51 protein-coding genes (1 of these 51 running past the window's edge) are annotated in these 57,671 nt (G+C 67.7%); 24 read left to right on the top strand and 27 right to left on the bottom strand.

Going from position 1 to position 57,671, the window contains the following annotated elements; translation table 11 throughout:
- Both F3087_RS39800 and F3087_RS39795 read right to left on the bottom strand, forming a co-directional pair.
- Positions 1–495: the 5' portion of an SDR family NAD(P)-dependent oxidoreductase gene (locus tag F3087_RS39800; RefSeq protein ID WP_150407345.1), read on the bottom strand. The gene continues 390 nt to the left of window position 1, outside the view; the window shows 495 of its 885 coding nt (coding positions 1–495); it begins with the start codon at positions 493–495; its stop codon lies off the left edge, out of view.
- Between the two features lie 95 nt (positions 496–590).
- The gene (locus F3087_RS39795; protein ID WP_150407344.1) at positions 591–1,799 is read right to left on the bottom strand and encodes an MFS transporter; all 1,209 of its coding nucleotides are present in this window, start codon (positions 1,797–1,799) and stop codon (positions 591–593) included.
- 74 nt (positions 1,800–1,873) lie between these two features.
- Here F3087_RS39795 and F3087_RS39790 point away from each other — a divergent pair, with 74 nt between their 5' ends.
- The gene (locus tag F3087_RS39790) at positions 1,874–2,632 is read left to right on the top strand and encodes a DeoR/GlpR family DNA-binding transcription regulator (RefSeq protein WP_150407343.1); all 759 of its coding nucleotides are present in this window, start codon (positions 1,874–1,876) and stop codon (positions 2,630–2,632) included.
- Positions 2,633–2,735: 103 nt separating this feature from the next.
- Positions 2,736–3,794 (top strand): iron-containing redox enzyme family protein, encoded by a 1,059-nt coding sequence (locus F3087_RS39785; RefSeq protein WP_150407342.1) that lies wholly within the window; start codon positions 2,736–2,738, stop codon positions 3,792–3,794.
- Here F3087_RS39785 and F3087_RS39780 read toward each other — a convergent pair.
- Both F3087_RS39780 and F3087_RS39775 read right to left on the bottom strand, forming a co-directional pair.
- Positions 3,750–3,962, bottom strand: coding sequence for a CDGSH iron-sulfur domain-containing protein (locus F3087_RS39780; protein WP_150407341.1), 213 nt, complete (start codon positions 3,960–3,962; stop codon positions 3,750–3,752). The two genes, F3087_RS39785 and F3087_RS39780, sit on opposite strands and share 45 nt — an antisense overlap.
- 56 nt (positions 3,963–4,018) lie before the next feature.
- Entirely contained in the window at positions 4,019–4,531 is a 513-nt protein-coding gene (locus F3087_RS39775; RefSeq protein ID WP_150407340.1) for a hypothetical protein, read from the bottom strand.
- 179 nt (positions 4,532–4,710) lie between these two features.
- Between F3087_RS39775 and F3087_RS39770 the strand changes: the two genes are divergently transcribed.
- From F3087_RS39770 to F3087_RS39755, 5 genes are all read left to right on the top strand, one after another.
- Positions 4,711–6,231 (top strand): catalase, encoded by a 1,521-nt coding sequence (locus F3087_RS39770; RefSeq protein ID WP_150407339.1) that lies wholly within the window; start codon positions 4,711–4,713, stop codon positions 6,229–6,231.
- Positions 6,232–6,315: 84 nt separating this feature from the next.
- Positions 6,316–6,453, top strand: a complete 138-nt coding sequence (locus tag F3087_RS46280; RefSeq protein WP_191094369.1) for a hypothetical protein — start codon at positions 6,316–6,318, stop codon at positions 6,451–6,453.
- An 84-nt stretch (positions 6,454–6,537) separates the two neighbouring features.
- The gene (locus F3087_RS39765) at positions 6,538–7,902 is read left to right on the top strand and encodes a phosphatase PAP2 family protein (protein WP_150407338.1); all 1,365 of its coding nucleotides are present in this window, start codon (positions 6,538–6,540) and stop codon (positions 7,900–7,902) included.
- A 104-nt stretch (positions 7,903–8,006) separates the two neighbouring features.
- Positions 8,007–9,476: a WS/DGAT/MGAT family O-acyltransferase gene (locus F3087_RS39760; RefSeq protein WP_150407337.1), complete on the top strand. Its 1,470-nt coding sequence runs from the start codon at positions 8,007–8,009 to the stop codon at positions 9,474–9,476.
- 150 nt (positions 9,477–9,626) lie between these two features.
- Entirely contained in the window at positions 9,627–13,883 is a 4,257-nt protein-coding gene (locus F3087_RS39755; protein WP_150407336.1) for a MupA/Atu3671 family FMN-dependent luciferase-like monooxygenase, read from the top strand.
- A gap of 101 nt (positions 13,884–13,984) precedes the next feature.
- On the opposite strand, the gene F3087_RS39750 is transcribed toward F3087_RS39755, so the two are convergent.
- The 5 genes from F3087_RS39750 to F3087_RS39730 all read right to left on the bottom strand — a co-directional run bounded on the left by F3087_RS39750 (position 13,985) and on the right by F3087_RS39730 (position 20,184).
- A complete protein-coding gene (locus tag F3087_RS39750) occupies positions 13,985–15,685 on the bottom strand; it encodes a DUF885 domain-containing protein (RefSeq protein WP_150407335.1) in 1,701 nt (566 codons plus the stop codon).
- A 38-nt stretch (positions 15,686–15,723) separates the two neighbouring features.
- Positions 15,724–17,232 (bottom strand): aldehyde dehydrogenase family protein, encoded by a 1,509-nt coding sequence (locus F3087_RS39745; RefSeq protein ID WP_150407334.1) that lies wholly within the window; start codon positions 17,230–17,232, stop codon positions 15,724–15,726.
- A gap of 150 nt (positions 17,233–17,382) precedes the next feature.
- Complete coding sequence (gene ilvD, locus F3087_RS39740) at positions 17,383–19,089, bottom strand: dihydroxy-acid dehydratase (protein WP_150407333.1); 1,707 nt, start codon at positions 19,087–19,089, stop codon at positions 17,383–17,385.
- Between the two features lie 70 nt (positions 19,090–19,159).
- Entirely contained in the window at positions 19,160–19,855 is a 696-nt protein-coding gene (locus F3087_RS39735) for a cation transporter (RefSeq protein ID WP_150407332.1), read from the bottom strand.
- Entirely contained in the window at positions 19,855–20,184 is a 330-nt protein-coding gene (locus tag F3087_RS39730; protein ID WP_150407331.1) for an ArsR/SmtB family transcription factor, read from the bottom strand. The genes F3087_RS39735 and F3087_RS39730 overlap by 1 nt, the downstream gene beginning before the upstream one ends.
- 100 nt (positions 20,185–20,284) lie before the next feature.
- On the opposite strand from F3087_RS39730, the gene F3087_RS39725 reads away from it, so the two are divergent.
- Entirely contained in the window at positions 20,285–20,707 is a 423-nt protein-coding gene (locus tag F3087_RS39725) for a hypothetical protein (protein WP_150407330.1), read from the top strand.
- On the opposite strand, the gene F3087_RS39720 is transcribed toward F3087_RS39725, so the two are convergent.
- From F3087_RS39720 to F3087_RS39690, 7 genes are all read right to left on the bottom strand, one after another.
- The gene (locus tag F3087_RS39720; protein WP_150407329.1) at positions 20,669–22,063 is read right to left on the bottom strand and encodes an AMP-binding protein; all 1,395 of its coding nucleotides are present in this window, start codon (positions 22,061–22,063) and stop codon (positions 20,669–20,671) included. The two genes, F3087_RS39725 and F3087_RS39720, sit on opposite strands and share 39 nt — an antisense overlap.
- A complete protein-coding gene (locus F3087_RS39715; protein ID WP_150407328.1) occupies positions 22,056–22,658 on the bottom strand; it encodes an energy-coupling factor transporter transmembrane component T family protein in 603 nt (200 codons plus the stop codon). Before F3087_RS39715 ends, F3087_RS39720 begins: the two co-directional genes overlap by 8 nt.
- Positions 22,655–23,335: an energy-coupling factor ABC transporter ATP-binding protein gene (locus F3087_RS39710; RefSeq protein ID WP_150407327.1), complete on the bottom strand. Its 681-nt coding sequence runs from the start codon at positions 23,333–23,335 to the stop codon at positions 22,655–22,657. The genes F3087_RS39715 and F3087_RS39710 overlap by 4 nt, the downstream gene beginning before the upstream one ends.
- Positions 23,332–24,459 (bottom strand): thiolase family protein, encoded by a 1,128-nt coding sequence (locus F3087_RS39705; RefSeq protein WP_150407326.1) that lies wholly within the window; start codon positions 24,457–24,459, stop codon positions 23,332–23,334. Before F3087_RS39705 ends, F3087_RS39710 begins: the two co-directional genes overlap by 4 nt.
- A complete protein-coding gene (locus F3087_RS39700; protein WP_150407325.1) occupies positions 24,456–25,571 on the bottom strand; it encodes an AMP-binding enzyme in 1,116 nt (371 codons plus the stop codon). The genes F3087_RS39705 and F3087_RS39700 overlap by 4 nt, the downstream gene beginning before the upstream one ends.
- Positions 25,564–26,148, bottom strand: a complete 585-nt coding sequence (locus F3087_RS39695; RefSeq protein ID WP_191094368.1) for a biotin transporter BioY — start codon at positions 26,146–26,148, stop codon at positions 25,564–25,566. Before F3087_RS39695 ends, F3087_RS39700 begins: the two co-directional genes overlap by 8 nt.
- A 99-nt stretch (positions 26,149–26,247) precedes the next feature.
- On the bottom strand, positions 26,248–26,529 hold the full coding sequence (locus F3087_RS39690) for a DUF2277 domain-containing protein (RefSeq protein ID WP_150407324.1): 282 nt from the start codon (positions 26,527–26,529) through the stop codon (positions 26,248–26,250).
- Between the two features lie 126 nt (positions 26,530–26,655).
- Between F3087_RS39690 and F3087_RS39685 the strand changes: the two genes are divergently transcribed.
- The 11 genes from F3087_RS39685 (at position 26,656) to F3087_RS39635 (ending at position 40,464) form a co-directional block, all read left to right on the top strand.
- Positions 26,656–28,044, top strand: a complete 1,389-nt coding sequence (locus F3087_RS39685; protein ID WP_150407323.1) for an allophanate hydrolase — start codon at positions 26,656–26,658, stop codon at positions 28,042–28,044.
- The gene (locus F3087_RS39680) at positions 28,041–28,739 is read left to right on the top strand and encodes a cysteine hydrolase family protein (RefSeq protein WP_150407322.1); all 699 of its coding nucleotides are present in this window, start codon (positions 28,041–28,043) and stop codon (positions 28,737–28,739) included. Before F3087_RS39685 ends, F3087_RS39680 begins: the two co-directional genes overlap by 4 nt.
- Positions 28,740–28,755: 16 nt before the next feature.
- Entirely contained in the window at positions 28,756–30,351 is a 1,596-nt protein-coding gene (locus tag F3087_RS39675) for a SulP family inorganic anion transporter (protein WP_150407321.1), read from the top strand.
- 401 nt (positions 30,352–30,752) lie between these two features.
- The gene (locus tag F3087_RS39670) at positions 30,753–32,171 is read left to right on the top strand and encodes a family 2B encapsulin nanocompartment shell protein (RefSeq protein ID WP_150407320.1); all 1,419 of its coding nucleotides are present in this window, start codon (positions 30,753–30,755) and stop codon (positions 32,169–32,171) included.
- Between the two features lie 133 nt (positions 32,172–32,304).
- Positions 32,305–33,327 carry a polyprenyl synthetase family protein gene (locus tag F3087_RS39665; protein WP_150407319.1) on the top strand — a complete coding sequence of 341 codons (1,023 nt, stop codon included), beginning with the start codon at positions 32,305–32,307 and terminating at the stop codon, positions 33,325–33,327.
- A gap of 28 nt (positions 33,328–33,355) precedes the next feature.
- The gene (locus F3087_RS39660; RefSeq protein WP_150407318.1) at positions 33,356–35,662 is read left to right on the top strand and encodes a terpene synthase family protein; all 2,307 of its coding nucleotides are present in this window, start codon (positions 33,356–33,358) and stop codon (positions 35,660–35,662) included.
- The gene (gene ispH, locus F3087_RS39655) at positions 35,659–36,612 is read left to right on the top strand and encodes a 4-hydroxy-3-methylbut-2-enyl diphosphate reductase (protein ID WP_150407317.1); all 954 of its coding nucleotides are present in this window, start codon (positions 35,659–35,661) and stop codon (positions 36,610–36,612) included. Before F3087_RS39660 ends, ispH begins: the two co-directional genes overlap by 4 nt.
- Positions 36,609–37,733, top strand: coding sequence for a flavodoxin-dependent (E)-4-hydroxy-3-methylbut-2-enyl-diphosphate synthase (gene ispG, locus F3087_RS39650; RefSeq protein WP_150407316.1), 1,125 nt, complete (start codon positions 36,609–36,611; stop codon positions 37,731–37,733). The genes ispH and ispG overlap by 4 nt, the downstream gene beginning before the upstream one ends.
- On the top strand, positions 37,730–38,806 hold the full coding sequence (locus F3087_RS39645; protein WP_150407315.1) for a polyprenyl synthetase family protein: 1,077 nt from the start codon (positions 37,730–37,732) through the stop codon (positions 38,804–38,806). The genes ispG and F3087_RS39645 overlap by 4 nt, the downstream gene beginning before the upstream one ends.
- Before the next feature lie 13 nt (positions 38,807–38,819).
- Entirely contained in the window at positions 38,820–39,593 is a 774-nt protein-coding gene (locus tag F3087_RS39640) for a bestrophin-like domain (protein WP_223885701.1), read from the top strand.
- A gap of 46 nt (positions 39,594–39,639) precedes the next feature.
- On the top strand, positions 39,640–40,464 hold the full coding sequence (locus tag F3087_RS39635) for a hypothetical protein (protein ID WP_150407314.1): 825 nt from the start codon (positions 39,640–39,642) through the stop codon (positions 40,462–40,464).
- On the opposite strand, the gene F3087_RS39630 is transcribed toward F3087_RS39635, so the two are convergent.
- The gene (locus tag F3087_RS39630) at positions 40,461–41,339 is read right to left on the bottom strand and encodes a LysR family transcriptional regulator (protein WP_150407313.1); all 879 of its coding nucleotides are present in this window, start codon (positions 41,337–41,339) and stop codon (positions 40,461–40,463) included. The two genes, F3087_RS39635 and F3087_RS39630, sit on opposite strands and share 4 nt — an antisense overlap.
- A 130-nt stretch (positions 41,340–41,469) precedes the next feature.
- On the opposite strand from F3087_RS39630, the gene F3087_RS39625 reads away from it, so the two are divergent.
- Genes F3087_RS39625 through F3087_RS39605 form a run of 5 tightly spaced genes read left to right on the top strand, consistent with a single transcriptional unit; the run spans position 41,470 to position 48,451 of the window.
- Positions 41,470–43,188, top strand: coding sequence for an acetolactate synthase catalytic subunit (locus F3087_RS39625; RefSeq protein ID WP_150407312.1), 1,719 nt, complete (start codon positions 41,470–41,472; stop codon positions 43,186–43,188).
- A 38-nt stretch (positions 43,189–43,226) separates the two neighbouring features.
- Positions 43,227–44,489: a 5-aminolevulinate synthase gene (gene hemA / locus F3087_RS39620; protein ID WP_150407311.1), complete on the top strand. Its 1,263-nt coding sequence runs from the start codon at positions 43,227–43,229 to the stop codon at positions 44,487–44,489.
- The gene (locus F3087_RS39615) at positions 44,486–45,721 is read left to right on the top strand and encodes an MFS transporter (RefSeq protein WP_150407310.1); all 1,236 of its coding nucleotides are present in this window, start codon (positions 44,486–44,488) and stop codon (positions 45,719–45,721) included. The genes hemA and F3087_RS39615 overlap by 4 nt, the downstream gene beginning before the upstream one ends.
- Positions 45,718–47,010, top strand: a complete 1,293-nt coding sequence (locus tag F3087_RS39610; RefSeq protein ID WP_150407309.1) for an aminotransferase family protein — start codon at positions 45,718–45,720, stop codon at positions 47,008–47,010. The genes F3087_RS39615 and F3087_RS39610 overlap by 4 nt, the downstream gene beginning before the upstream one ends.
- Positions 47,003–48,451: an NAD-dependent succinate-semialdehyde dehydrogenase gene (locus F3087_RS39605; protein ID WP_150407308.1), complete on the top strand. Its 1,449-nt coding sequence runs from the start codon at positions 47,003–47,005 to the stop codon at positions 48,449–48,451. Before F3087_RS39610 ends, F3087_RS39605 begins: the two co-directional genes overlap by 8 nt.
- On the opposite strand, the gene pcaC is transcribed toward F3087_RS39605, so the two are convergent.
- The 10 genes from pcaC to F3087_RS39555 all read right to left on the bottom strand — a co-directional run bounded on the left by pcaC (position 48,448) and on the right by F3087_RS39555 (position 57,222).
- On the bottom strand, positions 48,448–48,831 hold the full coding sequence (pcaC, locus tag F3087_RS39600) for a 4-carboxymuconolactone decarboxylase (RefSeq protein ID WP_150407307.1): 384 nt from the start codon (positions 48,829–48,831) through the stop codon (positions 48,448–48,450). The genes F3087_RS39605 and pcaC overlap by 4 nt on opposite strands.
- Entirely contained in the window at positions 48,828–49,607 is a 780-nt protein-coding gene (pcaD, locus tag F3087_RS39595) for a 3-oxoadipate enol-lactonase (protein ID WP_150407306.1), read from the bottom strand. Before pcaD ends, pcaC begins: the two co-directional genes overlap by 4 nt.
- The gene (pcaG, locus tag F3087_RS39590) at positions 49,600–50,124 is read right to left on the bottom strand and encodes a protocatechuate 3,4-dioxygenase subunit alpha (RefSeq protein ID WP_150407305.1); all 525 of its coding nucleotides are present in this window, start codon (positions 50,122–50,124) and stop codon (positions 49,600–49,602) included. Before pcaG ends, pcaD begins: the two co-directional genes overlap by 8 nt.
- A complete protein-coding gene (gene pcaH, locus F3087_RS39585; RefSeq protein ID WP_150407304.1) occupies positions 50,117–50,857 on the bottom strand; it encodes a protocatechuate 3,4-dioxygenase subunit beta in 741 nt (246 codons plus the stop codon). Before pcaH ends, pcaG begins: the two co-directional genes overlap by 8 nt.
- The gene (locus F3087_RS39580) at positions 50,854–52,035 is read right to left on the bottom strand and encodes a thiolase family protein (protein ID WP_150407303.1); all 1,182 of its coding nucleotides are present in this window, start codon (positions 52,033–52,035) and stop codon (positions 50,854–50,856) included. Before F3087_RS39580 ends, pcaH begins: the two co-directional genes overlap by 4 nt.
- Positions 52,032–52,778: a CoA-transferase subunit beta gene (locus F3087_RS39575; RefSeq protein ID WP_150407302.1), complete on the bottom strand. Its 747-nt coding sequence runs from the start codon at positions 52,776–52,778 to the stop codon at positions 52,032–52,034. Before F3087_RS39575 ends, F3087_RS39580 begins: the two co-directional genes overlap by 4 nt.
- A complete protein-coding gene (locus tag F3087_RS39570) occupies positions 52,775–53,599 on the bottom strand; it encodes a CoA transferase subunit A (RefSeq protein WP_150407301.1) in 825 nt (274 codons plus the stop codon). The genes F3087_RS39575 and F3087_RS39570 overlap by 4 nt, the downstream gene beginning before the upstream one ends.
- Before the next feature lie 25 nt (positions 53,600–53,624).
- Positions 53,625–54,806: a 4-hydroxybenzoate 3-monooxygenase gene (locus F3087_RS39565; protein WP_150407300.1), complete on the bottom strand. Its 1,182-nt coding sequence runs from the start codon at positions 54,804–54,806 to the stop codon at positions 53,625–53,627.
- Positions 54,803–56,032: an MFS transporter gene (locus F3087_RS39560; RefSeq protein WP_150407299.1), complete on the bottom strand. Its 1,230-nt coding sequence runs from the start codon at positions 56,030–56,032 to the stop codon at positions 54,803–54,805. The genes F3087_RS39565 and F3087_RS39560 overlap by 4 nt, the downstream gene beginning before the upstream one ends.
- 152 nt (positions 56,033–56,184) lie before the next feature.
- Positions 56,185–57,222, bottom strand: a complete 1,038-nt coding sequence (locus F3087_RS39555) for an alpha/beta hydrolase family protein (protein ID WP_191094367.1) — start codon at positions 57,220–57,222, stop codon at positions 56,185–56,187.
- Between the last annotated feature and the right edge of the window lie 449 nt (positions 57,223–57,671).

Here is a 57,671-nt window from a genome sequence, read left to right as displayed (position 1 = left end):
GCGGGGCTCGGCGAAGTGGTCGAGGTCCGGTCGGCCGCCGTTGCGGTGGGCCTCCGAGGCGGTGATGACGATCCGGGACGGTGCGGCCGCGATGAGCTGATCCAGCAGGAGGTTGGTCAGCAGGAACGGGCCGAGATGGTTTGTCGCGGCCATGGATTCGAAGCCGTCCACGGTCGTGCGGGAGAACAGTGCGTGGATGCCCGCGTTGTTGATCAGTACGTCGATGCTGGCGTAGCGGTTGCGGATCTCCTCGCCGGCGCGGCGGACCGAAGCCAGATCGGCGAGGTCGCCCACGACGATGTCGGGAACGCTCGCCGCTCCCGGCTCTTGCCGGAGTTCTTCGGCGGTGGCGGCCGCCTTGGACTCGTTGCGCGCCACCAGCGTCAGGGCCGCGCCGCGGCGAATCAGCGCCCGCGCGATCTCCTTGCCGATGCCGTTGGTGGCCCCGGTGATGACGATTCGTTTACCGGTGAGGTCAGTGTCGTTGTCGCCCATGGCAATCAGCCCTTCACGGTCCAGTGGCGACGGCGTGGACGGTCGTTGTGGCCGAGCGAGAATCAGTCACCACAAGTTACAGATAACAGCGATGGTCATGACCGTAGCGCACCGCGGTCGCCGACAGAGTCCGATTGCGGGGTCTGCGCATCCGAAGCAGGACGAGGGCGCAGCACGCCGGCGGCGCCGGCGGCCACGACGCAGAACGCGACAGGCAGCAGCAGGACGATGTTGAGCGGAGCGAGGTGGGTCAACGGCCCGACGATGGCGGGCCCGGCGAGCACACCGAGGTAGCCGAGCCCGGCGACCCGAGCGACGTTGGCGCCCGCGGCATTTCGATCCGCGTGACCTGCCGCGCTGAACAATTGCGGGACACACCCGGACAATCCGGCCCCGAACACGGTCCAGCCGAACAGCGCCAACGGAATCCACGGCGACAACGCGGCCGTCAGCAGACCCAGCGCCGCCACCGCCGCTCCGTAGCGGAGGATCGCCACCGGCCCGAAGCGAGTGGCGACCCGGTCGGCGAGCAGCCTGCCGACGGTCATCGCGGTCGCAAAAGCCCCGTACGCCAAGGCCGCAGTGGCAGCAGGCGCCTCGAGCACATCCCGCAGATGCAGCGCGCTCCAGTCGTTGGCCACGCCTTCACACAGCATCAGCAGCAGCGCCAGACCGGCCAGCAACCAGATCCGCCGCGGCATCTTCCGCCGGGCCGAGACGTCGAAAACGTCGGCGGCCACAGGACTTTCGGGACGCAGCAACGCAGGCGCGGCAACCGCCGCACAGCAGAGGCCGAGCAACGCGGCCGCACCGAGCGCCGCCGCCGGGCTCCAACCCCAGCTGAGCGTGCGCGCACCGACCAACGCCGCGAGTACACCGCCGAGCGAATAGGTGGCATGGAACGCGGACATCACCGACCGCCGATAACCGTGCTCGACCTGCACCGCATGGGCATTCATCGCCACATCCAGGCACCCGTTGCCGAACCCGAGCACGAGCAGCGAGACACCTAACGCCCAGATGTTCGCGGATAAACCGGGCAGGACCACCGCGCCCGCACACAACGCCGCACTGACCGGCACCACGAGGCGCGCGCCGAACCGATCCGCGAGCGGACCCACCAACCGCATGCCGGCGAACGCACCCGCGCCGAGCAGCAGCAACAACCACCCGAGCGCCGGATGACCGATCCCGACCCGCCGCTCGACCACGGGAATGTGAACGACCCACATCCCGATCAGAAAGCCGTTCAACGCGAAGAAGACGAACGTGGCCAGCCGAGCGGCCCGCAATGATCCCTGCATGCCTACGAACATAACGGACACAATCACTGTTCGAAATATTGACTTACGAACACAAACAATGTTCGATTGCGTATGTGGCGAGCACAGACCGACTGAAACAGATCACCGATGCCGTCCGCGAAGCAGGCGAGATCGGCGTAGCGGAACTGGCCGAGCGCACCGGCGCCTCGGAGATGACCATCCGCCGCGACCTCGAAACCCTGGCCGCGCAGGGCGTCCTCGAGCGTTATCGCGGCGGCGCCCGCACCCTCCTCCTGCGCGGCGACGAACCACCCTTCGCACTGCGCGCCGGCGAGGGACGGGAAACCAAGCGCCGCATCGCAATCGAGGTCGCCGCCCTGATCGCCGACGGCGAGTCGGTGGTCCTCGACAGCGGCACCACCTGCCTCGAGGTGGCCCGCGTTCTCGAACACCGCCGCCTGACCGTGCTCCCCCTCTCGCTGCACGCGGTGAACGCACTCACCGGCGCACCGCAATTGACCCTGCTCGTGCCCGGCGGCACACCGCGCCCCGGCGAACTCGCACTGACCGGGCCATTGACCCTCGCCTCGCTGGCCGCCCTGCGTTTCGACACCGCGATCCTCGGCTGCTGCGGACTCAACGCCACCGACGGACTCACCGCCTACGACCTCGACGACGCCGCGATCAAACGCGCCGCGATCGCCTCGTCCCGCCGGGTCATCGCCGTCACCGAAGCCGCGAAACTCTCCCACACCGCACTCGCTTTCGTCGCCTCCGCCGCCGCCCTGCACGCGATCGTCACCGACGAGTCGGCCACACCCGACGACACGGCTGCGCTCGAAGCCGCAGGCGTCCCTGTTCGACGGGTGTGATCAGGTAAGACGCCGCCGCGCAGTGCCGCTGTGAACAGCGCCGCATCCTGGATTGGCCGGACGGGCACCGGGTATGCGGCGACGGAAGGGAGCGTGATCACCGATGAGCTCACCCACCGCACCGCCCGTCCCGCCCGGATTCTCGATCGACCTCCCGCGACCCCGCGGCGAACTCTCCGCAGCGGTAACCGAAATCCTGCGGACGGCACCGTCCGGCCGGACCCGGTTCCCCGAGGCGACCGCCGCCGATCCATACGGCGACGACCTGCACCTCGCGCTGCACACCTGCTACGAACTGCACTACCACGGCTTCGAATCGGTCCACCCCGGCTGGGAGTGGGACCCGGAGCTGCTTCGGTTCCGCGGAAATCTGGAGCAGTTGTTCCGCCGCAGCCTGCACAACGACGTCAAGGGCGGCGACGACATCGTCCATGCGCTGGCGGAGTTGCTGATCGAGCCGCTCGAACCGAACGACATCGCGCGGTACCTCAACGACGAAGGCGAATGGTGGCACCTGCGCGAGTACTTCGTGCAACGCTCGATCTATCACCACAAGGAGGGCGATCCGCACGCCTGGGCGATCCCGCGCCTGTTCGGTCAGGAGAAGGCGTCCCTGGTCGCGGTCGAGTACGACGAGTTCGGCGGCGGCCGCGGTGAACGAGTACACGCGCGCCTGTACGCCGATCTGCTCGCCGCCGCCGGCTTGCACGACGGCTACCTGCACTACCTCGACGCGGTGCCCGCGCCGATGCTCGCCCTGGTGAACATGATGTCGCTGTTCGGCCTGCACCGTGGCCTGCGCGGCGCGCTGGTCGGCCAGCTCGCCACCGCCGAGATCACCTCGTCACCGGCCGCGCGCCGCATGGTCGCCGCGCTCGACAAGCTCGGCGCCCCACCGGAATGCCGGCTGTTCTACACCGAACATGTCGAGGCGGACGCCGTGCACGAGCAGGTCATGCGCCACGACGTCGTCGGCGGTCTGCTCGCCCGCGAACCCGCGCTCACCGAGTCGGTCGTCTTCGGCATCCAGGCGACGAACCTGCTCGAAGACCGATTCACCGACCACGTGCTCAGCAGCTGGCGGGCCGGCGCGAGCTCGTTGCTGACGACACCGGACTCAATCCGTACGCCGGGACCGCTTCCGATGACTGGTGTCGCATAGCGGAAAGTTCTTGCTGCGCCGGCACATACACAACGCGACGAGGAACCGGTCCGAACACACCACGGACCCGTCCGGGCGCACCAGTTCGACCGGTCCCTCGACGAGCGCGGGACCGTCCGGCTCGAAGGTGATCCGGCGCCGATCGGCGGGTTCCAGGTGTGCGGGCATGTCGTACCTCCTGCGCTCCGGTTACCCGGTACCAGGCCACGAAACCGGCGACTACCTCACACGACCTCGAGATCGTAGGTGACCTCGGTCCAGAAACCGCCGGGCTCGTACTCGCCGCCGAGGGTGAGGATGTAGTCGCCGCGACTGAGGTCGTCCAGGCCGCACCACAGCCCCCAGGCATTCGCCCGATAGCGCCCGGGCGGTCCGAACGGACCGTCCGGATCCGCGTCGATGAGAAACGGGCTGCGGTTGGCGACCTCGCGCAGCGGCAGGGTGACGCCGTTCAGTTCCGCGTGCCCGCTCGCCGTGGGCACCTCCGGCACGCGCCTGCCGAACAGCGAGGCCCGCTGGAGGATATTGAAGGCCGGGAAGAAGATCGGCCGCCCGTGCGGCACGGAACACTTCCTGGTGACCTTGCCGCCGAACGTCCCGGCCAGAAACCAGACGTCCGCGGGCTGCCCCTCCGCCGCGAACTTCCCGGTTTCGTCGCTGACCGGATTCCTGGCGGTGGGAATCGCCATGGCCCACTGCCACCATCGAGCCGCCAGCTCAATGTCCCTACTCCGCATAACTACCCACCTTGATCATCAAGCCTCGAACCAGGTCAGGATAGTCATACGCGGAGCACATCGGCCGGGCGATCGGGCAGGCCATCGGCGGTTTCAGCCACGGAACCAGCGCTTCGCGATACGTTTGACCTTCAGGCACCTGGGAAGTCGACCGGATAACCGAGACGGACGGGAGAGACATGTCTGATCCGAACTACACCACCGATGACGCCGGAATCCCGGTGCCCAGTGACGAACATTCGCTGACGGTAGGCCCCGACGGCCCGATTCTGCTCAACGACGCCTATCTGATCGAGAAGATGGCGGCGTTCAACCGCGAGCGGGTGCCCGAGCGCCAGCCGCACGCCAAGGGTGGCGGCGCGTTCGGCACCTTCGAGGTGACCCACGATGTCAGCGCCTACACCAGGGCCGACGTCTTCCAACCCGGGAAGAAGACGGAGCTGCTGGCCCGCTTCTCCACCGTGGCCGGCGAGCGGGGCAGCCCGGACACCTGGCGCGATCCGCGCGGCTTCGCCCTGAAGTTCTATACCGAGCAGGGCAACTTCGACATGGTCGGCAACAACACCCCCGTGTTCTTCGTGCGGGATCCGATGAAGTTCCAGGACTTCATCCGCTCGCAGAAGCGCCGCGCCGACAACAACCTGCGCGATCACGACATGCAGTGGGACTTCTGGACGCTGTCCCCGGAATCCGCGCACCAGGTGACCTGGCTGATGGGTGATCGCGGCATTCCGCGCACCTGGCGGCACATGAACGGCTATTCCAGCCATACCTACCTCTGGTACAACGCCGCGGGCGAACGGTTCTGGGTCAAATACCACTTCAAGACCGATCAGGGCATCGAGTTCTTCACCCAGGACGAGGGTGACCAGATGGCCTCGATGGACACCGATTACCACACCCGCGACCTGTGGGAGGCGATCGACGGCGGCAACTTCCCGACCTGGACGCTGCACATGCAGATCATGCCGTTCGACGACGCGAAGACCTACCGCTACAACCCCTTCGACCTCACCAAGGTCTGGCCGCACGGCGACTATCCGCTCATCGAGGTCGGCAAGATGACCTTGAATCGCAACCCCGCCGACTACCACACCGAGATCGAGCAGTCCGCGTTCGAACCGAGCAACGCGGTGCCCGGCACCGGGCCGAGCCCGGACAAGATGCTGCTCGGCCGCTGGTTCTCCTACCCGGACGCGCACCGGTACCGGATCGGCGTCAATTACAAAGAGCTGCCGGTCAATTCGGCGCACGCGACCACCGTGCGGTCCTATTCGAAGGACGGCGCGATGCGCCACCACAATCCGGGCGACCCGGTGTACGTGCCCAATTCGAAGGGCGGGCCGCACGCGGATCCGTCCGTGTCCGGGCCGCCGGTGGGCTGGCACACCGACGGCGAAATGGTCCGCACCGCTTACACATTGCGGGCCGAGGACGACGACTGGAGCCAGGCCGGGACGATGGTCCGCGAGGTGCTCGACGACGCGGCACGAGATCGGTTGGTCGACAACATCGTCGGACATCTGCTCAACGGCGTCACGCCGCCGGTCTTGAATCGGGCGTTCGAATACTGGCGCAATGTCGACAAGGGTCTCGGCGACCGCATCGAGGCGGGCGTGCAGGCCAAGCAGAACGAGCTCGATCCCAAGGCGGAGAAGCAGGGGAACCCCGCGCGTTCCACCGCGCAAGACAAAGCCTGACAATTCCGGCAACCGCAGGGCACGCCACGGCATGCCCTGCGGTTGCCGCGTTTGAGCCCGATATCGCCGGGTAGCACGGGAGCCATGACTACGAGGACGACAGCCCGGCTCGAGTCACTGCCGCATGTGTTCGCCACCGCCGCGGTAGTGATCATCAACTCGGTCGGCGCCACCGCGACAGCGACGCTCGGCATCATCTCCGCGCTGGTCCTGATGCTGTGAGGCCGAAGGGTTTGCGGGTGCATCCGAGCGGCGCGAGTTCACCAGGCCGCATGGTCATGTTCACATCGTGTTTACGATGTCCGAATGCTTATTCACGACGCACCGGGAAGTCCGCCCCCACCCGCCGGGCAAACGGGTGCTGAGCGGCTCCAGGTACGTCGCGTCCGACCGGCGGCCATCTGGTCCGGTGTCGCCGCCGCGGTGCTGGTGCTCGTCGTGGGCGAGCTCATCGCCGCGCACATTCACGCGCTCGGCCCGCTGACCAGCCTGGTTCGCGATTACGTCGGCAGGCCCAAGTCCGCGACCACGTCGTGGGCCGGCTTCCTGCTCGCGCTGGTCGGCCTGACCACCCGCGTCCGGATCACCGCGCTCGCCGCGGCCGTCGCCATCGATGTGGTGTTCGTGGTGATCCGGGCGATCGAGGGCAGGCTGTTCACCGTCGGCAACGGCCCGACCATCGTGCTGACCGCGCTCGCGGTGATCGCCGTTTGGCGCTGGTCCGGCGAGCGGCGTCGAACGGCGCTGCGCGCCATCACCTTCGGCGCGCTGCTGATCCTCGCGACGAAGGTCGGCGAGATCTGGCTGGACATCACCGCGTGGGCCTGCCCGAAGGTCCTCGATCCCTACGCGCAGCTGGCCGATCACGCGCTCGGCAATCCGTCCTGGTTCGTCGGGCATGTCCTGGACATCGCCGGGCCGGTGCCGCTCGGCGTGGTGCGCTGGGTGTATTTCGAGCTGCCGGTCGCGGCGATCGTGGTCGCCGTCTGGCAGTTGCGCGGGGTGACCACCGGCCCGTGGCCGCGGCATCACCTGGTGCGCACGTTCCTGGCGCTCGGCCTGATCGGCCCGCTCTGGTACGTGGTCTTCCCCGTCGTCGGGCCGGTGCTCGCCTTCGGGCCGCAGGGGCACGGCCTGGAGATCGCCGATGTGTGGCCGAATATCGTTCCGCCGCTGCCGTTCTCCCTCGACCCGATGCCGTTCGACGGCATCACCCCGCGCAACTGCATGCCCTCGCTGCACACCGCGTGGGCGTTGTCGCTGTTCATCCATTCCCGCCGCGGGCCGCTGTGGCTGCGGGTGGGTGGCGCGTTCTGGCTGGTCTGCACGCTGATCGCGACGCTCGGGCTCGGTGCGCACTACGGGGTCGACCTGATCGCGGGCGCGGCGCTGTGCCTGACCGTGGAATCCGCGCTGCGGGACCCGGATCGGGGCTGGGATCACTACCGGATCCGCGTGGTCGCCTTGGGTGTCGTCACTTTCGCGACCACGCTGCTGTCGGTTCGCTACCTCGCGCAGACGATGGCCGACCATCCGCTGGTGTCCGGCGTCGGCTTGCTCGGATTGCTCGCCGCATTGGCGACGACGTTCTATCTGACCTGGTTCGCCCCGACCCGCCCGCAGCACGTGACCGCCGAACCCGTCCCGCTCGACGACCGGATCGCGCACTAGCCGACCCCGGTTCGCGCAGCATCTCCGACCAAGGAGTTCGTTCCGGAGACTGCGCGGACCGGAGGTGCGATGCTCAGATCCTCAGCAGCAACAGAGGATCAACGATGAAGCAGCTCTCCGGCCTCGATGCCGCGTTCTTGTCGCTCGAGACGCACAACTCCACCGGGCACGTCGGCGGGTTGTGCGTGGTCGATCCGAGTGAATCACCTACCGTCCTCGACCTGGCCGCGCTGACCGCGCTGCTCGGCGAGCGGGTGCCGCTGATACCGCTGCTGCATCAGCGGCTCAGGTATGTCCCGCTCGGGCTCGATCAGCCGTATTGGATCGATGACGAGAACTTCGACATCGAATACCACGTGCGGGAGATCTCGCTGCCCACACCGGGTTCGGACGCGCAGCTGACCGAGCAGGTCAGCCGGCTGCACGCGCGGCCGCTCGATCGGCGCAGGCCGCTGTGGGAGGCGTATCTCATCTCCGGGCTCGCCGAGGGACTGCTCGCGGTGTACACGAAGATGCATCACGCGGCGATCGACGGGGTTTCGGGCGCCGAGCTGATGACGATCCTGCTCGATCTCACGCCGGAGGGCCGAAGGGTCCTTCCCACAACGCCTTTCGCGCCCGAACCGAAGCCGAGCAAACGAGCGATGCTCGCGCGGGCCGCGGTGTCGCTGGCGAGCAGTCCCGTGCAGGCCGCGCGCATCGCCGGGGATCTCGGCCGTTCGCTACCGCTGGTCGGCAGCTACGTAACGCCCTACGTCGGCGCGATTCTCGGCCGCGAGCACGACGACGGCGCGGTGATCGCCAGCGCGGTCGGGCTCGCGCCGAAGACGCCGTTCAACCGGGAGATCACCCCGCACCGCCGGTTCGCCTTCCGCAGTGTGGATCTCGCCGAGGTGAAGACGGTCAAGAACGCGTTCGGCATGTCGGTGAACGACGTCGTGATGGCGATGTCGGCCGGGGCATTGCGGCGATGGCTGATCGATCACGACGCGCTGCCCGCCGTGCCGCTGGTCTCGATGATTCCCGTCTCGGTGCGCGACGAAGGCAGCAAATCGGCACTCGGCAACAAAGTCTCGGCGATGCTGGCCTCCTTGCCCACCCACCTCGACGACCCCATCGCCCGCCTCACCGCCGCGCACCGGGCGACAAAGATCGCCAAGGCGCAGCAGGCGGCGATCCCGCCCGGTCTCATCGAGAACGTCACCGACTTCGCACCCCCGGCGCTGGTCGCGCGCGCGGCCCGCGTCGCCTTCGCGATGGGCCTCCCGCACCGGATCCCACCCTTCAACCTGGTCATCTCCAACGTCCCCGGCCCGAACGTCGATGTCTACCTAGCCGGCGCGAAAATGGTTGCCAACTACCCACTTTCGGTCGTCATGGACGGCCAAGGGCTCAACATCACCGTCAGCAGTTCCGGCGGCCGCCTGCACTTCGGCCTGCTCGGCTGCCGCGAACTGGTCCCCGACATCGACGACATCGCCGGCCATCTCGTCACCGAACTGCAAACCCTGCTCCGCGGAGCCGACCAGCCGAACCTGGCCCCGGTCACCCCGATCCGCCGCGAAGAAGCCTGAGCGCTGCTGCCCGATATTCTGTGGGCTTGTCGGGGTGCGGGCGGGGACGTTCACTGGTCGTGAATGCTGAGTCGAGTCGAGTGATCGTGAGATCTGTGCTCCGCTAGCCGGTGCGCCGCCTATGCCCACGGTTGCGGGGTTGGAGGCGCTGTGGCCGGAGCACGTGGGGCGACGCTGACGGGGATTCTGGGCGACCGGGCGGCGGAAACGCCTGATCGGGCGGCTTATACGTACCTGTCCGACGGTGGTGGGGCGGAGACACTCAGCTATCGCGAGGTGTATGCGGCGGCAGCGGATATCGCGACGAAAGTCGGTGGTGTCGGCGGGCCGGGCGATCGGGTGCTGGTTCCTTCGGTGTTCGGGCCGGATTTCCTGACGTCGTTCTTCGGGTGCATGATCGCGGGCCGCATTCCGGTGCCGGTGGCGAATCATCAACCGGGGGCGGCGTTTTCGGATATGTCGGCGTTCGCGGCGTTGGCGTTGGATTGTGCGGCGTCGGCGATTCTGGCGCCGCGGGCGGCGGTGGCACAGTTGCGGGCCGCAAGTGCGGAGTATCCGCCGCTGGCCCGGCTCGCCTGGCTCAGCAGTGACGAGCCGACGGGGCAGCTGTCGGAGCCGCTGGCGACGGATCCCGACGGAGTCGCGTTCTTGCAGTACACGTCCGGGTCTACGCGGGCGCCGCGCGGGGTGATGGTGAGTCATGCCAACCTGACGCACAATCTCGGCGTCATCGAGGACGCGTTCGGGCATACGCCGGACAGCAAGGGCGTCATCTGGTTGCCCGCGCATCATGACATGGGGCTCATCGGCGGGCTGCTGGAGCCGCTGTACGCGGGCTTTCCGGTGGTGTTGATGTCACCGGAGGCGTTCATCCGGGACCCGCTCACCTGGCTGCGGGCGATCTCCGAGCACGGTGGGACGACGAGTGGCGGGCCGAATGTCTGCTACGACTACAGCGTCCGGCGCGTGTCTGCCGATGCTGCCGCGAGCTTGGATCTGAGCCGGTGGGAGGTCGCGTTCGTCGCTGCGGAGCCGATCAATCCGCGGGCGCTGCAACGCTTTTCCGATCACTTCGCGTCGTCCGGGTTCCGGCCGAGCAGCATGATTCCCGGGTACGGGCTGGCGGAATCGACACTGTTCGTCAGCGTGACCCCGCGTGGTGCGGGTGTGCGGTCGGCGCAGATGTCCGGGCGCGATGTGGTCAGCTGCGGCGTGGTTTCCGGTGGTAGCGCGATCATCGTGGACCTGGAGGGGCATACCCGGCTGGAAGACGGTGCGATCGGCGAGATCTGGCTGACCGGGCCCAGTGTCGCCGGCGGGTATTGGGGCAAGCCGGACGAGACCGAGGAGGCGTTCCACGCCAAATTGCCCGGCGATCCGGTGACCTATCTGCGCACGGGCGATCTCGGATTCCGGCGCGACGACGAGCTTTTCGTGACCGGGCGGGTCAAGGAGCTGATCATCATCCGGGGGCGCAATATCGCGCCGCAGGACATCGAGTGGTCCATCGAGACGCAGCATCCGGCGCTGCGGCGCGGCCGGTGTGCGGCCGTCGGGTGCGATGTCGACGGGACCGAGGCGCTCGCGGTGCTCCTGGAAGTCGACGCGAGCAAGCTCGATGTATCAATCGGCGAGCTGGAAACCTCTATCCGGCAGACGATCTCGCAGTCCTACGGGCTCGACACGCACCGCGTCGTATTCCTCTCCCCCGGTCAGTTGCCGAGGACGACCAGCGGCAAGGTGCAGCGGTTGAAGGCCAGGGATATGTTCCTGGCCGAGAACACCGAATCCGCAACGCCTTCGGTGCTCGATCAGCTCACCCGGTGGCTGGCGAACCAGACGGGTGCCGAGCCCGCGACCTTGGACGCCGAGAAGCCGATGACCACGCTCGGCTTGGATTCAGTGAAGGCCAGTGAGTTCGGTGTCTATGTCGAGCGCGAGTTCGGCTATGCGGTCTCGGCCGAGCGGCTGTTCGAGGGACTGACGATGGCCGGCTTGGCGGCCGATATCGCTGGGCGCCACAAGGTTTCGAGTAAGCAGAGTTCAGGACCCGCCGCGCTACCTGCGGTCGGATCATCTACCGCCCCGGTCGAATTCAGCCTGTTCTTCTTCGCCAGTGACGCCGAACCGGACAACCCGAACCGCTACGGCTTGTTCCTCGACTGCGCCGAGTTCGCCGACAAGCACGACTTCCGCGCGGTCTGGCTGCCCGAGCGGCACTTTCACCGGTTCGGCGGGCTGTTCCCGAACCCGGCGGTGCTCGGCGGAGTACTGGCACGCACAACGGAACGGATACGCATCCGGGCGGGCAGTGTCGTCCTGCCGCTGCACGATCCGGTGCGGGTCGCCGAGGACTGGTCGGTGATCGACAACCTGTCCGGCGGACGGGTCGATATCGCGTTCGCGACGGGCTGGAATCCGGACGACTTCGTCTTGGCCGCAGCGGATTACACCGATCGCGAGCAGGTGATGCTGTCCGGGGCGGACAAGGTCCGGCGGCTGTGGCGGCGCGAGTCGATCAGCCTGCCGAACGGCAAGGGCGAGCAGATCGAGGTGCGCACGTTCCCGCCTGCGGTCCAACCCGAACTGCCGCTGTGGATCACCTGTAGCGGCGGGATCGGCCGGTTCGAGCAGGCCGGTGAACTCGGGGCCAATGTGCTGACCGCGTTGCTGTTCCAGGACATCGACGAGTTGCGCACCAAGATCGAGGCGTACCGCAAAGCCCGTGCGGCACATGGCCACGACCCGCAGACCGGACATGTCACGCTCATGCTGCACACCTTCCTCGACCCGGACGAGCAGACGGTCCGGCGAGTGGTGGAGAAGCCGTTCAAGAGCTATCTGCGCGACTCCGTAGACCTGTGGCGGCGCGGCGCGGAACCGCTGAACAATCTGAGCGACGCCGAGCAGGAACGCGTCCTGGACTACGCCTTCGCCCGCTACTTCCACACCAGTGCGCTGCTCGGCACCCCGGAACGTGCCGTCGAGCTGATCGATCAGCTGGCCGCGGTAGGCGTCGACGAGATCGCCTGCCTCGTCGACTTCGGCGTCGACCAGTCACGGGTACTCGGCGGACTGCGCCATCTCGCCGACCTGCGAAACCGCTGGCCCGGCAACCCGACTCCGCGCTTGCCCGCAACCGAACCGCTCCCGTCTGCCGAACAACAGGATCTCGGCGCATCCATCCGCAACCGGCACGCCCTGGCCCACCGCAACAGCGGCGGCGTCCTCGCCAAGGCTCGCGACTTCGACCTCGCCCGTCGATTGCGCGAAGCCGATCTCCTTCCGTTCTACCCGGATCTCAGCGACTCCGACGGCGCCACTTGCCGTTACGAGGGGCGCGAGCTGATCATGTTGGGCTCCAACAACTATCTCGGCCTCACGGCGGACACACGGGTCCGGGAGGCGACGGCGGCCGCCGCGTTGAAAGACGGCCCCAGCGTTACCGGTTCCCGGTTGATGAACGGCTCCACCCCGGCGCACGGCGACCTCGAACGCAAACTCGCCCGCTTCCTCGGCCGGCCCGACGCTCTGTTGTTCACCACCGGCTATCAAGCGAATCTCGGCTTCCTGTCGGCCTTCATGGGCGAGGGCACCGTGCTGCTGGTCGACGAGGAATGCCACGCCTCCATCTACGACGGCGCCGCGATCGGCGGCTGCCGGCTGATCCAGTTCCGGCACAACGACATCGCCGATCTCGACCGCAGGCTGCGCACCGAATTGGACGGGCTGCCCGCCCTGGTCATGGTCGACGGTGTGTACTCGATGTCCGGCGATATCGCTCGCCTGGCCGAGGTTCGGGAGGTGTGCGACCGCCACGGTGTTCCGCTCGCGGTCGATGACGCGCACGGTCTGGGGATGATCGGCGCGACCGGTCGCGGTGTCGAGGAAGAACTCGGACTGCCCGGAGCCGCGGACATCCTCACCGGAACCTTCTCCAAAAGCCTCGCCTCGGTCGGCGGCTGGCTGGCGGGTCCGCGCGACCTGATGGACTGGGTGCGGTATTACGGTCGCGCCCAACTGTTCTCGGCCTCGATACCGCCACCGGCGGTCGCCGCCGCAGCCACCGCCCTCGATATCCTGGAAAACGACCCCGCCCGCATGGCGAAGCTGCGTGAACTCTCCGCCTATTGGCGGAAGGGTTTGTCCGAGTTGGGCTTCGACACCGGAACCTCGCGCACCACCATCGTCCCGGTGCTCATCGGCGACGAACTCCGCTGCCTCCGATTCGCCAAACACCTGCTGGATGAAGGCGTTTACGGCAACTGCGTCCTCGCCCCCGCGGTACCGGCCGATCGCGCGATGATCCGCACCACGGTCACCGCTGTGCACGAATACCACCACCTCGACAAGGCACTCGCCGTGTTCGCGAAGGTCGGCCGCGAATTGCAGGTCATCGAGGACTGAAGTCCGCGACAATGAGGGCGGACCTATCGGCCGCACAAGGTTGCGGTGTGGAGCCGGCGCCCGCCCCCAGAGACGGCAATTCCCTAGGGGCGGGCGAACTCTCAGAGTGCGGAGAGTTCAGCGACGAGGTCGTCTAGTCCGAGCGAACCCTGTGACAACGCGGCCATGTGCCACGCCTTCAGATCGAAGGCATCGCCGTGTGCTGCCTGCGCGGCGGCACGGCCACGCAACCAAGCGCGCTCACCGAGCTTGTATCCGATCGCCTGACCGGGCCAGCCGAGGTAGCGAATCAGCTCGCTGTCCAGGTGTTCCGGCGGCAGTCCGCAGTACAGCGCGAAGAACTCCCTGGCATTGTCCGGCTCCAGCCGCTCGCCGGGCCGATACGGTGAGTCGGCCGGATAGTCGAGCCCGACGTGCAGGCCGATATCGAGGATCACCCGGAGTACCCGCAGCATCTGCGCGTTGAGGTAGCCGAGGCGGTGGCCGGGATCGGTGAGATAACCGAGTTCGTCCATCAGGCGCTCCGCGTACAGCGCCCAGCCCTCAACGTTGGCGCTCACGTCGCCCAGGCTGACCTGATAGACGGACAGCTGATCCGCCAGGTAAACCCACTGCGCGATTTGCAGATGATGCCCCGGGACACCCTCGTGATACCAGGTGGTGATCAGACTCCACACCGGAATCCGGGCCGGGTCGAGCACCGGCAGCCAGGTGCGGCCCGGGCGGCTGAAGTCCAGTGACGGCTCGCTGTAGTAGGGCGCGGCGGCGCTACCCGGCGGCGCGATCATCGACTCGATCTTCAGCAGCGGCTCGGCGAGATCGAAATGGGTCCCTTGCAGATCGGTGATGGCTCGATCCATCAGATCCTGCAGGTAGCGGCGAGCATTCTCCGGACTGTCCAGCGCCGGGCCCTGCTGCTCCAACCACTCCATAGCCTGTAGCGGTGTCGAACCCGGCAACACCTTTTCCGCCTCGGCGCGCATCTGCGCGTCGACGTCGCGCAACTGCTCCCAGGCCCAGGTGTAGGCCTCGTCGAGGTCGAGATCGGCGCCGCTCCAATAGCGCACCCAACGCTGATACCGCTCTCGCCCTGCCGTATCGGGGGCATCGATTGCCTTCGGGCCGTAGACATCTCGCAGCCAGTCGTGCAATTCCGCCACGGCGGCGTTCGCGCTGACCGCGGCCGAATCCAGTTCGGCGCGCAGCGATTCCGGAGCCGGCGCGACGAAATCGCCGAACCAGCCGCCCGGATTGTCACCGGCGATCCATTCCTCGAACTGCTCGGTCACCGCGCTGACTTGCCGAGGTCCGGCCAGCAGCCCGCGATCGATTCCCTCGGTGAGCGTGGATCGGTACTGGGCCAGCGCCAGCGGCACCCGGTTCAGTCGGCGGCCGATGGCCCGCCACTGCGCCTCGGTGTCGGTCGGTAGCAGCGTGAACAGTTCGCGGAGGTCGTGCACCGGGGAGGCGATATTGCGGATCGCCCGGAAATGCTCCCCGGCGTCGTGCACGGCCAGTTCTGCGGTGAGCCGCTCGCGCAGCAAGGTGGCACAGCGCCGGTCGGTCACGTCCGGATAGCCGCCGGCGGGCTCGGCGGCCTCGAGTTCGGCGAGGGTGACGCGGGCGCGCGCGGCCGTCGCCTCGAGGCCCGCCGGGGACAGGTCGGGGAGTCGGTCGTCGTCGAGGTTGCGCCCGAGCCGGACCGCGATCAGCGGGTCGAGCTCGGCCATGGCGTCGACATACGCGTCCGCGATGCCGCGCGCCGTACGCACAGGAGTCGAATCGGTTGTGGTCTCATCCATCTCATGGACTCTGCTCGAATTCGGCGCTGGTGACAAGCTCAATTGCGCCCGTAGAGAATTCGGGCCGCGGCGGCAAGCAGGCGATTGTCGAGCGGGCGGCGGGTGAAGGTCGTCGTCCGCACCGGGTTCGAAAAACGTTGACGGGTAATGGCTTTGGCGGTGGTCCACTCGCGTAGTCCGTCCGGTCCGTGGATCCGGCCGAAACCGGAGTTGCCCACCCCGCCGTACGGGAGCGCGGGGACACCCGCGTAGGCGACGACCGAGTTCACCGAGGTCATCCCGGAGCGCATGCGCCGGGCCAGATCCAGACCGCGAGCGCCGGCGAAGACCGCGCCGCCGAGCCCGAAGCCGGTGGCGTTCGACTTGGCCAGGGCCTCGTCCATGTCGGCGACCTTGGCGACGACCAGGACCGGGCCGAAGGTTTCCGCGCGGACGACCAGGGCGTCCTCCGGGACGTCCACCAGGATGGTCGGCTGGATGTAGCGGTCGCCGATGCCGTCCAGGCCGCCGGTCAGCGCCTTGCCGCCGCGTTCCAGTGCGTCGGTGATGTGCTGCCGGACGACCTCCACCTGTTCCGGCATGGTGATCGGGCCGATCGGTTGTCCCGCACCGGCTTTCAGTTTCCCGGTGAGCTCGACGACCTGGCCGACGAACGCGTCGTAGACCCGCTCGTGCACGTACGCGCGCTCCACCGAGATGCAGACCTGCCCGGCGTTGTTCATCGCGCCCCACACCGCCGCGTCGGCTGCCGCCGCCAGATCCGCGTCCTCGTCGACCACGAGAACATCCGAGGCGCCGGCGTCCACGAGCACGGGGGTGAGCGTTTCGGCGCAGGCGGCCAAGACTTTTCGCGCGGTGGGCAGCGAGCCGGTGAAACTGATCTTGTCGACGCCGGAGCGGCACAGTGCCTCGCCAGTCGCGTCGGCGCCGGTGACGGTCTGGAACAGCCGATCGTCCCCGGCGACACGACCGAAGCTCTCGGCCAGCCACTCCCCGATCCCCGGGGTGTACTCACTGTGCTTGAGCACCACGGCATTTCCGCCCGCGAGCGCGTACGCGGCGGTGCCGACCGGACCGAAGACCGGGAAGTCCCACGGGCCGAGGATGCCGATCACGCCCAGCGGCCGATACTCCAGCCGGGCCGACTGGTTGACCATGAACGGTCCGGACCCGACTCGCCGCGGGCCGAGCACCTTTCGCGCATGCTTGGCCGCCCAGTCGATGTGCTGGACCGCGACGATCACCTCGATCGTCGCGTCCGCGTGCGGTTTTCCGTTCTCCGCATGCACCAGGTCTTCCAGTTCGGTGCGGCGCTTGACCAGCGACGAGCGCCACGCCAACAGCACCCGTTTACGCTCGTCGAACCCGACCTCCGCCCACGACGCCTGCGCTTCACGGGCCCGCCGGACCGCCGCGCCGACCTCGGCCGCGGAGTGCACCGGATAGGTGCCGACCACCGCCCCGTTCGCCGGATCGTACGACGCGAAGGTCTCCCCCACCTCGGCGGTGAAACCCTCAACCGACACACTCGACTGTCCATCGATCACGCAAAAAGTCTTATCGACCCATCGGGTTTCCGAAAGACGTCATTCGAGGGGGCTAGCTCGGCCGGCCGCACGCCTTTTGACATCCGCACGCGTGTCAGTGCGGCAAGTCGTAGTGCGGGCAATCAGAAGGCGTGCGGCTGGAGTCAGGCGTTACCCGCAGACCGCACCGTAGGACGCAGACCCGACCAGCTTCGAGTACTTGGCCAGCACACCGCGGGTGTAGCGGGGCGGCAGCGGCTCCCAGCCCTCGGCGCGGCGGGCCAGTTCCGCAGGCTCGATCAGCAGGTCGAGGGTGCCTGCACCGACATCGAGACGGATCTGATCACCGTCGCGGACGAACGCGATCGGGCCGCCGTCGACCGCTTCCGGCGCGACATGCCCCACGCACAGTCCGGTGGTGCCGCCGGAGAAGCGTCCGTCGGTGAGCAGCAAGACGTCCTTGCCGAGTCCCGCGCCCTTGATCGCCGCGGTGATCGCGAGCATCTCGCGCATGCCCGGGCCGCCCTTCGGTCCCTCGTAGCGGATGACGACCACGTCGCCCGCCGAGATGGTGCCGTCTTCGAGGGCGTCCATCGCCGCCCGCTCGCGGTCGAAAACCCTTGCCGTGCCGGTGAATACATCCGAGTCGAAACCGGCCGACTTGACCACCGCGCCGCCGGGCGCGAGCGTGCCCTCCAGGATGGTGATGCCGCCGGTCGGGTGGATCGGCGACGTCATCACCCGCACGACCTTGCCGTCGGGGTCCGGCGGCGCGATCGCGGCCAGGTTCTCCGCCACGGTCCGGCCGGTCACGGTGAGGCAATCCCCGTGCAGCAGACCGGCATCGAGCAGCGCCTTCATCATCACCGGCACGCCGCCGACGCGGTCCACGTCGGTCATCACGTGCCGCCCGAAGGGCTTCACGTCGGCGAGGTGCGGCACCCGGCGGCCGACCCGCGCGAAATCGGCCAGCTTCAGGTCGACGTTCGCCTCGTGCGCGATGGCCAGCAGATGCAGCACGGCGTTGGTGGAGCCGCCGAACGCCATGACGACGGCGATGGCGTTCTCGAACGCCTCCTTGGTCAGGATGTCGGAGGTGGTGATCCCGCGGCGGAGCAGCTCCACCACGGCTTCGCCGCTGCGCCGGGCGTAACCGTCGCGGCGGCGATCGGTCGCCGGCGGCGCCGCGCTGCCGGGCAGGGACATGCCCATCGCCTCGGCCGCGCTGGCCATGGTGTTCGCGGTGTACATGCCGCCGCAGGCGCCTTCACCGGGACAGATGGCGCGCTCGATGGCGTCCACGTCCGCGCGGCTCATCAGCCCGCGCGAGCAGGCGCCGACCGCCTCGAACGCGTCGATGATGGTGACCTCGCGCTCGCTGCCGTCGGACATCTTCGCGATGCCCGGCAGGATCGAACCGGCGTAGAGGAACACGCTGGCCAGGTTCAGCCGAGCGGCGGCCATCAGCATGCCGGGCAGCGACTTGTCACAGCCGGCGAGCAGGACCGAGCCGTCGAGCCGTTCGGCCTGCATGACCGTCTCGACGCTGTCGGCGATCACCTCGCGCGAGACCAGCGAGAAGTGCATCCCCTCGTGGCCCATGGAGATGCCGTCGGACACCGAGATGGTGCCGAACTGCATCGGGAAACCCCCTGCGGCGAACACGCCGTCCTTGGAGGCGTGGGCGAGCCGGTCGAGCGAGAGGTTGCAGGGGGTGATCTCGTTCCAGGACGAGGCCACGCCGATCTGCGGCTTCTCCCAGTCGTCGTCGCCCATGCCGACCGCGCGCAGCATGCCGCGGGCGGCGGTTTTCTCCAGGCCGTCGGTGACGTCGCGGCTGCGGGGCTTGATATCGGGGGCGTTCGGATCAGTGGGCACGATTACCCATCATCCTCCGGTCGGATTCGAATACCGCAGCGCCCACGCCCGGGATGTTCGAAGGTCCGCCTCAGCAGCACTCGCAGTCGTGCCCGGCGGCGTCGGGCCGGCCTGCCGCGATCGGCGGGGCACAGCACGTGTCGCCCCGCCACGCATCGCGCCCCTCCTTGATCGCGACGATCGCGATGACCAGCGCCGCGATCGGGTCCGCCCACGACCAGCCGAACAGGCTGTTGAGCAGTAGACCTACCAGCAGCACCGCAGAGAGGTAGGTGCACAGCAGCGTCTGCTTCGAATCCGCGACCGCCGTCAGCGACCCCAGCTCCCGGCCGGCCCGCCGTTGCGCCAGCGACAGCACCGGCATCACCGCCAAACTCACTGCGGCCAAAGCGATCCCGACGGTCGAATGCCGCGCCTCGCCGAGCCCGAGCAGCGAGCGAATCGCGTCGACGGTGACATACAGCGCCAGCGCGAAGAACGAGAACGCGATGATCCGCAACGTAACCCGTTCCCGCGCTTCAGGATTCTTACCGGCGAACTGCCACGCCACCGCCGCCGCGGAGGACACCTCGATCACCGAGTCGAGTCCGAATCCGATCAACGCCGTCGAGGACACCCGTGCGCCCTCGCTCAACGCGATCACCGCCTCGATCACGTTGTAGGTGATCGTCGCCGCCACGAACAGTCGAATCCGCCGCGAAAGAACCTGTCGCCGTGCCGAACTCGGACCACTCGCGGCGATCGGCAACCCCAGGTCCGAGGCCATCAGCAGCACCCCTCGCGATCGGAATCCGGACAGCAGGCCGGATCGACCGCCAGCACCAGGCCGACCAGATCGTCCAGCGCACGGCCGATCCGCGGATCCGCCAACTCGTACCGACTCCGCCGCCCTTCCGGCACCGCCACGACCAGCCCGCAACCCCGCAGGCAGGCAAGGTGATTCGACAGGATCTGCCGGGACACCCCGATCCGATCGGCAAGGTCGGACGGATAACTCGGCGCAGTCCGCAACGCGAGCAGGATCTGCGACCGCGTCGAATCCGACAACGCATACCCGAACCGCGACAACGCGTCGCTGTGCACCAAGGTGGCCATACCTGGACGGTACAGATATTTCTGTATTCACGTCAATCTGTACTGGCACCTCCGGGTACCCTCGGTGCGATCCCTCACGTAGGGAGCGAAGGAGAGCAGGATGCCGCCGATGCTGGCGCAAACCTTGAACAGGCTCGGCGCAGTCGACGACCGGACGAACTTCGACCGGCTGCTCGCACTGGCCGGCGGCCTGCGTGCCGTGCGGCAGCTACTCAGGACTTCGGAGACAGTGTTGGACGTAGGCGAACTCGAGCCGGAGGCGATTCGAGAGTGGCTGCGGGCGTTGCCGATCGCCCAATCCGAGTGGGTCGAGATCGCGTGGCCTGCCGACACCACAGCGGTACGCATGCGGTTCGATCGCTTCGCCAAATGCTTCGACGACCTGTGGTACCCCGCACAAGATGATGTCGTGGTCGTGGCCGAGCGGCCTGGGGCAGTCCAGATCCTCGTGCTCGATCATGAAGAGCACTTCGCCTATGGGGCACTAAGTCCGCCGGTTTACGCGATCCCGTTCGAGCGCTGAGGCGAGGGCGGGGCGGTCGAGCTTTCCGCGCGGTGTGCGCGGGAGACTGTCGAGCAGGAGGACCTGCACCGGGATGCTCGGGCTGGGGAGGGTTGCGCGGAGGTGCCGCCAGATCTCGTCGATGTCGGGGGCGGTCTCGTCTACGACTATCGCGGCGGCGGGGGCCTCGCCCATGCGGGGGTCGGGGACGGCGATGCAGGCGGCTTCGGTGATGCCGGGGAGGGCGGTCAGGGCGGATTCGATGGCGGCGGGTTCGACGTTGAGGCCGGCTCGGATGAGCATTTCGCTGCTTCGGCCGAAGAGGTGGAGTTCGTTGCCGAGGATTTGACCGCTGTCCCCCACCGACATCCACCCGTCGACCGGGCCGTCGGCGAGGCCGCTTTCGGTCAGGTAGCCGTCGAAGAGCATGTCGCTGCGGACGAAGACGAGGCCGTCGCGGATGTCGATGTCGACGCCGTCGAAGAGTTGACCAGCCGAGTTCTCGCCGGGGTTCCCGAGTCCTCGGTCGAAGGAGACGAAGCTCAGTTCGGAGGCACCATAGAAGTGCACGAGGGAGGCGTTCGGCAGGATCTCTTGCAGCGATTGTCTTCCCGTGCGTGGCCAGCGGGCCGCCGACGAAAGTACCTCGCGGACATCGGGGTACGGGCCGGTGCCCGACCGGACGATGTCCCAGGCGATCGTCGGCACCGAATACAGGTGTGTCGCACCGTCTTCGAGTGATTCGAGGACCGGTCGGAGGTCGACAGCCGCGCCTCGGGTCAGCGCGTGCAGTGCGCCGTAGAGGAAGTGGGTGTGGTCGAGGACGCCGGGGGTCGAGACGAGGTCGCGGGGCGCGATGTCGAAGGTGGCGTCGGAGCGGTCCAGGGTGGTGGCCCAGGATTGCTGGTTGCGCACGAAGAGTTTCGGTTCACCGGTAGTGCCGGACGTGATGCCGACGAGCAGTTCGGTCTCGGGCAACACGCGCGATGTCGAGCCGTCGGATTCCAAATCGGCGACGGTCTGAATTGCGCCGTCGTATCCCATCTTCCGCAGTCGGCGGTGTTGCGGAGGCGACGCGACGACCGCACCCGGTTTCGAGAGGTCGAGGACCCGAGCCAGCTGCTCGGGCATGAGGTGCCGGTGCAGTAGAACGATGCTGACGCCTGCGTGCATGGCCGCGGTTACGGCGACCAGTGATTCGATGTCCGAAGTGGGTAGCACCGCAACGCGATTCATGCCGTCGAGGCCGGCGGCGGTGCGGGTGACGCGGGTCCAGAATTCGCGGTAGTCGATGCGTTCGCGGGCGGAGATGATGGCGGGCGAGTCCGGTGATTCGGTGACGCGGCGGGCTATGCGCTCGGCCGGCAGCTCAGTCATCGTCGACTCCTCTCGCGGCGAGGGCGTCGCCCATCGCGTCGGCGGTGCGCAGCGCGCGTACCAGTACCGGCGTCGCGAGCGCGGTCATCGACCATTGCAGGCCGCGCGCCCGCCGTGCCTCTGCGACATCGTGCACGATTCCGGCCAGTAAGGGAACACACCGGATGGCAAGCGCGAGAAGCAAACCGACGCGATCCGGGTCGACGCCGAACCTGCGCAACGGGCCGAGCGCGCGCGTCACGGTGTCGAGCAGGTCGGTCACACGGGTGGTCAGCGTGACCAGCGCGGCCAGCGCCACCGAGATCAACAGCACCCCGCACACGACGACGGCTCGCGCGGGCGAGGTGATCAGCACCTGGAACACTGCGATGATCAGCAGCATCCACACCATCGGACGCAGCTGCGCCACAGCGACTTCGACGGGAATGCGGGCCAGCGCGAACAACCCGGCCACCAGCACACCGACGACCCCGACCTCGATCGGGTTGCGCACGAATACAGTTGCCGCCACGATCGACCCGATCAGCAGCAACAGCTTTGCCCCGGCGGGCATTCGGTGCAGCAGCGAGTCGCCGGGACGGTAGAGCCCGATCATTCGACCAGTTCCCGGTAGGCGGGGACGGCGGCGGCGGGCGTTCCGTCGAAGGCCACGAGTCCGTCGTCGATCACGATGACCCGCTCGAAACTGTCCAGCAGCGCGAGCTGGTGGGTCACCACGATCACCTGCTGATCCATCGCGTCCAGCGCGTCGGCGACGACGCGGGCGTTGCGCAGATCCAGCAGGGTGGTCGGCTCGTCGGCAATGATCACCTCGGGCCTGCGGATGAGGACCGCGCCGATGGCGAGCAGTTGCTTCTGCCCACCGGAGAGCAGATGCGAGGGATGGTCGCCGTGCTCGTGCAGCCGGAACCGGACCAGCATCTCCTCGACCCGCGCCGCGACCTCCTGCTTGCTCAAACCTGTTCTGCGCAACGAGAAAGCGAGATCCTCGGCGACCGTCGGCATGACGATCTGGGTATCCGGGTCGGTGAATACGAATCCGACCTTGCGCCGCACCTGCCCACCCTTGCGCGCCGCGTCGATGCCGTCGACCGTGACGGTGCCCGAGGTCGGCGCGAGCAACCCGTTGATCATGCGCGCGAGTGTCGACTTACCCGAACCGTTCGCGCCGATGATGCCGACCCGCCGCTCGGTGATCCGAAGGTCGATGCCGCGCAGTACTTTTCGCTCACCGAAACTGTGCGTCACCGACGAGAAGACGATCTCACTCATGCCACACGCTCCACCAGCATCGCAACACCCTGCCCGCCGCCGATGGCACACGCGGCGAGCCCGAGCGCGGGCCCACCCTCGCGCAGCATCTGACTCGCCAACCGCACCAGCAAGATAGCTCCCGACGCGCCCCACGGATGCCCCATCGCGATCGCCCCGCCCTGCGGGCAGATCGTCGATTCGTCCAACCCGAGCTCGTCCGACACCGCGAGCACCACCGAGGCGAAAGCTTCGGTGATCTCGACGATCCCCAGCTCCGCGACGTCGACTCCCGTGCGGCGCAACAGCTTCCGGATAGCCGGAACCGGCCCGAGCCCCGGGTAGGCGGGATCGGACCCGGCGACCGCCGACCCGAGTACCCGCAACGCGGGCAACCCACCGGCCAGCGACTCGGTCGTCACGGCCAATACGGCCGCCCCGTCGGAAATGCCACACGAGTTACCCGCCGTCGCCGTCCCCTCAGCGCCGAAACTGGGCCGCAACCGCGCGAGCCGCGCCTCGGTCATCCCCGCCCGGATGCGCTCGTCGCGACGCACCTCCCCGATCGGCACGATCTCCGCCGAAAAGTCAGCAGCAGCAGCAAGACTGTGCGAACGCGCCGCATACGCGTCCTGCCGCTCTCTGCTGATCCCCCGAACTCGCGCCAAATCGTCCGCCGCGACCCCCATGTCGGGATCCGGAAAGCCTTGCGGCGCAAAGGGAGCACGGGTGTACCGCACCGGATCAGCCCCCGCGGCCGGCGGCCAGAATCGCCACGGCGCGGTGCTCGCCGACTCGACCCCGCCCGCCAGAATCAGTTCGTCTCCCCCGCCGCGCACCCGCAGCGCCGCCTGCATCACCGCGTCCAGCCCGGACCCGCACTGCCGATCCACCGTGACCCCGGGAACCTCGACCCCGAAACCCGCCGCCAACGCCGCGTTCCGGGCCGGGTCCCCACCGGGCCCCAGGCAATTGCCGAGCACGACATCGTCCACCGCGGCCTCGACGCCCGCACCGCGCAACGTCGACAACACCTCGCGCAACACCGGCGCGGCCAGATCGGTGGTGGTCAGCTCGGCGAACCCGTGCCCGGCATTGCCGATCGGCGTTCGACGCGGCGCTACCAGCACGGGAACCGGGTTCATGCCAGCAAGTCTTTCAGCTGACCCCGAGCCACCTTCCCACTGGCGGTCCGGGGCAGCGTCGACAGCGGCACCCAGCGTCGCGGCATCGCCTCTTTCATCAGCAGCCCGCGCGCCTGCGCCCGCACCGCGTCGAGCCCGACGCCATCGAGTTGCACTGCGGCCGTGACGATCTCACCGAACACCGCGTGTGGCGACCCGACCACCGCCACGGCGGCGACCCCGTCGAGCGTCCCGAGAATGCGCTCGACGTCCTCGGCGAGGACGGTGGTGCCGCCGACATTGATCGCGGATTCGCCCCGGCCTCGAACGACAAGCTCACGGTCCGGACCGAGTTCGGCCAGGTCACCGACGCCGAACCATTCGGGAGCCCCCAGCACGCGGTACGGGGTCCGCACGTAAAGCAGCCCGTCGCGTACCTCGGCATCCACCTCGTCCAGCAATCGAAGCGGCTCCGGCACCCGCCGAGCCGCGACGAGCGAAACCTCCGCCGACCCGTAGTACTCGACAATCGAGACCCTGCCTGCCGCCGTACGAGCGCCGTCATCCAGGGCGATGCCCGCGACGATGGCTGTGCGCAGCTCCGGCGCCTGGTCGACCACGTCGCGAAGCACCGCGGGCACCGCATGCACGACCGTGGCCCGCGTCGGATCGTCGGTCACGCACGCGCCCCGCCACAACGCATGCAGCGCGCCGAACAGATGCATGGTCGCGTGCAAGGGCCCCGTGATGAGCACCCGGTCCGTGGCTTCGACCCCGGTGATCGTGGTGAACGCCGGAAAGCTGTCGTACCAGGACGCGGCGGTACGGGCCAGCGGCCGTGGACACCCCGTCGACCCCGACGTCGTCACCAGCAGAAACGCCGACTCCGGAAGGTCCGCCCGAGCCGAACGCGCCTCGGGATTCTCGACGATCACCGGCACCCCCCGCCGAGCCGCCGCACAGACGCAGATCAACGCATCCGGAACCGGCAGCGCCGACGCGTCGTACACAACCGCGGTGTCCCGCTCGATCCACTCATCGATCGCACGGTCGAGCCGCGCGTAACTGTAAGTGCGGCCGTCGAATTCGATGGCCGGCTGCTGGCCGGACCCACCGAGCTCCGGACTACGCACGAATCAGACCGGGGTACGCGCGGTGCACACCCTTGGCGACCACCGTCGCGACCACAACCTTGGCCAGATCGCCCGGAATGAACGCGAAGTTGGTGCTGACCGCGTGCGCGAAGTCCAGATCGGTGCGCAGCAGCAGCCCGAGCGTGCCGAAGAGATAAATGACCAGGATCCCGCCGAGCGCGTTGATCAGCAGGCCCAGCACCAGCGGGTACTTGGGCAGGATCCGGGCGGTGAGCAGACCGATGACCAGCGCCGCGGGCGCCCAGCCGCCGAGGTATCCGGCGCTCGGCCCGGCCATCGCGGTCAGGCCCGTGCGACCACCCGAGAGCAGCGGCAACCCGATCAACGTCAGCCCTAGGAACACCAGCACCGCGGCCGTCCCCTTGCGCGCACCGAGCACCGCGCCGGCCAGGATGACGCCGAGCGTCTGCACCGTGATCGGCACACCGCTGAATCCGACCGTGATCGCGCCCGGCAGTCCCATCGCCGCGATCAGCGCGGCGAAGACCGCTACCTGCGCGATGTCCCGCGCGGAAAAGGCAACTCTCGAACGACGAGGGTTCTCGACACCGTCCACGACGACTTCCTCCAACTACCAGCTTGAACGACGTTCAAGATAGCAGGCGCGCGTTCGCCGAACGCACCCGCGCACAGCGACCGATGCCGAGGCCGACGACTAGTCGTGCGAGTGCGCCCTGGCCTGGATCCGCGCCTGCACCTCCGGGCGGCGCAGCGGCGGCACCGACTTCGGCGGCACCTTGCGATCCGGCAGTTGGTCGAGCAGGCGGGTGGTGATCGCGGCGATGTCGGCGACCGCGGCATCGACCGCAGGCTGGGTCGCGGCCGAGATGCTCGACAACCCGCCGACCTTACGTACGTATTGCAGCGCGGCGGCCTGGATCTCCTCCGGCGTCGCCGCGGGCTCCAGCCCCCGCAGGGCAGTGATGTTTCGGCACATACCCCGAGGCTAATCCGCCGCACCGACACACAGCAGTGCAGCAGCCGTACACACCGCCCAGAACACCTAACACAGCGGATACATTGCGAAGCCGTCCGCTTCACACATGCTGCCGACAATCGACAAATGCGAAATCCAGGGCCCACTGTCGCGGAGATTCTCGCCTCGCACGAAAGCGGCAGCGGCTCGCCGAGCAGCACCGTGGCGCGGGTCGCGGATGCCATCGAGGCGCGGGGCGCCGACGGCACCTGGATCACCCCGGTGCCGCGCGCAGAGCTGCTCGCCGCTGCCGCGGAACTCGAGCGCCGGCCGGGCGCCCGCACCCTTCCGCTCTACGGCGTGCCGTTCGGGGTCAAGGACAGCATCGACGTCGCGGGCCGGCCGACCACGCTGGCCTGTCCCGACTTCGCCTATGTAGCCACCGAAACCGCGCCCGCGGTGCGGCGCCTGCTCGACGCGGGCGCGCTCTACGTCGGCAAGACCAATCTCGACCAGTTCGCGACCGGCTTGAACGGGACCAGAACCCCGTACCCGATGCCGCGCAGCGTCTTCGGCGGCGACCTGATCTCTGGCGGTTCCAGCTCGGGGTCCGCGCTGGCCGTCGCCCTCGGTCAGGTGCCGTTCTGTGTCGCCACCGACACCGCGGGCTCGGGCCGAGTTCCGGCCGCGCTCAACGGAATCCTCGGCTGGAAGCCGTCGCGCGGACTGATCAGCACGGTCGGGCTCGTGCCCGCGTGCAAGTCGCTCGACTGCCTGACGCTGATGGCGTCGCGAATCGAAGATCTGGACCGGGTGTTCGCGGTGATCGCCGCCCCGGATCCGGCCGACCCGTGGAGCCGAGCGCGCGGAGCGCGGTACCGCGGCGGACCCATCCGGGTCGGGCTGCCCGCCGAATCGGAGCTGGAGTTCTTCGGCGACGAGGCCTTCCGCACCGCGCACCTCGGCGTGCGCGACCGCCTGTACGGGCTCGGATTCGACTGCGTGCCAACCACACTGACGCCGTTTCTGGACGCGGGCGCCTTGCTGTACCAAGGCCCCTGGGTCGCCGAGCGACTCGTCGAGTTCGGCGATTTCCTCGACGAACATCCCGAGTCGATCCTGCCGGTCATCCGCGAGATCCTCACCAGCGGTTATGAATTCAATGCGGTCGACGTGTTCCGCGCCCAGCAGCAGCTACAGGAGCTGCGTGCGGTGGTCGCCCGGATGTGGGCCGACTGCGACGTCATGGTCGTTCCGACGATCGGCACCACCTGCACGATCGGCGAGGTGCTCGCCAACCCCATCGACACCAACACGATGCTGGGTCACTACACCCATTTCGGCAACCTGCTCGACCTCACCGCCATCGCGGTGCCGGTCGGCACGACCTCGGACGGCCGCCCCGTCTCGGCGATGGTCTTCGGACCCGCACTCGCCGACGACACGGTGCTCGCGGCGGCCGCCCGAATCCTCGACGAGCCGCGCCTGGCTGAGGCGCACCTGGATATCCGGCTCGTACAGAAAGAACGAAGATGACCGCAGTACAACACATTCCGGCCCAACCGACACCATTCGCCTTCGATCCGTACACCACCGCCCTGCTCGTGATCGACATGCAGCGCGACTTCCTGCTCCCCGGCGGATTCGGGGAAAGCCTCGGCAACGACGTGGCGCTGCTGCGGACCGTGATCGATCCGCTGGCCCGGCTGCTCGCCGCGGCCCGCGCGGCGGGGCTTGCGGTGATCCACACCCGCGAGGGCCACCTACCGGATCTGTCGGACTGTCCACCGGCAAAGCTGCAGCGGGGCAACCCGACTCAGCGCATCGGCGATCCCGGCCGGTTCGGGCGCATCCTCATCCGCGGCGAGTACGGCCACGACATCATCGACGAATTGACCCCGCTGGCCGGCGAAGTGGTGATCGACAAGCCGGGCAAGGGCGCGTTCTACGCCACCGATCTCGCGGCGGTCCTCCAGCAGAACTCGATCGAATCACTCCTGGTCACCGGCGTCACCACCGAGGTGTGCGTGCACACGACGGTGCGCGAAGCGAACGACCGTGGTTATGACTGCTTGGTCGTATCCGACTGTGTCGGTTCGTATTTCCCCGACTTCCAGCGGGCCGGGCTGGCGATGATCGCCGCGCAGGGCGGCATCTTCGGCTGGGTCGCCGATTCCGCGCCGATCATCGGCGCACTCGCGTCCGCGGCCACCGCGAACACCCCGGCTTAGCGAACAGGAACCACCGATGTCCGTCGATACGAAAATCACCGACGCAACCGAACCCGTTGCCCCGCTTACCCTCCCGTGGTGGACCCGCGGCGACACCAATGCCTTCTTCGGGCTCGCCTTCAACATCCTGGTGAACGTGCTCACGCTCACCACCCTGTCCATCGCGGTGGTCAAGATCCCGAGCGGCGATGTGCTCGGCACCGTACTACCCGCGTTGGGCGTCGCCCTGGTGCTCGGCAATCTCTACTACATGGTGCTGGCGCGCCGCCTCGCCCGTCGCGAAGGGCGCGCGACGGTGACCGCGCTGCCGTACGGCCCGAGCGTGCCGCACATGTTCATCGTCGTGTTCGTGGTCATGCTGCCGATCTATCTGAAGACCAACGATCCCCTGAAGGCCTGGGCGGCGGGTCTGGCCTGGGCGTTCATGATCGGCGTCATCGTGATGATCGGCGCGTTCGTCGGTCCGTTCATCCGCCGGATCACCCCGCGGGCCGCCATGCTCGGCACCCTGGCCGGCATCTCCATCACCTTCATCGCCATGCGGCCCGCCGCGCAGATGTGGGAGGCCGCCTGGATCGGGTTGCCGGTGCTCGCCATCATCCTGATCGGCTTCTTCACCGATGTGAAGCTGCCGGGCAACATTCCGGTCGGCCTGGTCGCGCTGCTGGTCGGCACCGCGATCGGCTGGATCGGCGGCTATATGTCGGCGCCGGACGTCTCGAAGGCCGCGCACGATATCGCGCTCGGGCTGCCCGACCTGCGGATCGATCTGCTCTTCGACGGATTGAGCAACCTCGCTCCGCTGCTCGCGACGGCAATTCCACTGGGCGTCTACAACTTCACCGAGGCGATGAGCAATGTGGAGAGCGCCGCGGCCGCCGGCGACAACTACAACCTGCGCAGCGTGCTGCTCGCCGACGGCTTCGGCGCGATCATCGGATCGGGTTTCGGCTCGCCCTTCCCGCCCGCGGTCTACATCGGCCATCCTGGCTGGAAGGACGCGGGCGGGCGGACCGGATACTCGCTGGCCAGCGGCGCGGTGATCGGATTGATGTGCCTGCTCGGACTTTTCGGGCTGCTCGCCACCGTGCTGCCGATTCCGGCCATCGTGCCGATCCTGCTCTATATCGGGCTGCTGATCGGTGCGCAGGCGTTCCAAGCGGTGCCGCGCGTGCATGCGGTCGCCGTCGTCGCGGCGCTGCTGCCGAACCTCGCGGAGTGGGCGGTCGGTTTGATCGATAACGCGCTCAGTGCGGCGGGCACGTCCGCGGACAAGGTCGGCGCCGATGCGCTCGGCCAGGCCGGAGTCGTCTACGACGGCCTGAAAACGCTCGGTTCCGGTGCCGTCCTGGCCGGCCTCGTCCTCGGCGCCGTGGTGACGTTCGTGCTCGAAAAGCGTTTCATCGCTGCGGCACTCGGCTCGCTGGTCGGTGCGGCGCTCAGCTGGATCGGGCTGATCCACGCCGCCGAGGTGGACTGGGCGGCCGCGCCACAGGTCGCGCTGGGGTATCTGTTCTTCGGCGTCGTCTGCCTCGGCTACTCGCTGTTGCGCACTCCCGAGGAAGCGACCGAGCCGCCCGCCGAACCGGCGGTGGAGGCGCCCGGCGGGTAATCCGCGCGGCAACACCGCCATTCGAGCAACGGCGTCACCTGCCCAGGTGGCGCCGTTGCGCTGTGCGGCCGGAAGATAGCTACTTGTCGGCGATCTGTCCGGACTTTCCTTATCCGAGGCCATGGCGTTATCCACCGGTGTCCCAATCGAACACGTGTCGTAACCATCCGAATAATAACGACTAATATTCCAATATTCCCTGCGCCCAACAGGTCCCGCGGCTTAACATCAACATCGTCTGAAATGCGCTGTCATATAGCAACATTCGCTCGAGTGCTGTTTCCGCGGGCTTCATGCAGCCTGCCGACCCGCCGTACACAACCACCGAATCTGAACGATCACCTATTCGGATATTCCAACGTCGGCCGTCCGAGGTGACCATTTCGAGGTGAGGATCAAATATGACAATCGAAATGCCGGTTACTACCGAAACCAATGGTAACGGTAACGGCCGTAAGAGCCTGAGTACCGCAGCCGCGCACCAGCTGGCGACCACCACCAAATCCGAGCCCCAGATGCAGGGCATCAGCTCGCGCTGGCTGACCAGGATGTTGCCGTGGACACAGGTCAACGGCGGCGTCTACCGGGTGAACCGCCGACTCACCCATACCCTCGGCAACGGCGAGATCGAGTTCGTCATCGAGGGCTCGCAGGCCCGGGTCATTCCCCAGGAACTGCGTGAACTGCGCGCGCTGCACAACGTCGATGACGACGACATCCTGCGCGCGCTGGCGGACCGTTTCGAGCAGCGCGACCTCGAACCGGGCACGGTCGTAGCCGAATTCGGCAACGAGATGAATCAGATCGTACTGATCGTGCACGGTAAATTGGCCAAGATAGGTTCCGGCGAATACGGCGAGCAAACCATGCTCGGTATGCTGGCCGGCGGTAACTTCTTCGGCGACGAGTGCATCACCGACTCGTCGGCCATTTGGCCGGTCACGGTCAAGGCGGTCACCAAGACCACCACGCTGGTCATGCCGAGGCAGGCACTGGAGGACATACTCGACAATGCACCAGCACTTCGGGAGCAACTTTCACAGGTGACCGCCGCCGCCGCGCAGCCACAGAACAAGCAGGGCGAGGCGGCGATCCAGATCACCTCGGGCCACGAGGGTGAACCCGAACTGGACGGCACGTTCGTCGATTACGACGCCAGCCCCCGCGAATACGAGCTCAGCTTGGCGCAGAGCGTGCTTCGTGTACACACCCGCGTCGCCGACCTGTTCAACGATCCGATGAACCAGACCCAGCAGCAGTTGCGGCTGACCATCGAGGCGCTCTACGAACGCCGCGAATACGACCTGGTCAACAGCCCCGATTTCGGGTTGCTGAACAACTGCGATCTGAAGCAGCGTATCTACACCGAGTCCGGCCCGCCCACCCCGGACGACATGGACGAGCTGCTCAGCATGCGCCGCAGCACGAAACTCTTTCTGGCCCACCCGAAAGCGATCGCCGCGTTCGGTCGCGAATGTAGCAAGCGCGGCCTGTACCCGGACCCGGTCGACGTCGACGGCCACCGCGTGCCGGCTTGGCGGGGCGTGCCGATCTTCCCCTGCGGGAAGATTCCGGTCAGCGGCACCCAGACCACGTCGATCATCGCCATGCGCCTGGGCGAGAAGGATCAGGGCGTCATCGGCCTGCACCAGGCCGGACTGCCCGACGAGTACGAGCCGAGTCTCAACGTCCGGTTCAAGGGCATCGATGACCAGTCGATCATCTCCTACCTGGTGAGCTGCTACTACTCGGCGGCGATCCTCGTCCCGGACGCGCTCGGCATCCTCGACAACGTCCTCGTCGCCCGCCAGACCGCCTGACCAGGACACTCAGCGACCTCGATGTCTTCGACGCCGCGGCGGCACGAAACACCAAGCGGCCGCGGCGTTCCCAGGTCTTCGGCGACCGGATTCCGGCGCGCCGGGGACACCGCTAGGGAAGGTGTATGTGCTGATGGTCGAGAGCACCTCGGCGGCGACGAGCCACCGGGCCACAGAGATCCTGGCCAGCGCCCGCACCATGTGCGATCCGGTGCTGCGCGAGGCAGTTTCCTCTTTACCCGAGCCGCTGTGCCTGATGGGCGGCTACCACCTCGGCTGGTGGGACGCCGAGGGCACCGCGACCCCGCAGCCGGGCGGTAAGGCGCTGCGGCCGGCGTTGACCGTCTGCGCGGCCGTCGCGTGCGGCGCCACCCCACGGGCCGCGCGCGCCGCCGCGGCCGCGGTGGAACTGGTGCACAATTTCACGCTCCTGCACGACGACGTGATGGACGCCGATCAGATCCGGCGCGGCAGGCCCGCCGTGTGGGCGGTGTGGGGCATCCCCGACGCGATGTTGCTCGGTGACGCCCTGCACGCCCTGGCGGGACGAATCCTGGTGACCGGCTTGCCCGGCCGGACGGCGACGGCGGCCGTGGCGAGGCTGGAATCGGCGGTCATCGAGATGTGCCACGGCCAGCACAAGGATTGCCGGTTCCGGTCCGGTGGGCACGTCGACGTCGAGGAATACGCGCGGATGGCCATGGGCAAGACCGGCGCGCTGATGGGTTGCGCGTGCGCGCTCGGGGCCCTGTGCGCGCAGGCGGATCTGGCCACCGTGTCGGCGATGGACACGTTCGGGCGCGAACTGGGCATGGCCTTCCAGTTCGTCGACGACCTGATCGGGATCTGGGGTGATCCGCAGGTCACCGGCAAACCGACGAGTGACCTTGCCCGCCACACCATGTCGCTACCGGTGGTCTCGGCCCTCGGCTCCGGCACCGCGGCGGCCGCCGAGCTGGCGACCATGTACGACCGCGATCCTGCGGCTATGGATATCGCTCGGGCCACCGCGCTGGTCGAGTCGGCCGGCGGGCGGCAGAACACCCAGCAGCTCGCCGACAACCGAGTGCGCGCGGCCATCGCGGCACTGGCCGACCCCGCCGCGGCCGCGGACCTGATGGTGCTGGCCGGCCTGGTTTCGCGCCGGAACCACTGAGCTGCGAGTTCGACCGTGAGGAGATGACATGCAGCCCTTCGAACTTCCCGATTTCTACATGCCGTATCCGGCCAGGCTCAACCCGCACGTGGACAGCGCCCGCGCGCACACCCGGATCTGGGCCGAGGACATGGGTTTCTTCGAACCCCAAGCGGGTCACCATATTTGGGACGAAGACGACCTGGAAAAGCACGATTACGGCCTGCTGTGCGCCTACACCCATCCCGATTGCGACAGCGCGGAATTGTCGCTCATCACCGACTGGTATGTGTGGGTGTTCTATTTCGACGATCACTTCCTCGAATTGTTCAAGCGGACAAGGGATACCGAAGGCGCGCGCAAGTATCTGGAACACCTGCGCGACTTCATGCCGCTGGCCGGCGGGCCGCTGCCGGAGCCGACGAATCCGGTCGAGCTCGGGCTCGCCGACCTGTGGGTGCGGACCGTGCCGGCCATGCCGATGGACTGGCGGCAGCGCTTCGTCGCGACAACCACCGCGCTGCTGGAGGAGTCGCGGTGGGAGCTGACCAATATCACCGAGGGCCGGATCGCGAATCCGATCGAATACATCGAGATGCGGCGCAAGGTCGGCGGCGCACCCTGGTCGGCGAATCTGGTGGAACACGCGGTCGGCGCGGCGATTCCGGCCGCGCTCGCCGCGACCCGTCCGCTGGAGGTGTTGCGCGACACCTTCTCCGACGCCGTGCACCTGCGCAACGACATCTTCTCCTACGAGCGCGAGGTGCGGCAGGAGGGCGAGAACGCCAACGGAATCCTCGTGGTGGAACAGTTTTTCGGCTACGAGACGCAGCGGGCCGCCGAGGTGGTCAACGATCTGCTGACCTCGCGCCTGCAACAGTTCGAGCACACCGCGCTCACCGAACTGCCGATGCTGTTCGCCGAGTACGCGGTGACCCCACAGGACCAGGCCGCGGTCGCCGCCTACGCGAAAGGCTTGCAGGACTGGCAATCCGGCGGCCACGAGTGGCACATGCGGTCGAGCCGGTACATGAACAAGGGCGGCTCGGTTTCGAGCGATCCGTTGCCCCGGTTGTTCAAGCCGGTCGGGCTCGGCAGCTCCGCGGTGTATTTGTTCGCTCCCACGCAGGCCCTCGGGCCGGGCCGGGCGAAGAGCTTCCTGCGTCCTCGGTTCGAGAAAGTCGGACCGACGAAGCTGCCGGACTTCTATCTGCCCTACCAATTGCAGCTGAGCCCACACCTCGACGCGGCGCGCGCGAACCTGATCGCCTGGGGCAAGCAGGTGGGCTTCCACGGCCCGGTACCGGAGCTGGGCGGCCGCGCGCTGTGGCGACCGGTGGATCTCGAAGAGTTCGACTTCGCGTTGTGCTCAGCGGGTTTGGATCCGGACGCCACGCCCGCCGAATTGGATCTGTCGGCGAGCTGGCTCGCCTGGGGCACCTACGTCGACGACTACTACCCGCAGGTATTCGGTCAGCACAAGGACATCGTCGCGGCAAAGTTACAGGGCAAACGCTTCTCGGCGTTCATGCCGCTGGAGGCCGAGGTGGTCCCGCCTGCGACCAACGCGATGGAGCGCGGTCTCGCCGACCTCTGGCACCGGACCACCGCCATTCTCGACGGGGAGCAGAAGCGCGAATTCCGCCGGACCGTAGTGGCTTTCCTGGAGAGCTGCGAATGGGAGGTGGCCAACTACATCACCAATCGCATTCCCGATCCGGTCGACTATGTCGAAATGCGCCGCCGCACCTTCGGTTCGGATCTCACCATGGCGCTGTCCCGGTTCTCGCACGGGCATCTGGTCCCGCCGGATGTCTATCGCACCCAGACGGTCCTGGACCTGGAACACACCGCGAGCGACTACGCCACCATGGTGAACGACCTGTTCTCGTATCAGAAAGAGACACAGTACGAAGGCGACTTCCACAATGCGGTCCGGGTCATGCAGAACTTCTTCGACTGCGATTCCGAAGCGGGCGTCGCCATTGTCAACGACCTGCTGACCGCCCGGATGCAGCAGTTCGAGCGGATCGTCGGCAGCGAATTGCCCGCCCTCTACGCGGAATACGAGCTCGGCCAGGACGTGCGCGATTCGCTGGACCGGCGCGTGGTCGAACTCCAGGACTGGATGGCCGGAATCGTGCACTGGCACCAATCGTGTGGCCGCTACAAGGAGGCGCAACTCGAAGACCGCTATCGGCCGTCGGGTCCGTCCGAAGCGGTTGCCACCGAGCGGGTTCCGGTACCCAGCCCGACACCCTGCTTCACCCGGCCGACCGGCCTCGGTACCGGAGCCGCTCGCATCGACGGGCTGCACCGCGCACCGGTCGACATGGCGCACACGGTGTCGCCATGACCACCGCCCCCGGGAGAACCGTATTGCTGGCCGCGCCCAGGTCTTTCTGCGCCGGCGTCGAGCGGGCGATCGACACCGTCGAACGCTTGCTGGCCGCACCGGATCGGGAAGCGCCGGTCTACGTGCGCAAGCAGATCGTGCACAACACCCACGTGGTCGCCGATCTGGCGGCACGCGGCGCGGTGTTCGTCGAGGAGCTCAACGAGGTGCCGCCGGGTTCGACGGTCGTCTTCTCCGCGCACGGCGTCTCCCCCGCCGTGCACGAGCAGGCGAAGGAACGCGGGCTCACGGTGATCGACGCCACCTGCCCGCTGGTCACCAAAGTGCATGCCGAGGCACGGCGTTACGCCGCCCGCGGCAACACCGTCGTGCTGGTCGGCCATGCCGGGCACGAGGAGGTCGAAGGCACGGCGGGCGAGGCGCCCGAGGTGACCCTGGTGATCGACAGCCCGGCCGAGGTCGCGGCGCTCCAGGTTCCCGACGAGACCCGGGTCGCCTATCTGACCCAGACCACCCTGTCGGTGGACGAGGCCGAGGAGACCATTCAGGCACTGCGCCAACGCTTTCCGCAGTTGCACGGGCCGAGCAGCGCCGACATCTGCTACGCCAGCACCAACCGGCAGGAGTCGGTCGAGGCGGTCGCGCGACAGAGCGACGTCGTGCTCGTGATCGGCTCGGAGAATTCGTCCAACTCGCAGCGCCTGGTGGAAGTCGCTCAGCGCCAAGGTGTTCCGGCCTATCTCATCGACGACGCGTCGGCGATCGTTCCGGCGTGGATCGAATCCGCGAACACCATCGGCCTGTCCGCGGGCGCCTCCGCGCCGGCGGTGCTCGTCGACGCGGTGCTCGAGGCGTTGCGCGCCTGGGGACCGCTCACCGTTCGCGAACACGTCACGGCGGTCGAGGACATCACCTTCGCCCCGCCGCCCGACGTCCGGAGGTTGCAATGACCAGCAGTGATCTCGGCCTGCCGACCGCGCCTCCGCGCCACCGCACCCGCCGGCTCGACATCGGCGGCGTCCCGGTCGGCGGCGGCGCACCGATCTCCGTCCAGACCATGACCACCACCCGCACCGCCGATATCGACGGCACGCTGCAACAGATCGCCGCGGTCACCGCCGCGGGTTGCGACATCGTCCGGGTCGCGGTGCCGACGACCGAGGACGTGGCCGCATTGCCGGCCATCGTCGCGCGTTCCCCGCTGCCGGTGATCGCCGACATCCACTTCCAGCCGCGCTACGTCTTCGCCGCGATCGACGCGGGGTGCGCGGCGGTGCGGGTAAACCCCGGCAATATCAAGCAATTCGACGATCGCGTCGGTGAGATCGCGAAAGCCGCCGCGGCGGCAGGGGTTCCGATCCGGGTGGGGGTCAATGCCGGCTCGCTCGATCCGCGGTTGCTCGCCAAGCACGGCTCCGCCACCGCGGAGGCACTGGTCGAATCGGCGCTCTGGGAGGCCGCGCTGTTCGAGGAGCACGGCTTCACCGACCTCAAGATCGCGGTCAAGCACCACGACCCGCGCACCATGATCGCGGCGAATCGGCTACTCGCCCGACGCTGTGACTATCCGCTGCACCTCGGCGTCACCGAGGCCGGGCCGATGTTCCAGGGCACGATCAAATCGGCGGTCGCGTTCGCCATCCTGCTCGGCGAGGGGATCGGCGACACCATTCGGGTGTCCATCTCGGCGCCGCCGGTCGATCAGGTCAAGGCGGCCTGTCACATTCTGCAATCGCTCGGCCTGCGGCCGCGCAAGCTGGAGATCGTCTCCTGCCCCGGCTGCGGCCGGCTCCAGGTCGATATCCACCGGCTGGCCGGGCAGGTAGAGGCGGCGTTCGAGGGGTTCCCGCATCCGCTGCGGGTCGCGGTGATGGGCTGCGTGGTCAACGGTCCCGGCGAGGCCCGCGAGGCCGATCTCGGGGTCTCCTCCGGCAACGGCAAGGGCCAGATCTTCGTCCGCGGCAAGGTGATTCGCACCGTGCCCGAGCACCTCATCGTCGAAACGCTGCTGGCTGAGGCCATCACCCTGACCAGTGAGCTGGAAGACGCACCGGCGGAAGGGATCTCATGACCACCGCGCACGCCGAGCCGGCCACCCCCGTGGACCTGGCCGCCATCCGGACCAGGGTGGACGACGCGCTCGAACACTTCCTGCGGGACAAGGCCACCACCACCGAACCGGCGTTACCCGGCGAACTCACCGACACCGTGCTCGACTTCCTGTCCGCCGGCGGCAAGCGCATTCGCCCGCTGCTCTGCGTCCTCGGCTGGCACGCGGCCGGCGGCGGCATGCCCGTCCCGCAGTCGATCGTGCGGGCCGCGGCCTCGCTCGAACTGTTCCACGCCGCCGTGCTGATCCACGACGACATCATCGACAACAGCCGCACCCGCCGCGATCACCCCACCGTGCATCGCGCGCTGGCCGACCGGTATCGGGATCGCCGCGAGCCGGACCGGTTCGGCGCGCATGCGGCCATCGTCCTGGGCGACCTGACCATGGTCTGGTCGGCCGAATTGCTGCACACCGCACAGCTGACCGCCACTCAGCTCACCGAGGCGCTCACGGTGCTCGACGGCATGCGCGCGGACGTCATGTACGGCCAGTACCTGGACCTGATCACCACCGCGCGCCCCTCCCGCGACCTGGGCCGCGCGCTGCAGATCATCCGGTACAAGACCGCGTCCTACACCTGCGAACGCCCGCTGCAACTCGGCGCGGTGCTCGCCGGTGCCCACCGCGGGGTGCGCGAGGCACTCACCGCCTACGCCTCGCCGGTCGGCGAGGCGTTCCAGTTGCAGGACGATCTGCTCGGCGTCTACGGCGATCCCGCGCGCACCGGCAAATCCGATCTGGAGGACCTGCGCGACGGCAAGCACACCGCACTGGTCGCGCTGGCCCTGGAACACGCGACCCCCGCGCAGTCCGCGCGACTGCTCGGCCTGCTCGGCAATCCCGAACTCGACCATCGGCAGGCCGACACCTGCCGCGAAATCCTCACCGCCACCGCACGACCCCGCGTCGAAGCAATGATCCGCACCCGATGGGCGCAGGCCAACCGCGCCCTCGACGACGCACCCATCCCGGCCGCGGTCAGCCAAGCACTGCGCTACATCGCAGACGTTGTCGTCTCGAGGAACACCTAAGAAAGGCCGCGTCATGGATAGTGAGCTGATTCTGCAAATCCTGGTGCCCGTCGCCGTCGGCATCGTTGCGGTCATCATCTTCGTGGTCGGCGACCGGCTGCGGCCGGAATCGTGGCGCCAGGACGAGGAAGAGGCGCCGGGCACCCTGGTGGTCGACCTGATCAACACCCTCTTCATGGCCGTGGCCGCCTTCGTGGTGGTGATCTGCTGGCAGCAGTACGACAACGCGCACAACCACACCATCGCGGAGTCCAAGGCGCTCATCGACGTCTACTGGACCGCGCACTCGCTGCCCGAGCCGGAACATCAGCAGATCCAGAAGCTGGTCCACGACTACACCGAACAGGTCGTCACCGTGGAATGGCCGGAGATGGACAACGAGGGCCGGATGAGCCAGTCCACCCAGGACACCCTGGATACGTTGCGGGACAACGTGATGGCGATCCAGTCGACGGACGACAACGTCACCGATCTGCGCGCCAGCGCGATCGCCGCGCTGGAGGCGGTGTCCCAGGCCCGTCACGACCGGTCGATGGACGCCGACCTCGGCATGCCCGGATTCCTTTACACCGCTTTGTGGTTCACCACCATCCTGCTGTTGTTCACCGCGGTGCTCTCCGGAGTCGCCGTCTCCAAACGCAGCCTGCTGATGACCGCGCTGCTCGGCATCGTGGTCGGCGCGGCGATCGTCGCGATCTACGGCCTCGACCGGCCGTTCTCCGGCGGGAACATCGTGCCGAAGGACGCCTTCACCTCCGCGCTGTCCCGGTTCCAGCACATCACCTAGCGAATCTCGTTGCCCGATCATCGATTACGGATAGGGATGTGCGCGCATGGCACACACCAGAGGACTCGTCATCGCGGCGGCGCTGCCCGTCGCCGCGGTGCTGCTCGCCGGTCAGTCCGCGGCCGCCGACCCGGTACCGCCGGACTGGCTGCCGATCGGCGAAATCGCCACGGGCAGTGCGGCTCCGGCGCAGATCGATACCGGGAGCGCGTTCGCCGGGAACGAGTTGAGCCTCGGTCCGAGCAGCGCGTCCGCGGGGAACGGATCGGCCGGCAGCGGAAGTGTGGGCGCACCACTAGGTCTCGGGCCGGCCAGTCGACCCGCACCCGCTCCGGTCGATGCGGCGGCCGCGCCGCAGCTCGGGCTCGAAGGCTCGGTCCAACTGCCCGATCCGGACTCCGACGACGTCCGGACGGCGTGCACCGGCAGCGTCGCGGTCGGCGGCGCGCTGATTCTGCTCGGGCTGGTGACCGGCAGTTCGCACGGCCTGCTGGGCTCCAGCGGGTCCGCGCTCGGCAGCGTGGTGGTCGGCAGCGCCGCTACCGGCAGCGGACTGGTCTGCCTGCTGTGGCCGCGCGACATCCTGCCGCCGTTCCCCGGTCTGCCGCTGCTGCTCGCCCCGCCGGCGCTCGCGGTACCGGTCTTCGAGGCGCCGCCGGTCGAGGCGCCGGCGCCAGAGCCCGAACCGGCGCCGGTCACACCGCAGCTGCCGCTCGTCCGAACCCAGCCTGCGCCAGCCTATTTGGCGGAGGCCGAGCCGACGCCAGACCCGGTCGCGTGGAACATCATGCAGTTGCTGACGATCATGGTGGTCACGATCATCACCACGGTGCGCGGCGCGACCATCGTCCGACGCACCCGGCACGGTTAAGCGCGGCGCCACCATTCGAGGAAGTGCGCGAGCGCCGGCGCGTCCGAGCCGCGCATCCAGGCGATCTGAATGGCGATTTGCGGCGGGTTCGTGCCGAACGGAATGACGACGATGTTTTCGTGCGCGATGCGGGTGGCGCGCTTCCGGTCCAGCACGCTGATTCCGGTGCCGCTGGACACCAGGTCGAGGACCTGCTCGGCGTCGGATTCCTCGGCGACCAGGTTCGGCGCGCCGTCACCCCAGATATGGCTGACCAGTTCGTCGTAGAAGTCCGGTCCGGTCTGCCGGGACCAGAGCACGATCGGCTCGTCGACGATGTCGCCGATTTCGACGGCGTCTTTTTCGGCCAGCGGGTGCCCTTTGGAAACCACCACGGCGGCTTCCTGTAGCCCGATCAGATGTGTCTCGACCCGCGGATGGGCGATATTGCCGCGCACGAATGCGACGTCGACCTCGCCCGATTCGAGCAGGTCGAGATTCCACGACGTCCAGCCGGTGATGGTCGACACATCGATGTCCGGAAATTCCTTCCGGAAGGACCTTATGCGCTGGGAAATATCGCTGTCGGAGCCCGATCGAGTGAAGGCGACCTTGAGCTCGCCGGCCGTGCCCGAGGCCCGCGCGCGGACCGTCCGCTCCAGGTCAGCGGCGGCCGAGAGCAGTTGCTGAGCGCCCGCCTGCAACGCGAGACCCGCCGGCGTCATGACGAAGCCACGGCCGGTGCGCGCGAGCAGCTCGACGCCCAGCTCCTTCTCCAAGGCTTTGACCTGCTGTGACAGCGCGGGCTGGGTGATGTGCAGCGCCTCCGCCGCGCGACCGAAGTGTCGGTGCTCGGCTACTGCTAGGAAGTAACGAACGCGACGTAGGTCGTCCACGCGGTCAGCCTAGCCAGATAAGAGTTTCTTATCAACGGGAAGTAAATACGTATTGGACCTGGCGTTCTTCGTGGGCCGAGACTGTAGCTACCGATCCAGTCCACGTCCGCTACCGCGAGAAGGTGTCCCGATGCCGACAGTCGCCGCCGCCATAGCCGAGAATCTCCGGGCCAGGCAGATATCCGAATTCTTCGGGCAGAGCCTGCCGTCGCTGCTGGTTTTGGCGGCCGAGGATCTGGGCATCCGTCAGATCGTTTACCGCACGGAAAATGCAGGCGGCACAATGGCCGACGGATTCGCCCGGGTCTCCGGACATTGCTCCGTCGTGGTCGCGCAGAACGGCCCGGCGGCGACGCTGCTCGTGCCGCCGCTGACCGAGGCCGCGAAGGTCTCCATTCCGGTGGTCGCCTTCATTCAGGACGTGCCGAGCCCGATTCGCAACAAAAACGCGTTTCAGGAGATCGATCATCAGAGTCTGTTTTCCGGTTGCACCAAATGGTTCGATCGCCTCGACGATCCGGACCGGGTGCACGACTATATCGACGCGGCTTTCCGGGCGGCGACCAGCGGACGACCCGGTCCCGCGGTGCTGATGCTGCCGAAGGACGTCCTCGAACGGGCCGCCCCGCCCACCCCCGAGCACCTCGGCCCGACCGTGTTCCCGCTCGACCGGATCCGCCCGCCCGAGGCGAATGTCCGCACCGCGGCGGACCTGCTGGCCAATGCCAAGCGGCCGCTCGTCGTCGCCGGTGGCGGCGCGGTCTCCTCCGACGCGGGCGCCGCGCTGGCCCGGCTGAGCGATCTGGCGTCACTGCCGGTCGCGACCACACCGATGGGCAAGGGCGTCGTCCCGGACACCGCCGACCTGAGCATCGGCGTGATCGGCAATTACATGGGGCCGCACGGGGTTTCGCACGGAATGCGCGAATGGATCGGCGAGGTGGACACGGTCCTGCTCGCCGGGTCGCGCACCAACGAGAACGGCACCGACGGCTGGAGCCTGTTCCCGGCGGACGCCACTTTCATCCATCTCGACATCGACCCGACCGAGATCGGCCGCAACTACCCGTCGCTGCGCCTGGTCGGTGACGTCCGGACCGGCATCGACGACCTCGCGGCCGCACTGCGCGAACTCGACTTGAGCAAGCGCAGCGCCGACCGCCCCGCGATCACCGCACAGATCGCCAGGTCACGGGCCGAATTCGAGACCACCACCGCGGCCGTCCGTACGTCGACGGCACGGCCGCTGCGCCCGGAACGGGTGGCCGACGAGATCAGCACCCTGCTGCCGGACGACGCGATCGTCGTCGCGGACGCCAGTTACTCCTCGATCTGGGTGGCCAACTACATCCGCGCCACCACCCATCGCCAGCGCTTCCTGCTGCCGCGCGGCATGGCCGGCCTCGGCTGGGGCCTGCCGCTGGCGCTCGGCGCGAAGGCGGCCCGGCCGTCCGCGCCGGTCATCTGCCTGGTCGGCGACGGCGGCTTCGCGCACTGCTGGGCCGAGATCGAGACCGCCGTCCGGGAAAACCTGGATGTCGTTGTGCTGGTGCTGAACAACGCCATTCTCGGCTACCAGAAACACGCCGAAATCGTCCAGTTCGGCAGGCCCACCTCGGCCGTCGAACTCGGGCACGTCGATCACGCCCAGATCGCCACCGCCTGCGGCGCGCACGGGCACACCATCCACACCGATGTGGAACTGCGCGAAGCACTGTCGAAGGCGATCGTCGATCCGGCCACCACCGTGCTCGACGTCATCACCGACTCCGACGCCTACCCACCCATCACCGGTTGGGATACCAACCCTGCCCTCACCGACCACCTCATCGACCAGAAGCTCAACTGACCGAACAGATCACACACTTCGAGAAAACGGAGACTCCCATGGCATTCGACTACACGGCCTTCTTCGAGCGCAGAATCGACGACATCAGAGCGTCGGGTCAGTACCGGACATTCGTCGAAATCGAACGCCTGGCCGGGCGATTCCCGCACGCGGTGCATCACCACCGCGACGGGCTGCGCGAGATCACGGTGTGGTGCAGCAACGATCACCTCGGCATGGGCCAGTTCCCCACGGTCGTCGAGGCCATGCACCGGTCGGTGAATCGCTCGGGTGTCGCGGCGGGTGGGTCGCGCAATATCTCCGGCAACAACCACACCCACATCCTGCTGGAACGTGAAGTGGCACAGCTACATCGCAAGGAGGCGGGCCTGACGTTCATCACCGGCTACGCGGTGAACGACGCTGTGCTCGGCGTGCTCGGCAAGGAACTGCCCGGCGCCATCTTCTTCTCCGACGAACAGAACCACGCGTCGATGATCCTCGGCATGCGTGCCTCGCGCGCCGAGCGGCGGATCTTCCGGCACAACGATCCGGCCCATCTCGACGAGTTGCTCGCGGCCACCGACCCGGACCGCCCGAAAATCGTTGCCTTCGAATCGATCTACTCGATGGACGGCGATGTCGCGCCGATGCCCGAGTTGTGTGCCGTGGCCAAGAAGCACGGCGCGCTGGTCTACGTCGACGAGGCGCACTCGGTCGGCATGTACGGCCCGGAAGGCTCCGGCATGGCCGCGCACATGGGCTGCGCGGACCAAGTCGACTTGCTGATGGGCACTTTCGCGAAGGGATACGGCACGCTCGGCGGCTACCTGACCGGGCCCGCGCCGATCCTGGACGCCGTGCGCAGCTTCGCGCCGGCGTTCATCTTCACCCTCGCCATGCCGCCCGCTCTCGCGGCCGCCGCGCTGGCCAGCGTGCGCCACCTCCGCGAGTCCGACAACGAGCGAATCCTGCTGCACCACCGGGCGCGGCTCCTCCAGGACCTGCTCACCGACGCCGAAATCCCGTTGGTGTCCACCGAAAGTCATATCGTTCCCGTGCTCGTAGGTGATCCGTACAAATGCAAAGAACTGGCCGATATCCTGCTCGAGGAGTACCGGCAATACGCCCAGCCGATCAACTTCCCGTCCGTCGCGCGGGGCACCGAGCGCCTCCGGATCAACCCGTCGCCGGTCCACAGTCCCGCGGCCGTGCACCGCTTCGCCGAGATCATCGACACCGTCTGGTCGCGGCTGAACCTGCCCCGCCGTCCGGTCCTCCCGATCGCCACCCACGAAGCGCTGGAGAAGGTTTCGGTATGAGTGTCGAGACGGCGCCTAAGCCACCCCGGAGCCTGCATCCGGTGGCGGAGGCTGAGCCCCCGACGCCGTGGGCTCAGCACCTACTTCTGTACGCCGCGTTCTTCCTCATGGGCGCCGAAATGTACTTGGTCGCACCGATGCTGCCGGGTATCGCCCAGTCGTTGCACGCGTCGGTGGCCGCCTCGGCCACCATCGTCACCGCGTACGTGCTCGTCTACGCCGTCGCGGGGCCGCCGTTCGGCATTCTCGCCGACCGGTATCCGCGGCGCTGGTCGATCCTGCTGGGGTCGCTGGTCTTCATGCTCGGCAACCTGGCCTGCGCGGCGGCGGGTTCGCTGCCGATGCTGATCGCGGGTCGCGGCATCACCGGACTCGGTGCGGCGATCGCCGCGCCCGCCATCTGGGCCTATCTCGCCGAACGGACACCGCAGCATCGGCGCGGCCGGGTGATTTCGCTTGGCGCAAGCGTCTATTCGCTCGGGCAGGTGCTCGGTGTGCCGCTCGGCGCGGGCCTGGCCTCGCTGACCAGTTGGCGGTGGCCGTTCCTGGCCGTCGGCGTGCTGATGATGGCCGTGTCTGCTGTGCTGTACCTGCGGCTCGAGCACATCCCGGCGACCGGGAAGTCCCGCGGCTTCACCGCCCTGCTGGCACCGTGGACGCAACCACGAATCAGCTTGGGACTCATCGCGACGCTGTTCCTGCAAGCGGGACGCCTCGGTGCCTACACCTTCGTCGGCGTGCTCTTCGCGCAGCGATTCGGCTTCAGCCTCAACACACTCGGTCTCGTCGGACTGCTCGTGGGCGCGGGGTCGTTGATCGGCTCGCTGAGCACCGGGACCATCCTCGATCACCTGCATCGGCGCAAGGTGAGCGGCGTGTGGGTGTCGGTCGTCGCCGCCGCGGCGTTCGCGCCCTGTGCCGCAGTGGCTTTGAGCACGGACAACATGATCGTCGCGCTGGTGGCGCTGACCCTGTGGTGCGTGTTCGGCGGCGCGTTCTACTCCAGCCAGCAGGCCTACCTCTCCTCGGCCGATCCGAGCCAGCGTGCGTCCGTCGTCGCCTGGAACAACTCGATGATGAACGCGGGCATCGCGATCGGCACCACCCTGCTCGGCACGCTCACCGTCGGCAGCGCCGCCTTCGCCGGCCTGACCGGCCTCCTCGGCCTGGCCGCGACCGTGGTCGCCGCCGCGCTGCTCGTGCTCATTCGAAAGGACCGTCAGCCAGCATGATTCCCTTTCCGGCTACCGCACCCAGCCGTACCGCCGCCCTCCCCGTCGCCGCCTGGGCGCTGGGTCCCTACATCTACGACGCCGACGGAAACGACTATCTCGACGGCTCTTCCGGCGTGCTCAACGTCAATGTCGGGCATTCGCATCCGAAGGTCCTGCAGGCCATCGAAACTCAGCTCGGGCAGCTGACCTTCGTGCACCGCACGCAATTCCACAACGAGCCGGCGTTGCGGCTCACCGGGCGGCTGCTGTCGATCGCGCCGGCCAAGACCGCGGCGGTCGAGTACAGCAACTCCGGCTCCGAGGCGAACGAATGCGCGCTGCGACTGGCCTTCGCCTACCAGCATCGGCGCGGCAAGCCGCAGCGCACGGTCATCCTGTCCGAAGAGCCCAGCTATCACGGGATGACGGCGGCGGCGCTGTCCATCACCGGTAGTCCCAACAAGCGTGATCCCTCGGTGGAGCCGCTGCTCGGGCCGAGCGCCAACCGAGTTCTGGTGCGGCCCAAGCCCGGTCGGCGGCGAGCTACGCACGAGGAATGGGCGCAGGCGTTGCTCGCGGCCGGAACGTCCAAGGTCGCCGCGATCGTCATCGAACCGCTCGGCGGAGCGTCGTCGGGTGCTTCGCCGATCGATATCGACACGATGCAGTGGCTGCGCCGGGAGACGAGGGACAACGGGATCGTGCTGATCGCCGATGAGGTCATGTCCGGGTTCGGGCGCACCGGAAAGTGGTGGGCCTGTGACCATTCCGGCATCGCTCCCGACATTCTGACCTCGGGCAAAGGCGTCACCGGCGGCTACACGAGTCTGGCGGTCACCCTGATCTCCGAGACCATTACCGCCGCGATCGCGGAGCCGCTCGGGCCGATCGCGCTGGGGCACACCATGTCCGCGAATCCGCTCGCCTGTGCCGCGGCGAACGCGGTGCTGAGTGTCATCGAAGACGAAGGGCTGCTGAGCAATGCGGCCGTGACGGGTGGGCTGCTGGCCGAGGCGTTGACCGCCCTGTGCGGCCGCTATCCGGCACTCCTGTCGGACCAGTCCGGTATCGGGCTGATGCGGGCGTTGCACCTCCAGCCCGATCAGCCGGCGGATACCAACAAGCGAATCATTGCCGCCGCCAAGGCGAACGGGCTCGTGCTCTGCACGGCGGGTATCGGCAAGACGACCAATTCGGTGCTGGTGGCTCCCCCGCTGAACAGCACGCCGGAGGTCATCGCCGAGCTGGCCGATCGACTCGACAAGACGCTGACCACGATTTCCGGAATCGGAGCCGAGAATGCCTGACATGGCCGCACTGCTCGCCGCTGTACCCACCGATCTGTGGATCGGCGGCAAGCAGGTACCGGCGGAACGCACCTTCCCCGTGTTCAACCCCGCGACCGGCGAAGTGCTGATCGAGGTGGCCGACGCCTCGGCGGCCGATGGTGCTCGCGCACTCGACGCCGCCGCCGGGGCGCAAGCTTCCTGGGCCGCGACGCCGTCGCGCGAGCGCGCCGAAATCCTGCGTCGCGCTTGGGAACTGACAATCGCGCTGCGCGACGAGTTCGCCTTGCTGATGACCTTGGAGATGGGCAAGCCGCTGGCCGAGAGCTACGGCGAGGTCACCTACGGCGCGGAGTTCCTGCGCTGGTTCGCCGAGGAGGCGGTCCGCGTGCACGGCCGCTACACGCACGCACCGTCGGGCACCGGCCGCATCGTCGTCACCAAACAACCTGTCGGACCGACGCTGGCCATCACGCCGTGGAACTTCCCGCTCGCCATGGGTACCCGCAAGATCGCCCCCGCGCTCGCGGCTGGCTGCACGATGGTGGTCAAGCCCGCCGCGGAGACGCCGCTGACCATGCTGCTGCTCGGTCAGGTCTTCGCCGACGCCGGGCTGCCGCCGGGCGTGCTGTCGATCCTGCCGACCGCCGACGCCGCGTCGCTCACCGATCCGATGTTCGCCGATGACCGGCTGCGCAAGATCACCTTCACCGGATCGACCGGTGTCGGCAAAATCCTTCTCGCCCAATCGGCTACGCGCGTGCTGCGCGCCTCGATGGAGCTCGGCGGCAACGCACCGTTCGTGGTGTTCGCCGATGCCGACCTCGACGCCGCGGTCGACGGCGCGATGGCGGCGAAGATGCGCAACACCGGCGAGGCCTGTACCGCGGCGAACCGATTCCACGTCGACAATGCGATCCTCGCGGAGTTCACCGCCGAACTGACCGATCGGATGAGTGCGTTGACGATCGGTCCCGGGCACCTCGACGGGGTGCAGGTCGGGCCGCTGATCAGCGAGAAACAACGCAGCACGGTCGCCGAGTTGGTGCGTGACGCGAAGGAGAAGGGTGCGCGGGTCACCACCGGCGGCGCGAGCGTGGCGGGCGAAGGCTATTTCTACGAACCGACGGTCCTGGCGGACGTGCCTGCCGACGCGCGCATCCTGCGTGCGGAGGTGTTCGGCCCGGTCGCCGCGATCACCGGCTTCGACGGCGAGACGGAGGGGATCATCGCCGCCAACAACACCGAGTTCGGGCTCGCCGCATACATTTACACCAAGGACCTCGATCGCGCCCTGCGCGTCGCCGAGGCCCTCGAGACCGGCATGGTCGGGGTGAACCGCGGCGTGATCTCCGACGTCGCCGCCCCTTTCGGCGGCGTCAAGGAATCCGGCCTCGGTCGCGAGGCGGGCACCGAGGGTATCGAGGAGTACCTCGAGACCAAATACATCGCCCTGCCTTAGCCCTCCTGGCTGTCGAGTTCGTCGAGTACCCGCTGTCCGATGGCGAAGGCGGCGTTCGCGGCCGGCACACCGGCGTAAGCGCCGGTGTGCAGCAGGACTTCGGCGATCTCCTCGGCGGTCACGCCGTTGCCGATCGCGGCGCGCACGTGCATCGCGATCTCCTCGGGCCGGCCGAGGGCGGTGAGCACCGCGAGGGTGATGCAGCTTCGAGTACGCCGGTCCAGGCCGGGGCGGGTCCAGATGGATCCCCAGACCGCCTCGGTGATGTATTCCTGGAAGGGACGGGTGAATTCGGTGGTCTTGGCTTCGGCGCGGTCGACGTGCGCGTCGCCGAGGACCTCGCGCCGGACCTGAGCACCGTGCTGTACGCGCTCGTTCACGAATTCTCCTTCAGGTGGCCGAGAATCAGGCCGTTGATTGCGTCCGCTTGTTCGACGTTCGCCAGATGAGCTGCTGGACTGAGGATTTCGAGACGGGCAACCGGGATCGCTTCGACTATTCGCTCGGCGTGCGGCGGCGGGGTCGCCGGGTCGTCCGCGCCGGCGATGACCAACGTCGGCGCGCTGATCGTCGCCAGGTGCTTCGCGATGTCCATCTTTTCGATCGCCGCACAGCACGAGGCATAGCCCTCGGCGGGTGTGGCGGCGACCATGGCCTCGTAGCCACCGGTCGATTCAGGGTGGGCGGCCCGCCACTGCGGCGTGAACCAACGCCCGACCGCCGCCGCTGCGACGGCTCCGGTCCCCCGGGCGCGCACGACAGCGGCGCGTTCGGCCCAGCCGCTGGGCGGGCCGAGTTCGGCCGAGGTGCAGCACAGCGTCAGGGTGCGCCACCGATCCGGCGCGTGCCCGCCGAGCCACATGCCCACCATGCCACCGAGGGACAGGCCGACGAAGTGAGCCCGGCGGATGCGCAGCCGGTCGAGCAGTGCGAGCACGTCGTAACCCAGATCGGCGAGGGAATACGGTCCGGGCGGCACCGGGGAACCGCCGTGGCCACGATGGTCGTAGCGCACGACTTGATAACCGGCCTCGGCGAGCGCAGGGACCTGTGGTTCCCACATCCGCATATCGCTGCCGAGCGAGCCGCTCAGCACGACGGAAGGACCATCGGCCGGTCCGTCCACGAGATACTCGACTTCGACCGCCTCAGACATCGAAGAACACCGTCTCGCCGGCCCCTTGCAGGTGCACGTCGAACACGTAGCCGTCGCCCTGGCGCACGGCGATCAATGTGCCCCGACGCTCCGGTGGCACCGTGGCCAGCACCGGGTCGGTCGGATGCCGGTCGGCGTGCTCGGGAAAGTAGACCCGGGTGACCAGTCGATGCAGCAGCCCGCGGGCGAACACCGACATGTCGAGGTGCGGCGCCTGCGATCCGCCCGCGCCGTCACACACCGGACCGGGAACGACTGTGTACAGCGCGAATTCGCCCTGACGGGTATCGCTGCGCGCGAAACCCGCTCTCCCACTGTCTGCTTCACTGAGATCCGCCTGCCAGGTCTCGACCATCGCGTCGTCGATGGCCGTGCCCGCACCGTCGAACACCCGCCCGCGGATCCACACCGCGCCCGGCGTCCCCAACGGCACCGCGAACGGTCCGTCGTCCTCGATCAGCCCGATGTGCAGATACGGCCCGACGGTCTGCGACGGAGTGCTGCCCACGCTAGTCATCGTCGTCCTCCTCGTCTTCGAACGGTGTCGCCTCGTGCCCGCGCAGGACGATGTCGAACTCGAATGCGAGGGCCTGTTCCGGTTCGCTGCGCTGGTAATCGAAACGGCTGACCAGCCTTTCGCGTGCGTGCTCGGGCACCGAGTTGTAGACGGGGTCCTGGAAGAACAGCGGATCGTCGGGGAAGTACATCTGTGTCACGAGGCGTTGGGTGAAGGCCTGCCCGAACAGCGAGAAGTGGATGTGCGCGGGCCGCCACGCGTTGTGGTGGTTGCGCCACGGGTAGGCGCCGGGCTTGATCGTGGTGAACTCGTAGCGCCCGGCCGCGTCGGTGCAGGTGCGCCCGGCACCGTCGAAGTTGGGGTCCAGCGCGGAGTTCCAGCGATCGCGGTCGTGCCGGTAGCGCCCGCCTGCGTTGGCCTGCCAGATCTCGACCAGCGAGTGCGGGATCGGCTTGCCGTCGCCGTCGAGCAGCCGTCCGTGCACGATGATGCGCTGGCCGATCGGCTGGTCGGCGTGCTGCGCGGTCAGGTCGTTGTCGTTGGGGCGCGGCCGATCCGAGCCGAACACCGGCCCGGTGAGCTCGGTCAGCCGCTGCGGCAACAGGATCAGCGATTCGCGCGGATGGCGCAGCACCGTGGAGGTGTAGTCGGAAAAGTCCAGCGGCGGATGGGTTCCGGCGGGATCACGGCGGTAGCCGGTCAGGTGCGGGGACGCGCACGGTCGAGCGTTCATGATGTTGCCTCCAAGACGACGGCGAGGCCTTGCCCCACACCGATGCACAGTGCGGCGAGCCCCCATCGGCTGCCGCGACGCCGCATCTCACGGGCCAGCTGGTTGACCAGGCGACCGCCGGACGCGCCGAGCGGGTGGCCGAGGGCGAGCGCGCCGCCGTTGACGTTCACCAGCTCCGGGTCGAGGTCGGGCCAACCGTTCAGGCAGGCAAGGGATTGCGCGGCGAACGCCTCGTTCAGTTCCACCACGCCGATGTCACCCCAGCCGATTCCCGCTCGTTGCAACGCGATTCGTGCGGCCTGGACCGGGCCGATGCCGAACTCGTCGGGGTCGACGCCTGCCGCGCCGCGTCCGGCTATCCGGGCCAGCGGCGCCCTGCCGATTCGATCGGCCAGCTTCTCGTCGCCGAGCAGCAGCGCGGCGGCGCCGTCGCTCAACGGTGAGGCGTTGCCCGCGGTGACCGTCCCCTGCTCGCGGAACGATGGCCGCAACCGGGCGAGGGTCGCCACCGTTGTGTCCGGTCGCATCGGTTCGTCACGACGGAGTTCGGTGCCGGGTACGGCCACGACGTGGTCGTCGTAGAAGCCGTTGTCCCAAGCCTTCGCGGCGAGTTGGTGGCTGCGCGTAGCGAATTCGTCCTGCGCCGAGCGCGCGATGCCGAAGCGATCGGCGAGCATCTCGGTGCTCTCGCCCAGCGACACCGTCCACTTCTCGGGCATCGCCGGGTTGACCATGCGCCAGCCGAGGGTGGTCGAATGCAGCGTGGCGTCGCCGGCCGGGAATCCCTTGGGCGGCTTGGGCATCACCCATGGTGCGCGGCTCATCGATTCCACGCCGCCCGCTACGACGCTGGCGGCATCACCGGTCTCGATCAACCGGGAGGCGTGCAGGACCGCATCCAAACTCGAACCGCACAAACGGTTTACGGTCGTGCCGGGCACCGAGGTGGGCCAGCCGGCGAGCAGAGCGCCCATTCGCGCGACGTTGCGGTTGTCCTCACCCGCCTGGTTGGCGGCACCGAAGAGGACATCGTCCACCGTCGACGGATCCAGGTCCGTGCGTTCGGCCAGTGCGCGAAGGACGTGGGCGGCAAGGTCGTCGGGACGGACGCCGGCGAGCGCACCGCCGTAGCGGCCGAAAGGTGTTCGCACGCCGTCGTAGAGGAACGCGCCGGTCATGACGCCGCCTGCAAGGTGTGCAGCGCCGAGAGTTCGGCGGCGGTCGGCGGGTCGGTAACCTCCAGGTCGGCAGCGACTTTCAGCTCCCAACCGGTTGCCGCGCGCACCTGCTCGACGGTCACCCCCGGATGCACCGCGGTAAGCACCAGCTCGCCGTCGTCATCCGGCCGCATGATGCCCAGATCCGTGATCACCTGCGTCGGTCCCGCCCCGCGCAGCCCGAGCCGCGCACGCTCGCCGCCACCGCGCCCATGACCGAACGAGGTGACGAAATCGACTCGCTCGACGAAGGATTTGCGCGATTGCCGGACGACGACGAACACCTCACCGCAGGACGCGGCGATCTCCGGCGCACCACCCGCTCCGGGCAGTCGCACCTTGGGCCGGCGGTAGTCGCCGATGACGGTGGTGTTGATGTTGCCGAAGCGATCCAACTGCGCGGCACCGAGAAACCCGATATCGATGCGTCCCGGCTGCAGCCAGTAGTTGAACACCTCGGGCACGCTGATCACCGCGTCGGCGGTCTCGGCGAGGATGCCGTCGCCGATCGAGGCGGGCAGCCGGCCCGGCTTGGACCCCAGCGTGCCGGACTCGTAGATCAGCACCAGCTCCGGCGCGTGCGTGGTGCGGGCGAGATTCGCTGCGGTGGAAGGCAATCCGATGCCGACGAAGCAGCGCTTGCCGCCGTGCAAGGCCCGCGCGGCCGCGACGGTCATCGTCTGGTCCGAGGTCACCTCGGTCATGCCACGCTCCCTGCGATGTCGGCGAACACGTGCTCCTGGAGCCAGTCGGCGAATCGTCCTCGATCCCGGCTGATCTCGTCCCAGGCCGCGTAATAGGCGTTGTCTCGTTCGGAATACCCGTGCGCGTACGAAGGATTCGCACCGCCGGGCACCTCCGCGACCGCGGTCACCGCCCAGGCGGGCAACACGATCGCGCCGGGCATCGGGGTGAGCTCGTCCACGATCTCCTCGACGGTGACCAGGCTGCGTCGTGCGGCGAGCACGGCTTCCTTCTGCACGCCGAGCAGGCCCCACAGCTGCACGTTCCCGGCCCGGTCCGCGCGCTGCGCGTGAATCACCGTGACATCCGGGTTGATCGCGGGCACCGCGGTCAACTGTTCACCGGTGAACGGGCAGGTGATCGGCTTGATGGTCGCGGTGACCGACGGCAGATCCGTGCCGACGTAACCGCGCAGCACCGCGAACGGCAGACCAGAAGCACCGGCGACGTACCGGTTGGCCATGCCCGCGTGGCTGTGCTCCTCGATCTCCAGCGCGCGCGGCCAGGACTGCTCGACCGCGTCCCGAAACCGGTGCAGCGAGCCGACTCCCGGGTTGCCGCCCCAGGAGAACACCAGCTTGGCCGCGCACCCGGCGCCGATCAGCTGGTCGTAGACGATGTCCGGGGTCATCCGGACCAGGGTCAGCTCACGCCGGCGCTGCCGGATGATCTCCTGCCCGGCCGCGACCGGGATCAGATGCGTGAAACCCTCGAGGGCGACGATGTCGCCGTCGTGGACGAGCTCCGCCACCGCGTCCGCCAAGGACGAAATCCGGGCCACAATCACTCCTTTGCTTTCGTAGGGTCTATTTCGGGTGCTGCCAGCCGGTGTACGCCTCGGCGAAATACGCTGCGCCGTGGCGTGATCCGGTGAGCATCGATAGTTCGCCGTGCTGGCGCTGCCGATCGAAGGGCGACGCGTCGGCGGCCGTGTGCAGCATCGTGGTCGCCCAGTAGGAGAAGTGCTGGGCGCGCCAGACCCGGTCCAGGGCGCGTTCGGTGTAGCGGTCGAGGACGTCGGCGTCGCCGGTGCCGTAGAAGTCGGCGATCGATTCCGCCAGCACGGCTACGTCGGCGAGGGCCAGGTTCAGGCCTTTCGCACCGGTCGGCGGGACGGTGTGGGCTGCGTCGCCGGCGAGCAGCAGCTTGTCATGGCGCATCGGCGCGGTGACGAACGAGCGGAACGGCAGCACTGTTTTCGCGCTGATCGGGCCCTCGGCGAGTTCGAAGCCGTTGCCGTTGACTCGCTTTCGCATTTCGGTCCAGATCCGGTCGTCGTCCCAGTCCTCCGGGCGCTCGTCGGGCCTGCACTGGAAGTACATCCGTTGCATCGTCGAGGTGCGCTGGCTGATCAGTGCGAATCCGAAATCCGAACGGGTGTAGATCAATTCGTCGTGCGAAGGTGGGGCTTCGACCAGGAACCCGAACCAGGCGAACGGATACTCGCGAAACCATTCGTCGCGCACGCCCGCCGGAAAGGCGTGCCTGCACATCGATCGGGAACCGTCCGCGCCGATGAGCAGGTCCGCCGCTACCTCCACCCGAGTGCCGTCCGACTCGGTGAACGTCACGACCGGGCGGGCACCGGCGATGTCGACGACCGTGTCGGTCACGCCGTAGCGCACGTCTCCCCCGTCGGCCGCGCGCCGCGCCGACAGGTCCAGGAAGACCTCGGTTTGCGGGTACAGCCAGACGGATTCGCCGACCAGGTCCTGGAAGTCGATCCGATGGTTCTCGCCGTGGAAGCGCAGCACGACGCCGTCGTGCCGCATGCCCTCGGTCAGCACGCGATCGGAGACCCCCGAATCCACCAGCAGCCGAACCGAACCCGCCTCCAGGATCCCCGCCCGGATGGTGCCCGCGATCTGCTCGTACCCGCGGTTGTCGATGACGATGCTCTCGATGCCCGTGCGGTGCAGCAGATGCGACAGCAGCAGGCCGGCCGGGCCCGCGCCGACGATCGCCACCTGGGTGCGGGTAGTCGTCATGCCGGGCGGACCTCGCGTTCGGCCAGCGGGGACTCGACCGGCACGAGACCGTCGACGGTGGTGCGTGGCACCGCGGCCATGGCGAGCAGCCCGATACCCGCGACGGCGGCGAAAAGGTAGAAGCCCCAGGGGTTTGCGGAGCCGACGACGATGAGCCAGCCGGTGATGGTCGGGCCGAAGATTGCGCCGAGCCGTCCGACGCCGGCGGCGAAACCCATGGCTGTGGCGCGGATTTCGGCCGGATAGGCCTGAGTGACGTACGCGTAGATGAGTACCTGAGCAGAGAACACGAAGATGCCCGTGACGAGCACCAGCGCGTTGAGCAGCACGGTGCTCGAGATCTTGACGCTGAGCAGGGCAAGGAACACCGCCGCCGCACCGAACCAGACGAGCACCGTCGGTTTGATGCCGCGTCGATCGGCCAGGGTTCCGGCCGTCAGCAGGCCGATGACCGCGCCGATGTTCAGCATCAGCAGGACGGTCAGTGAGGTGGACATGTTGTATCCGGCGTCGCGCATCAGCTTCGGCAGCCAGGTGTTCAAGCCGTAGACGAGCAACAGCCCCATGAACGAGCCGACCCAAACACCTAGCGTCGCACGCAGATACAAGGGTTGCAGCAACACGGTCGGCCGCACCCGGGTCGGCGCTTCCTTGGCCGCGAGGTAGGCCTCGGACTCGGGCAGTTTCGCCCAGATCACCGGCAGCAGCAGAAGTCCGGCAATGCCGCCGGCATAGAACAGCGGCTGCCAATGCGGGATGACGCGCAACGCGATCAACGCGGTGAGGACCGCGCCGGTGTGATAGCCGGTCATGGTGATCGTGCTGGCGAACGCGCGCCGCGCCGGCGGCATGTGCTCGGCCATGAAGGTCAACGCGGTCGGCAGGCATGCACCGAGCCCCAGTCCGGCGATCAGCCGGAACGCGGCGAAGACACTTACCGAACCGGCCAGCGGAACTGCGGCGGTGAACAGCGAGAACAGTGCGATCGAGCAGAGCAGCATCCGGCGGCGGCCATATCGATCCGCGATCGGCCCCGAGGCCGTCGCGCCGATCGCCACCCCGACCAGCGAGATGGTCGCGGCGAAAGTCGCACTGGCCGCGGTGAATCCGATGTGCTTCTGATCGATGAGCGTAGGAATGACAGCGCCGAGAACGACGAGGTCGTAGCCCTCCAGCAGCACGGTCAGCCAACAGAGCACGGCCGACCAGGACAACAACTTCTTCATAGTGGAGTTCGATTCTGCAGAGCATTTGTGATTGCCATCACGCTACGATCGACAGGATCAGAAATCCAATAGATGTTTTTCCTATTCTGCATAGAGGGCATCTATGTACAGGGTTCGGGTGTTAGAGCCAACTCGTGGCAATCGAAGGTCTGTCAGCGTTGCTCGTGGTTACGTAGCCATTGACCGAGGTCTGCGAGTGGCTGCGGCTGAATGGGGCCGATCGGGTCGTGTTGCAGGTCGACAGCTTCACTCAGAGAATGACCGGAGCGCGGGTAGGTGCGGAGTGTGTGATCGCGACTTCCATTGTCGGCCAATGCTTTATCGATACGGATAGCAGCCTCAACCGATACATTGCTGTCGTTCTCGCCGTGCAAGGTGAGAAACGGAATGTCCCGAAGCGCGGCGGCCTGAGCGCTGACGTCAGGCAGCGTGGAGGGGGCGCCGTAGAGGTGGAAGATCCCGCCGGCCAGCTGTTCATCGACGAACTTCACTGCCGCAGTGGGTAGTTCGTTGTCGAGATCGATGCGGCTGTTTCCGTCGATATCAAACGCCGGGTTCAACGCGGACTGCTCCGATTCGATGTCGTCCGCCAGCACACTGACGAGTTCGTGCGCCACCACACCACCATCCCCATGCCACGCCCGACGCAGTTCCGCCGCCCCCACCGACCCATCGACAGCGAAGTTCCGCAGATAGGGGCGCACAACCCGCTCCCACTGCGCGATCAACCCGTCCCGCCACGGAATGCCCACCGCCCCTTGCACAATCACCCCGCACAGATTCGGCATTCCCTGCGCCGCCGCTGCCACGACAGTCGTACCTTCGCTCCACCCGAAGAGATACACCCGCCGCGAGTCGATCCTCGGATCGTTCCCCACCGCGCGCACCGCACTACGAACATCATCGACCAGCTGCGTCATCGTGAGATCGGTAGCAAAACGCGGATCGACCTCACCGAGCCCGTTGACGTAATGCTTGTTGTACCGCAACGCCGCAAACCCCTGCCGCGCAAGCGAACTGGAGATATCCGCAAACAAATGCCCCCGCGAGGTCGCCCCCTCGCTCGCATCGTCGGCATTCAAATCCTCCGGCCCCGACCCACCCACCAACACAACAAGCGGCGCCGGCCGATCACCATCCGGGTAGGTCACCTCCCCCTTCGAGACGAAGTCACCGAACGAGATCGCCACAGCGGAAGCCTTCACCGAAGTATCCGACTCAGCCACACCCCCACAGGCCGCCACAACCACAGCCACCAGACCAATCGAGACCACAAGCATTCGACGTGAGCGCATACGCGAGACGCTATGGACCCCGATCTCAACCGTCGTCACACCAGAGTGGGAGCCCGATCCAGTACCGGCGAACCACTCCCGACCTCGAGCGACACCGAGAAACCGGGAGCTCGAGCGCCCTGACCTCATAGCGGCAACGCCGACTCGTTGAGTCGAGTCAAATGGTCGCTAATTGATCTTCAACAGCAACCATTCGACTCGACTCAATCCACGCCAACGACCATTTGACTCGACTCGATGCACGCGAACGACCTTCGGCTCACCCGGAATCACCCGAACGACATGTTGACCCGACTCGATCGCCAAAGATCACTACCCTTACCGGGCTCCCCCTCGTTTTCCAT

Source organism: Nocardia colli (assembly GCF_008704205.1).
GTDB classification, from domain to species: domain Bacteria; phylum Actinomycetota; class Actinomycetes; order Mycobacteriales; family Mycobacteriaceae; genus Nocardia; species Nocardia colli.
This window is presented reverse-complemented; position numbering and strand designations above follow the sequence as displayed.

Bases quoted from the DNA above. Each gene is read 5' to 3' on its own strand.
- F3087_RS39795 (WP_150407344.1), bottom strand. From the start codon at position 1,799: ATGCAGGGATCATTGCGGGCCGCTCGGCTGGCCACGTTCGTCTTCTTC.
- F3087_RS39785 (WP_150407342.1), top strand. From the start codon at position 2,736: ATGAGCTCACCCACCGCACCGCCCGTCCCGCCCGGATTCTCGATCGAC.
- F3087_RS39780 (WP_150407341.1), bottom strand. From the start codon at position 3,962: ATGCCCGCACACCTGGAACCCGCCGATCGGCGCCGGATCACCTTCGAG.
- F3087_RS39775 (WP_150407340.1), bottom strand. From the start codon at position 4,531: ATGCGGAGTAGGGACATTGAGCTGGCGGCTCGATGGTGGCAGTGGGCC.
- F3087_RS39770 (WP_150407339.1), top strand. From the start codon at position 4,711: ATGTCTGATCCGAACTACACCACCGATGACGCCGGAATCCCGGTGCCC.
- F3087_RS46280 (WP_191094369.1), top strand. From the start codon at position 6,316: ATGACTACGAGGACGACAGCCCGGCTCGAGTCACTGCCGCATGTGTTC.
- F3087_RS39765 (WP_150407338.1), top strand. From the start codon at position 6,538: ATGCTTATTCACGACGCACCGGGAAGTCCGCCCCCACCCGCCGGGCAA.
- F3087_RS39760 (WP_150407337.1), top strand. From the start codon at position 8,007: ATGAAGCAGCTCTCCGGCCTCGATGCCGCGTTCTTGTCGCTCGAGACG.
- F3087_RS39750 (WP_150407335.1), bottom strand. From the start codon at position 15,685: ATGGATGAGACCACAACCGATTCGACTCCTGTGCGTACGGCGCGCGGC.
- F3087_RS39735 (WP_150407332.1), bottom strand. From the start codon at position 19,855: ATGGCCTCGGACCTGGGGTTGCCGATCGCCGCGAGTGGTCCGAGTTCG.
- F3087_RS39730 (WP_150407331.1), bottom strand. From the start codon at position 20,184: ATGGCCACCTTGGTGCACAGCGACGCGTTGTCGCGGTTCGGGTATGCG.
- F3087_RS39725 (WP_150407330.1), top strand. From the start codon at position 20,285: ATGCCGCCGATGCTGGCGCAAACCTTGAACAGGCTCGGCGCAGTCGAC.
- F3087_RS39720 (WP_150407329.1), bottom strand. From the start codon at position 22,063: ATGACTGAGCTGCCGGCCGAGCGCATAGCCCGCCGCGTCACCGAATCA.
- F3087_RS39715 (WP_150407328.1), bottom strand. From the start codon at position 22,658: ATGATCGGGCTCTACCGTCCCGGCGACTCGCTGCTGCACCGAATGCCC.
- F3087_RS39710 (WP_150407327.1), bottom strand. From the start codon at position 23,335: ATGAGTGAGATCGTCTTCTCGTCGGTGACGCACAGTTTCGGTGAGCGA.
- F3087_RS39705 (WP_150407326.1), bottom strand. From the start codon at position 24,459: ATGAACCCGGTTCCCGTGCTGGTAGCGCCGCGTCGAACGCCGATCGGC.
- F3087_RS39690 (WP_150407324.1), bottom strand. From the start codon at position 26,529: ATGTGCCGAAACATCACTGCCCTGCGGGGGCTGGAGCCCGCGGCGACG.
- F3087_RS39685 (WP_150407323.1), top strand. From the start codon at position 26,656: ATGCGAAATCCAGGGCCCACTGTCGCGGAGATTCTCGCCTCGCACGAA.
- F3087_RS39680 (WP_150407322.1), top strand. From the start codon at position 28,041: ATGACCGCAGTACAACACATTCCGGCCCAACCGACACCATTCGCCTTC.
- F3087_RS39675 (WP_150407321.1), top strand. From the start codon at position 28,756: ATGTCCGTCGATACGAAAATCACCGACGCAACCGAACCCGTTGCCCCG.
- F3087_RS39670 (WP_150407320.1), top strand. From the start codon at position 30,753: ATGACAATCGAAATGCCGGTTACTACCGAAACCAATGGTAACGGTAAC.
- F3087_RS39665 (WP_150407319.1), top strand. From the start codon at position 32,305: ATGGTCGAGAGCACCTCGGCGGCGACGAGCCACCGGGCCACAGAGATC.
- F3087_RS39660 (WP_150407318.1), top strand. From the start codon at position 33,356: ATGCAGCCCTTCGAACTTCCCGATTTCTACATGCCGTATCCGGCCAGG.
- ispH (WP_150407317.1), top strand. From the start codon at position 35,659: ATGACCACCGCCCCCGGGAGAACCGTATTGCTGGCCGCGCCCAGGTCT.
- ispG (WP_150407316.1), top strand. From the start codon at position 36,609: ATGACCAGCAGTGATCTCGGCCTGCCGACCGCGCCTCCGCGCCACCGC.
- F3087_RS39645 (WP_150407315.1), top strand. From the start codon at position 37,730: ATGACCACCGCGCACGCCGAGCCGGCCACCCCCGTGGACCTGGCCGCC.
- F3087_RS39640 (WP_223885701.1), top strand. From the start codon at position 38,820: ATGGATAGTGAGCTGATTCTGCAAATCCTGGTGCCCGTCGCCGTCGGC.
- F3087_RS39635 (WP_150407314.1), top strand. From the start codon at position 39,640: ATGGCACACACCAGAGGACTCGTCATCGCGGCGGCGCTGCCCGTCGCC.
- F3087_RS39625 (WP_150407312.1), top strand. From the start codon at position 41,470: ATGCCGACAGTCGCCGCCGCCATAGCCGAGAATCTCCGGGCCAGGCAG.
- hemA (WP_150407311.1), top strand. From the start codon at position 43,227: ATGGCATTCGACTACACGGCCTTCTTCGAGCGCAGAATCGACGACATC.
- F3087_RS39615 (WP_150407310.1), top strand. From the start codon at position 44,486: ATGAGTGTCGAGACGGCGCCTAAGCCACCCCGGAGCCTGCATCCGGTG.
- F3087_RS39610 (WP_150407309.1), top strand. From the start codon at position 45,718: ATGATTCCCTTTCCGGCTACCGCACCCAGCCGTACCGCCGCCCTCCCC.
- F3087_RS39605 (WP_150407308.1), top strand. From the start codon at position 47,003: ATGCCTGACATGGCCGCACTGCTCGCCGCTGTACCCACCGATCTGTGG.
- pcaD (WP_150407306.1), bottom strand. From the start codon at position 49,607: ATGTCTGAGGCGGTCGAAGTCGAGTATCTCGTGGACGGACCGGCCGAT.
- pcaG (WP_150407305.1), bottom strand. From the start codon at position 50,124: ATGACTAGCGTGGGCAGCACTCCGTCGCAGACCGTCGGGCCGTATCTG.
- pcaH (WP_150407304.1), bottom strand. From the start codon at position 50,857: ATGAACGCTCGACCGTGCGCGTCCCCGCACCTGACCGGCTACCGCCGT.
- F3087_RS39580 (WP_150407303.1), bottom strand. From the start codon at position 52,035: ATGACCGGCGCGTTCCTCTACGACGGCGTGCGAACACCTTTCGGCCGC.
- F3087_RS39575 (WP_150407302.1), bottom strand. From the start codon at position 52,778: ATGACCGAGGTGACCTCGGACCAGACGATGACCGTCGCGGCCGCGCGG.
- F3087_RS39565 (WP_150407300.1), bottom strand. From the start codon at position 54,806: ATGACGACTACCCGCACCCAGGTGGCGATCGTCGGCGCGGGCCCGGCC.
- F3087_RS39560 (WP_150407299.1), bottom strand. From the start codon at position 56,032: ATGAAGAAGTTGTTGTCCTGGTCGGCCGTGCTCTGTTGGCTGACCGTG.